At 52.7% G+C, this 57,671-nt stretch carries 58 protein-coding genes (2 of these 58 cut by a window edge); 43 read left to right on the top strand and 15 right to left on the bottom strand.

The window, feature by feature from the left end; all coding sequences use genetic code 11:
• From BMX22_RS02670 to BMX22_RS02660, 3 genes are all read left to right on the top strand, one after another.
• Positions 1 to 626: the 3' portion of an ABC transporter ATP-binding protein gene (locus BMX22_RS02670; protein WP_074740399.1), read on the top strand. Its footprint begins 136 nt before the window's first position; 626 of the gene's 762 nt are visible here — the last part of the coding sequence; the start codon falls outside the window, past its left edge; its stop codon occupies positions 624 to 626.
• Positions 627 to 744: 118 nt separating this feature from the next.
• A complete protein-coding gene (locus BMX22_RS02665) occupies positions 745 to 1,410 on the top strand; it encodes a response regulator transcription factor (protein ID WP_074740397.1) in 666 nt (221 codons plus the stop codon).
• 1 nt (position 1,411) lies between these two features.
• The gene (locus tag BMX22_RS02660; RefSeq protein WP_074740395.1) at positions 1,412 to 2,641 is read left to right on the top strand and encodes a sensor histidine kinase; all 1,230 of its coding nucleotides are present in this window, start codon (positions 1,412 to 1,414) and stop codon (positions 2,639 to 2,641) included.
• Between the two features lie 159 nt (positions 2,642 to 2,800).
• Here the strand turns inward: BMX22_RS02660 and BMX22_RS02655 are convergent, their stop codons facing one another.
• From BMX22_RS02655 to BMX22_RS02595, 13 genes are all read right to left on the bottom strand, one after another.
• Positions 2,801 to 3,289, bottom strand: coding sequence for a GNAT family N-acetyltransferase (locus BMX22_RS02655; RefSeq protein ID WP_074740393.1), 489 nt, complete (start codon positions 3,287 to 3,289; stop codon positions 2,801 to 2,803).
• Between the two features lie 13 nt (positions 3,290 to 3,302).
• Positions 3,303 to 4,442: a carboxynorspermidine decarboxylase gene (gene nspC / locus BMX22_RS02650; protein WP_074740391.1), complete on the bottom strand. Its 1,140-nt coding sequence runs from the start codon at positions 4,440 to 4,442 to the stop codon at positions 3,303 to 3,305.
• Positions 4,439 to 4,753 (bottom strand): heavy metal-binding domain-containing protein, encoded by a 315-nt coding sequence (locus BMX22_RS02645; RefSeq protein ID WP_074740389.1) that lies wholly within the window; start codon positions 4,751 to 4,753, stop codon positions 4,439 to 4,441. Before BMX22_RS02645 ends, nspC begins: the two co-directional genes overlap by 4 nt.
• 11 nt (positions 4,754 to 4,764) lie before the next feature.
• Positions 4,765 to 5,967: a saccharopine dehydrogenase family protein gene (locus BMX22_RS02640; RefSeq protein ID WP_074740387.1), complete on the bottom strand. Its 1,203-nt coding sequence runs from the start codon at positions 5,965 to 5,967 to the stop codon at positions 4,765 to 4,767.
• A 62-nt stretch (positions 5,968 to 6,029) separates the two neighbouring features.
• Positions 6,030 to 6,446 (bottom strand): GNAT family N-acetyltransferase, encoded by a 417-nt coding sequence (locus BMX22_RS02635; RefSeq protein ID WP_074740385.1) that lies wholly within the window; start codon positions 6,444 to 6,446, stop codon positions 6,030 to 6,032.
• A gap of 13 nt (positions 6,447 to 6,459) precedes the next feature.
• Entirely contained in the window at positions 6,460 to 7,053 is a 594-nt protein-coding gene (locus BMX22_RS02630; protein ID WP_074740383.1) for a DUF3592 domain-containing protein, read from the bottom strand.
• Between the two features lie 4 nt (positions 7,054 to 7,057).
• Complete coding sequence (gene speB / locus BMX22_RS02625; protein ID WP_074740381.1) at positions 7,058 to 7,909, bottom strand: agmatinase; 852 nt, start codon at positions 7,907 to 7,909, stop codon at positions 7,058 to 7,060.
• Entirely contained in the window at positions 7,899 to 8,750 is an 852-nt protein-coding gene (speE, locus tag BMX22_RS02620) for a polyamine aminopropyltransferase (RefSeq protein WP_074740379.1), read from the bottom strand. The genes speB and speE overlap by 11 nt, the downstream gene beginning before the upstream one ends.
• 15 nt (positions 8,751 to 8,765) lie before the next feature.
• Positions 8,766 to 9,269, bottom strand: coding sequence for a hypothetical protein (locus BMX22_RS02615; RefSeq protein WP_074740377.1), 504 nt, complete (start codon positions 9,267 to 9,269; stop codon positions 8,766 to 8,768).
• 90 nt (positions 9,270 to 9,359) lie between these two features.
• Entirely contained in the window at positions 9,360 to 10,808 is a 1,449-nt protein-coding gene (locus tag BMX22_RS02610; protein WP_074740375.1) for an aminotransferase class I/II-fold pyridoxal phosphate-dependent enzyme, read from the bottom strand.
• On the bottom strand, positions 10,801 to 11,571 hold the full coding sequence (gene speD, locus BMX22_RS02605) for an adenosylmethionine decarboxylase (RefSeq protein WP_074740373.1): 771 nt from the start codon (positions 11,569 to 11,571) through the stop codon (positions 10,801 to 10,803). Before speD ends, BMX22_RS02610 begins: the two co-directional genes overlap by 8 nt.
• Positions 11,572 to 11,947: 376 nt before the next feature.
• On the bottom strand, positions 11,948 to 12,241 hold the full coding sequence (locus BMX22_RS02600) for a DUF1294 domain-containing protein (protein ID WP_143055459.1): 294 nt from the start codon (positions 12,239 to 12,241) through the stop codon (positions 11,948 to 11,950).
• 2 nt (positions 12,242 to 12,243) lie between these two features.
• A complete protein-coding gene (locus tag BMX22_RS02595; protein WP_074740369.1) occupies positions 12,244 to 13,404 on the bottom strand; it encodes a cation diffusion facilitator family transporter in 1,161 nt (386 codons plus the stop codon).
• A 195-nt stretch (positions 13,405 to 13,599) separates the two neighbouring features.
• Here BMX22_RS02595 and BMX22_RS02590 point away from each other — a divergent pair, with 195 nt between their 5' ends.
• The 3 genes from BMX22_RS02590 to BMX22_RS02580 all read left to right on the top strand — a co-directional run bounded on the left by BMX22_RS02590 (position 13,600) and on the right by BMX22_RS02580 (position 15,506).
• Positions 13,600 to 14,307: an AzlC family ABC transporter permease gene (locus BMX22_RS02590; RefSeq protein ID WP_074740368.1), complete on the top strand. Its 708-nt coding sequence runs from the start codon at positions 13,600 to 13,602 to the stop codon at positions 14,305 to 14,307.
• Positions 14,304 to 14,603: an AzlD domain-containing protein gene (locus tag BMX22_RS02585; protein WP_074740367.1), complete on the top strand. Its 300-nt coding sequence runs from the start codon at positions 14,304 to 14,306 to the stop codon at positions 14,601 to 14,603. Before BMX22_RS02590 ends, BMX22_RS02585 begins: the two co-directional genes overlap by 4 nt.
• Positions 14,604 to 14,726: 123 nt before the next feature.
• Positions 14,727 to 15,506, top strand: a complete 780-nt coding sequence (locus tag BMX22_RS02580; protein ID WP_074740366.1) for a hypothetical protein — start codon at positions 14,727 to 14,729, stop codon at positions 15,504 to 15,506.
• A gap of 457 nt (positions 15,507 to 15,963) precedes the next feature.
• Here BMX22_RS02580 and BMX22_RS02575 read toward each other — a convergent pair whose 3' ends face one another.
• Positions 15,964 to 17,694, bottom strand: a complete 1,731-nt coding sequence (locus tag BMX22_RS02575) for a SulP family inorganic anion transporter (RefSeq protein WP_074740365.1) — start codon at positions 17,692 to 17,694, stop codon at positions 15,964 to 15,966.
• A 312-nt stretch (positions 17,695 to 18,006) separates the two neighbouring features.
• Between BMX22_RS02575 and BMX22_RS02570 the strand changes: the two genes are divergently transcribed.
• From BMX22_RS02570 to BMX22_RS02540, 7 genes are all read left to right on the top strand, one after another.
• Entirely contained in the window at positions 18,007 to 20,097 is a 2,091-nt protein-coding gene (locus tag BMX22_RS02570; protein ID WP_081349027.1) for a glutamine synthetase III, read from the top strand.
• A gap of 57 nt (positions 20,098 to 20,154) precedes the next feature.
• Positions 20,155 to 20,568, top strand: coding sequence for an FHA domain-containing protein (locus tag BMX22_RS02565; RefSeq protein ID WP_074740363.1), 414 nt, complete (start codon positions 20,155 to 20,157; stop codon positions 20,566 to 20,568).
• Complete coding sequence (locus BMX22_RS02560) at positions 20,565 to 21,959, top strand: FtsW/RodA/SpoVE family cell cycle protein (protein WP_074740362.1); 1,395 nt, start codon at positions 20,565 to 20,567, stop codon at positions 21,957 to 21,959. The genes BMX22_RS02565 and BMX22_RS02560 overlap by 4 nt, the downstream gene beginning before the upstream one ends.
• 10 nt (positions 21,960 to 21,969) lie before the next feature.
• Entirely contained in the window at positions 21,970 to 23,325 is a 1,356-nt protein-coding gene (locus BMX22_RS02555) for a penicillin-binding transpeptidase domain-containing protein (protein ID WP_074740361.1), read from the top strand.
• 148 nt (positions 23,326 to 23,473) lie between these two features.
• On the top strand, positions 23,474 to 24,001 hold the full coding sequence (gene hpf, locus BMX22_RS02550) for a ribosome hibernation-promoting factor, HPF/YfiA family (protein ID WP_074740360.1): 528 nt from the start codon (positions 23,474 to 23,476) through the stop codon (positions 23,999 to 24,001).
• Positions 24,002 to 24,062: 61 nt separating this feature from the next.
• On the top strand, positions 24,063 to 24,734 hold the full coding sequence (locus BMX22_RS02545; protein ID WP_074740359.1) for a lactate utilization protein: 672 nt from the start codon (positions 24,063 to 24,065) through the stop codon (positions 24,732 to 24,734).
• Between the two features lie 48 nt (positions 24,735 to 24,782).
• Positions 24,783 to 25,586, top strand: a complete 804-nt coding sequence (locus BMX22_RS02540; RefSeq protein ID WP_074740358.1) for a putative ABC transporter permease — start codon at positions 24,783 to 24,785, stop codon at positions 25,584 to 25,586.
• Positions 25,587 to 25,629: 43 nt separating this feature from the next.
• Here BMX22_RS02540 and BMX22_RS02535 read toward each other — a convergent pair whose 3' ends face one another.
• Positions 25,630 to 26,538, bottom strand: a complete 909-nt coding sequence (locus BMX22_RS02535) for a hypothetical protein (RefSeq protein ID WP_074740357.1) — start codon at positions 26,536 to 26,538, stop codon at positions 25,630 to 25,632.
• Positions 26,539 to 26,712: 174 nt separating this feature from the next.
• Between BMX22_RS02535 and BMX22_RS02530 the strand changes: the two genes are divergently transcribed.
• The 30 genes from BMX22_RS02530 to BMX22_RS02385 form a co-directional block, all read left to right on the top strand.
• Complete coding sequence (locus BMX22_RS02530) at positions 26,713 to 28,194, top strand: TerB N-terminal domain-containing protein (protein ID WP_074740356.1); 1,482 nt, start codon at positions 26,713 to 26,715, stop codon at positions 28,192 to 28,194.
• 12 nt (positions 28,195 to 28,206) lie between these two features.
• On the top strand, positions 28,207 to 29,532 hold the full coding sequence (locus tag BMX22_RS02525; RefSeq protein ID WP_074740355.1) for an ATP-binding protein: 1,326 nt from the start codon (positions 28,207 to 28,209) through the stop codon (positions 29,530 to 29,532).
• Between the two features lie 9 nt (positions 29,533 to 29,541).
• A complete protein-coding gene (locus tag BMX22_RS02520; protein ID WP_074740354.1) occupies positions 29,542 to 31,779 on the top strand; it encodes a DEAD/DEAH box helicase in 2,238 nt (745 codons plus the stop codon).
• Positions 31,780 to 31,844: 65 nt separating this feature from the next.
• Entirely contained in the window at positions 31,845 to 32,990 is a 1,146-nt protein-coding gene (locus BMX22_RS02515; protein WP_074740353.1) for a leucine-rich repeat protein, read from the top strand.
• Positions 32,991 to 33,138: 148 nt separating this feature from the next.
• Positions 33,139 to 33,390, top strand: a complete 252-nt coding sequence (locus BMX22_RS02510) for a heavy-metal-associated domain-containing protein (RefSeq protein ID WP_074740352.1) — start codon at positions 33,139 to 33,141, stop codon at positions 33,388 to 33,390.
• A 191-nt stretch (positions 33,391 to 33,581) separates the two neighbouring features.
• Positions 33,582 to 34,781 carry an acetate/propionate family kinase gene (locus tag BMX22_RS02505; protein ID WP_074740351.1) on the top strand — a complete coding sequence of 400 codons (1,200 nt, stop codon included), beginning with the start codon at positions 33,582 to 33,584 and terminating at the stop codon, positions 34,779 to 34,781.
• Positions 34,782 to 34,952: 171 nt separating this feature from the next.
• Entirely contained in the window at positions 34,953 to 36,143 is a 1,191-nt protein-coding gene (nifS, locus tag BMX22_RS02500; protein ID WP_074740350.1) for a cysteine desulfurase NifS, read from the top strand.
• A 12-nt stretch (positions 36,144 to 36,155) separates the two neighbouring features.
• Positions 36,156 to 36,572: a Fe-S cluster assembly scaffold protein NifU gene (gene nifU / locus BMX22_RS02495; protein WP_074740349.1), complete on the top strand. Its 417-nt coding sequence runs from the start codon at positions 36,156 to 36,158 to the stop codon at positions 36,570 to 36,572.
• Positions 36,573 to 36,839: 267 nt separating this feature from the next.
• Positions 36,840 to 38,027, top strand: a complete 1,188-nt coding sequence (locus BMX22_RS02490) for an ABC transporter substrate-binding protein (RefSeq protein ID WP_074740348.1) — start codon at positions 36,840 to 36,842, stop codon at positions 38,025 to 38,027.
• Complete coding sequence (locus BMX22_RS02485; protein ID WP_074740347.1) at positions 38,014 to 38,832, top strand: ABC transporter ATP-binding protein; 819 nt, start codon at positions 38,014 to 38,016, stop codon at positions 38,830 to 38,832. The genes BMX22_RS02490 and BMX22_RS02485 overlap by 14 nt, the downstream gene beginning before the upstream one ends.
• On the top strand, positions 38,829 to 39,749 hold the full coding sequence (locus tag BMX22_RS02480) for an ABC transporter permease (protein ID WP_074740346.1): 921 nt from the start codon (positions 38,829 to 38,831) through the stop codon (positions 39,747 to 39,749). Before BMX22_RS02485 ends, BMX22_RS02480 begins: the two co-directional genes overlap by 4 nt.
• A 450-nt stretch (positions 39,750 to 40,199) precedes the next feature.
• Positions 40,200 to 41,096 (top strand): class I SAM-dependent methyltransferase, encoded by an 897-nt coding sequence (locus BMX22_RS02475; protein ID WP_074740345.1) that lies wholly within the window; start codon positions 40,200 to 40,202, stop codon positions 41,094 to 41,096.
• A 135-nt stretch (positions 41,097 to 41,231) separates the two neighbouring features.
• The gene (locus BMX22_RS02470) at positions 41,232 to 42,392 is read left to right on the top strand and encodes a trans-sulfuration enzyme family protein (RefSeq protein ID WP_074740344.1); all 1,161 of its coding nucleotides are present in this window, start codon (positions 41,232 to 41,234) and stop codon (positions 42,390 to 42,392) included.
• Positions 42,392 to 43,303, top strand: a complete 912-nt coding sequence (locus tag BMX22_RS02465; RefSeq protein ID WP_074740343.1) for a PLP-dependent cysteine synthase family protein — start codon at positions 42,392 to 42,394, stop codon at positions 43,301 to 43,303. Before BMX22_RS02470 ends, BMX22_RS02465 begins: the two co-directional genes overlap by 1 nt.
• Before the next feature lie 10 nt (positions 43,304 to 43,313).
• Positions 43,314 to 44,222 carry a LysR family transcriptional regulator gene (locus BMX22_RS02460; protein WP_074740342.1) on the top strand — a complete coding sequence of 303 codons (909 nt, stop codon included), beginning with the start codon at positions 43,314 to 43,316 and terminating at the stop codon, positions 44,220 to 44,222.
• A 182-nt stretch (positions 44,223 to 44,404) separates the two neighbouring features.
• Complete coding sequence (locus BMX22_RS02455; protein WP_074740341.1) at positions 44,405 to 44,920, top strand: 2-oxoacid:acceptor oxidoreductase family protein; 516 nt, start codon at positions 44,405 to 44,407, stop codon at positions 44,918 to 44,920.
• Complete coding sequence (locus BMX22_RS02450; protein WP_074740340.1) at positions 44,917 to 45,210, top strand: 4Fe-4S binding protein; 294 nt, start codon at positions 44,917 to 44,919, stop codon at positions 45,208 to 45,210. Before BMX22_RS02455 ends, BMX22_RS02450 begins: the two co-directional genes overlap by 4 nt.
• Positions 45,207 to 46,373: a transketolase C-terminal domain-containing protein gene (locus BMX22_RS02445; protein ID WP_074740339.1), complete on the top strand. Its 1,167-nt coding sequence runs from the start codon at positions 45,207 to 45,209 to the stop codon at positions 46,371 to 46,373. The genes BMX22_RS02450 and BMX22_RS02445 overlap by 4 nt, the downstream gene beginning before the upstream one ends.
• Positions 46,366 to 47,271 carry a thiamine pyrophosphate-dependent enzyme gene (locus BMX22_RS02440; RefSeq protein WP_074740338.1) on the top strand — a complete coding sequence of 302 codons (906 nt, stop codon included), beginning with the start codon at positions 46,366 to 46,368 and terminating at the stop codon, positions 47,269 to 47,271. The genes BMX22_RS02445 and BMX22_RS02440 overlap by 8 nt, the downstream gene beginning before the upstream one ends.
• A 99-nt stretch (positions 47,272 to 47,370) precedes the next feature.
• The gene (locus tag BMX22_RS02435; RefSeq protein ID WP_074740337.1) at positions 47,371 to 48,711 is read left to right on the top strand and encodes a phenylacetate--CoA ligase family protein; all 1,341 of its coding nucleotides are present in this window, start codon (positions 47,371 to 47,373) and stop codon (positions 48,709 to 48,711) included.
• A gap of 78 nt (positions 48,712 to 48,789) precedes the next feature.
• Positions 48,790 to 49,956 (top strand): pyridoxal phosphate-dependent aminotransferase, encoded by a 1,167-nt coding sequence (locus BMX22_RS02430; protein ID WP_074740336.1) that lies wholly within the window; start codon positions 48,790 to 48,792, stop codon positions 49,954 to 49,956.
• 116 nt (positions 49,957 to 50,072) lie between these two features.
• Positions 50,073 to 51,275: a nucleotidyltransferase family protein gene (locus BMX22_RS02425; RefSeq protein WP_074740335.1), complete on the top strand. Its 1,203-nt coding sequence runs from the start codon at positions 50,073 to 50,075 to the stop codon at positions 51,273 to 51,275.
• Positions 51,276 to 51,278: 3 nt separating this feature from the next.
• Positions 51,279 to 52,328, top strand: coding sequence for a C39 family peptidase (locus tag BMX22_RS02420; protein WP_074740334.1), 1,050 nt, complete (start codon positions 51,279 to 51,281; stop codon positions 52,326 to 52,328).
• Positions 52,325 to 52,990, top strand: a complete 666-nt coding sequence (locus BMX22_RS02415) for an HAD family hydrolase (protein ID WP_074740333.1) — start codon at positions 52,325 to 52,327, stop codon at positions 52,988 to 52,990. The genes BMX22_RS02420 and BMX22_RS02415 overlap by 4 nt, the downstream gene beginning before the upstream one ends.
• A complete protein-coding gene (gene mnmA, locus BMX22_RS02410) occupies positions 52,983 to 54,059 on the top strand; it encodes a tRNA 2-thiouridine(34) synthase MnmA (RefSeq protein WP_074740332.1) in 1,077 nt (358 codons plus the stop codon). The genes BMX22_RS02415 and mnmA overlap by 8 nt, the downstream gene beginning before the upstream one ends.
• Positions 54,056 to 54,592: a cysteine hydrolase family protein gene (locus BMX22_RS02405; RefSeq protein WP_074740331.1), complete on the top strand. Its 537-nt coding sequence runs from the start codon at positions 54,056 to 54,058 to the stop codon at positions 54,590 to 54,592. The genes mnmA and BMX22_RS02405 overlap by 4 nt, the downstream gene beginning before the upstream one ends.
• Positions 54,593 to 55,315, top strand: coding sequence for a tRNA1(Val) (adenine(37)-N6)-methyltransferase (locus tag BMX22_RS02400; RefSeq protein WP_074740330.1), 723 nt, complete (start codon positions 54,593 to 54,595; stop codon positions 55,313 to 55,315).
• A complete protein-coding gene (gene rsmI, locus BMX22_RS02395) occupies positions 55,312 to 56,133 on the top strand; it encodes a 16S rRNA (cytidine(1402)-2'-O)-methyltransferase (RefSeq protein ID WP_074740329.1) in 822 nt (273 codons plus the stop codon). Before BMX22_RS02400 ends, rsmI begins: the two co-directional genes overlap by 4 nt.
• Positions 56,134 to 56,343: 210 nt before the next feature.
• Complete coding sequence (locus BMX22_RS02390; RefSeq protein ID WP_074740328.1) at positions 56,344 to 57,180, top strand: PHP domain-containing protein; 837 nt, start codon at positions 56,344 to 56,346, stop codon at positions 57,178 to 57,180.
• A 34-nt stretch (positions 57,181 to 57,214) separates the two neighbouring features.
• A protein-coding gene (locus BMX22_RS02385) for a YdcF family protein (protein ID WP_074740327.1) crosses the window boundary here: on the top strand, positions 57,215 to 57,671 show its 5' portion. 308 nt of this gene lie beyond the right edge of the window; 457 of the gene's 765 nt are visible here — the first part of the coding sequence; it begins with the start codon at positions 57,215 to 57,217; its stop codon lies off the right edge, out of view.

Here is a 57,671-nt window from a genome sequence, read left to right as displayed (position 1 = left end):
CGGGAAAATCAACACTGCTCTATACCGTCTCGGGCATGGACAGAATGACCGCGGGCAGGGTGATGTTCTGCGGCAGGGACATAGGCAAACAGAGCGACAACTCGCTCGCGAAAATGCGCCTCGACGATATGGGATTCATCTTTCAGCAGATGTACATGATGAAGAACCTGTCAGTCCTCGACAACATCATTCTTCCCGCTGTCAAATCCGACAAGATAAAGGAATCGCGCAGGGAGACGGTATCCCGCGCAAGAGAGCTGATGAACAAGCTCGGTATCAGCGAGACAGCCGACAGCGATATCAACGAGGTCTCGGGAGGTCAGCTCCAGCGCGCGTGCATATGCAGAAGCATGATAAACCGTCCGCAGATGATATTCGCTGATGAGCCGACGGGAGCTCTTAACCGCACCGCTTCCGACGAGGTGATGGCGGAGCTCGAAAAGCTCAACAGCGAGGGTACTACTCTCATGCTCGTTACCCACGACGCTAAAGTCGCGGCGCGGTGTACCCGTGTTCTTTACATAGTTGACGGAAACATAAAAGGAGAGTATAATATAAACAGAACACAGTCACTCCGCGACAGAGAGCGGGCTCTCAATAACTGGCTGCTGGAAATGGGCTGGTGAGAGGTGCGATGCTGCATTGGACAGACAGCGGTGACTCTCACAGGACCGCTCGGTATGAACAACTTGCTGCCGCGGTCTTGTATGGAAGACTCTTTATATTTGCCTGAATGGAGGACTTATGGTCGATATACTTATCGTTGAGGACAATAATGAGCTCTGCGGACTGCTTTGCGAATTCCTGCGTGCGGAGGGCTATGTCGTGAGCTCGGCTGATACGGGAGAAAAAGCCTTGTCCCTGTATGAAAAATACGGGGCAAGGCTTGTCCTGCTCGATATAAACCTTCCTGGGATAGACGGATTTGCGGTCTGCAAGCGCATTCGTGCTAAGGAAAATACGCCAATAATCATTCTCACTGCCCGCTGCGACAAAGAGGACAAGCTCAACGGCATCGTCCTCGGTGCGGACGACTACATCGAAAAGCCCTATGATATTGATATCCTCATAGCCAAGATTAAGGGCATTTTCAAGCGCCGCCTCGCGATAGACGCAGTGACGGAAAATGATATCACTCTCGACCTCGTGAACGGTACGGTTACCAAGAACGGCTGCCCTCTGACAATGACTGCAAAGGAATTCGAGCTGCTGCATTTGCTCATAGAGAACAAGGGACAGACACTCACAAAGCAGATGCTCTTCAACAGGATATGGGGGGCAGACAGCGAATCCGAGCCGCAGACACTGACAGTTCATATCAAGTGGCTGCGTGAAAAAATAGAACCCGCCCCGAAGAACCCTACACGCATATTGACCGTATGGGGCAAGGGATACCGCTGGGAGGGCTGAGATGAAGCGATTCGACAGGCTTCTGATAGTTGTGCCGCTGCTGATACTGGCGGTCATTGCTGCTGCGGATCTCATCCTCCTGCGGAGCAGCAGTTCAAGCAGACAGTACATAGTTGATGCGAACCGTATCGAGCAGCAGATCCTCAGCGGTAAAATGCCGTCAGCAGACGATCTCCAAACCGTTGACGCTATTGTAAAAAATGACGGCGATGAGGACTTTTTCCGAAGCGACGGTGAGTACCTTATACGCGAGATAAACGGTGAGCTCTATCGCATTGACTATACCGACGACAAAAGTTCATCAAATATCGGCGCTGTCATTGCCTTAGACGCTGCGCTTGCTGTCCTGCTCGTACTGATAATGGCGGTTTTGCTCTATATCAGACAAAACATACTCAAGCAGTTCGTCAGACTGAACGATGTTCCGTATCAACTCGCCAAGGGAAACCTTTCAGAGCCGCTGAAAGAGAATAAGAGCCGCTTTTTCGGGAAATTTGTTTGGGGACTCGATATCCTCCGCGGTGAGCTCGAGCAGTCCAAAACAAACGAACTTGAACGCGCACGCAAGGAAAAGACGATGCTTCTCTCGCTCTCGCACGATATCAAAACGCCGCTAGCTGCGATAAAGCTATATTCCAAGGGGCTGTCGCGCGGACTCTTCGGAACTGAGGAGAAGCGTCTCGAAGCTGCTGACTGCATAGGCGCGAAGGCTGACGAAATAGAGGGCTATCTCGCAAGGATGATAGACAGTCTGAACAGCGATTTCATGAGCTTCGACGTAAGTGTCGGCGATATCTACCTCTCTGCCGTTATCTGCCGCGTGACCGCGTATTATAAAGACAAACTCTCGCTTACAGGCACTGAGTTTGCCGTCGGAGAGTATGACGACTGTATGCTCTCAGCTGATGCGGACAGGCTTGAGGAGGTTCTTCAGAATATTTTCGAGAATGCCATAAAATACGGCGACGGCAGAAGCATCTCCATGACCTTTGCAGACGAGGAGGACTGCCGCCTGATAACCGTTTCAAACAGTGGCTGTACACTCACGGATGCGGAGCTCGACCACATCTTTGACAGCTTCTGGCGAGGCTCAAATGCGGGCAGCAAGCAGGGGAGCGGTCTCGGACTGTATATCTGTCAGCGCCTTATGAATGAAATGGGCGGAGATATATTTGCCGAGATAGAAAACGGCAATATGAATGTGACGCTTGTTTGTAAGAAGATCGCCTGATATTTCGTGCGGATATGCTCCGAGGCATGAGTAATCAGTGAAGCGGCAGTTTTCGGGATTTTCGCAGAGCATCTCTGTCGTAAGTGAGCAGAGTTGTCCTTATATTGAGAAAACTCGGAACGACAACTTCTCTGATAATCATGCAATGCCCATTCATGTTTAAAGAGTGCGGTAGTATTGGCAAATACTTGTGTACGAGCCGTCTTTCATACGGAAGCCGTCGGGAATTATGCCAATGTGGACGAATCCGAGTTTCTCATAGAGGTGGCGTGCATTGACGTTTGACTCCACTACGGCGTTGAACTGCATTATGCGGAAGCCTTGATGTTTAGCCTGTTTGAGGCTGTCTACAACGAGCTTCTCGCCGATGTGGTGCCCGCGGCTGTCCTTGCTGACGGCATAGCTGGCATTGCAGATATGTCCGCAGCGTCCGACGTTGTTCGGGTGGAGTATATACAGTCCTATCACGTCGCCGTAGTTGTTTTTGGCGACCGCACAGTATGTCTGCGCGGCGAAAAAGCCTTTTCCCGAATGCGGGTTGAGCACCTGTTCCTGCGGGAAAGCGATGCCCTCTTCGACGACCTCGTTCCATATACGTATCATCTGCGGAAGGTCGTCGTTATTGAACTGAACGACAGAAACGCTCATGATCTCACCTCAGTTATAATCTTGTGCGGAAGTCCTCATATCCGAACTCGCGCAGTTTCCTGATATTTCCGCCTTTCTCCAGAAGCAGTATCGACGGCAGCGGCATACCGTTGAAGGTATTGTTCTTGACCATTGAGTATATAGCCATATCCTCGAAAACGAGCCTGTCGCCTATGCGGAGAGGCTCATCGAAGGAATAGACGCCAATGGAGTCGCCTGCGAGGCAGGTCTGCGAGCCAAGCCTGTAGGAGTACGGCTTTTCGCCTTGAACACCGCTGTTCATGAGCGGCGGACGGTACGGCATTTCGAGTACATCGGGCATATGGCAGGCAGCCGATGTATCAAGTATTGCAATGGGCATATCGTTTTCGGTCAGGTCGAGTACCTCGGTCACGAGATATCCCGCATTTAACGCTATTGCTTCTCCTGGTTCGAGGAATACCTCGAGTCCGAACCTGTCCTGCAACAGCCTGATACAGCGCTCAAGGCGCGGTATATCGTAGTCGTGACGCGTTATGTGGTGACCTCCGCCGAGATTGATCCACTCCATTTTTTCAAGCAAGTCCCCGAACTTCTCAATAAGGGCATTCAGCGTTCTTTCGAGGTCGTCCGAGTTCTGCTCGCAGAGTGTGTGCATATGCAGCCCCGTCACTCCCGCGAGATCGTCATCACGGAAGTTTTTTCTCGTGATACCGAGCCTTGAAACGGGGGAGCAGGGGTCGTATATCTCGTGCCCCTCCTGCGTGGAGAATTCGGGGTTCACGCGAAGACCTATCTTCTTACCCGCAGCGAGTACGCGTTCGCGGTATCTGTCAAGCTGTGAGAAGGAATTGAAGATGATGTGTCCGCAGTACGAGACTATCTCATCAATCTCGCTTTCGCGGTAAGCGGCGGAGAATACGTGGTTCTCCATGCCCATTTCCTCATAGCCGAGCCGAGCTTCAAACAGTCCGCTGCACGCTGTACCGTCGAGGTACTTCGCAACGAGCGGATAGACGTGATAGCACGAGAACGCCTTCTGCGCGAGAAGTATTTTTGCGCCCGTTCTCTCGCGGACTCCCTTTAGTATTTCGAGATTACGGATAAGCGCCGACTCGTCTACTATGTAGCATGGAGTCGGCACGTTTCCGATTATTTTGCTAAGCTCTGTCATACATATTTAACGGCTGTGCCGTACGCGTAAACGTTGACTATGCCGCCCTTTGAGCTGTCGGAGATGACACAGCGGTAGCCGACTACAGCGTCCGCCTGCAAAGCGATAGCCTGCTGTATGATCTTGCCTCTTGCTATCTGGCAAGCCTGCATGATGAGCTCGGAGTAGGCTTCGAGTTCACCGCCCGTGCCCCATGAATTGATTGCCGTGAAGCCTTTTCCGAGGTTGATAAGCTGAGTGACAGCCCCCTCGACGAGCTCAATCGGCTCAAACGTTTTTCCGTTTATCGTATCTGTCGTAACAATAAGCATTATTATCCTCCTCAGTCAACGAGGACAGGGTTGAAGTCCTCTTCCCACGGGAGTCCCCACTTGTTGAGAGCGTCCATGAACGGGTCGGGATCGAATTCTTCGATGTTGAATACGCCCGCACCCTTCCATGTGCCTGTCATTATCATCATTGCGCCTATCATTGCGGGAACACCCGTCGTGTAGGAGATAGCCTGTGAGCCGACCTCCTTGTAGCACTCCTGATGGTCACAGATATTGTAGAGGTAGTAGTTCTTGTCCTTGCCGTCCTTCTTTCCGCGGAAGATACAGCCGATATTGGTCTTGCCGACAGTTCTCGGACCGAGCGATGCAGGGTCGGGGAGAACAGCCTTCAGGAACTGGAGCGGCACTATCTCCTTGCCCTCGTACATGATAGGTTCGATAGAGGTCATGCCTACATTTTCAAGGCACTTGAGGTGAGTGAGATAGCTCTGGCCGAAAGTCATGAAGAAGCGTATGCGCTTGATGCCTTTGATGTTGAGCGCAAGGGATTCGAGCTCTTCATGGTGAAGAAGGTACATATCCTTCTCGCCCACGCCCTTGAAGTTGTAGACGCGCTTGATCTCCATAGGCTCGGTCTCCACCCACTTGCCGTCTTCGATATAGCTTCCCTTAGCGGAAACTTCACGGATGTTTATCTCGGGGTTGAAGTTGGTAGCGAACGGGTAGCCGTGGTCGCCGCCGTTGCAGTCAAGTATATCGATGTAGTTTATCTCGTCGAACTGGTGCTTCATGGCATAAGCCGAGAATACTCCCGTAACACCTGGGTCGAAGCCGCTTCCGAGGAGGGCTGTGATACCCGCTTCCTTGAATCTTTCACGGTAAGCCCACTGCCACTTGTACTCGAACTTGGCTGTGTCGAGCGGCTCGTAGTTGGCTGTGTCAACATAGTGAGTCTTCGTAGCGAGGCAGGCGTCCATGATAGTAAGATCCTGATAGGGAAGAGCGAGATTGAGTACAACATCGGGCTTGTAGCTGTTGATAAGCGCGATGAGCTCGTCAACATTGTCAGCGTTTACCTGCGCCGTCTCGATGATGGTTTTAGTCGTAGGCTGGAGCTTCTCCCTGAGCGCGTCGCACTTTGACTTTGTGCGGCTTGCTATCATTATGCCCTCAAAGACTTCGCTGTTCTGGCAGCACTTGTGGATAGCTACGGACGCTACTCCGCCGCAGCCGATTATCATACATTTTCCCATTTTTCAAACTCCTTTTCGTTTATAATATTAGTTTCATAGGCTTGAATGACGATATACTGTCCTCAAACCCGAGTTTTTTTATACAGCGGATATCCGTCAGCAGAGGCCTTTAGCTCGATGTAGTCAAGCTCCATTTCCTTTGCGTCGGATATGAGCAGCTCCATTAGCTGTGAGGCTATGCCGCGATGCCTGTATTCGGGCGAAACATAGACGTTCAGCACTGTCCCCGTTCTGCCGTGAGGAAAGCTCGTATTCGGCGGCATTTCCTGCACTGTGAGGAAAGCCGAGCCGATGATATTGCTGCTGTCTTCGGCGATATACGCGAAGAGATCGCGGTTCAGGTGCTCCGCATAATAACGCGGGAGTCTTGAACGTATCTGTTCAGCCATTTCTGCGGACATCTCAGGAAAATCCTCCATTAGGTACGCCATGCGGATATCAGTGAGCCCGTCAGTTGTCTTTGCTCTGAAAATGTTCATATAAGCGTCTCCCTCAAGCCGTATCATCGTCGACGAGCCTGTCGATGCTTGTGTTGAACTCGCGCCGCTTGTAGAGACAGTACCCGATGAAGCCGCCCGAAAGAGCCAGCCCGACGATGATGAACAATACCGAATTCTTTCTCTCTACGGAGTATTCGGGGATATACACCCTTGTCGGGTCGTCGGGGTCAACGCAGACCGTGACCTCCTTGCCGCGCGTGAGCTTCCCTTTGTCGGAGTACGAGCTCCCTCTGTAGGTGTACTCCATGCCGTCATAGGTGTAGGCGAATATGGGCGCATAGACGAGCGACGAACTCGGGTCGTCAGAATCGGAGCGCATTGAATCGAAGTCGAGCACAATTCCTTCCGTCTTCACGGTACACGCCATTTTGTCCCTGACGCGGGAGTACAGCCCAAATGCGCCGATGAAAACGAATGCCAGTCCTGCGACAATGAATGCCATATGTATAAGCAGGTAAAATCTGAACATGAACTTCTTCGCCGAGTTAAGGTCGCTTTTCATGCGCTCCGAGTCGACATTGCCGTTCTCGTCGGTGTATTTGCTGCGGAGCTCCTCGCTCAGCTCATAGTCTTTCTCTTCGTTCATTTTCTTATGACAGCGCAAGCAGCATCTCGCGTATCACCTTGCAGGCTACGGCAGTCGAAACGCCCGACTGGTCGTATGTGGGGCTGAGCTCGTTGACGTCACATCCTACGATGTTGAGGCTGCTGCACACGAGCGTTACCGCTTTGCGCAGCTCATCGAACGATACTCCGCCTGCCTCCGGAGTGCCTGTACCCGGGAATATCGACGGGTCGAGGACGTCGAGGTCGAGCGTGAAGTAGACATTTTTGCCCTTTAGCTTCTCAACGGTTTCTTCAAGACCGTCAAAGCTGAACTTGTGCATTTCGGTGTGTTCGTCCGCGAAGAAGAACTCGTCACGGTCTCCGCTGCGGATACCGAACTGGAAGATGTGGCCGTCGCCGACGAGCTCATGGCAGCGTCTCAGCACGCAGGCGTGAGAGAGCGGCTGACCGAGGTATTCGTCGCGAAGGTCGGCGTGTGCGTCGAAGTGTACGATGTAAAGCTCCTCGTACTTGTCCTTCACAGCCATCACAGAGCCGAGAGTGACGAGGTGCTCGCCTCCTATCATGAACGGGAGCTTGCCGTCATTGAGTATCGTGTCGGAGCGTTGGGCGATATCGGCGATAGTGCGCCTCACGCTTCCGAACGGAAGCTCGAGGTCGCCGCTGTCGAAGTAGCTGTAGTCGAGCATATCCTTGTTCTGGTATGGACTGTAGGTCTCGATTCCGAAGCTCTCACTGCGTATGACTGCGGGAGCGAATCGCGTTCCCGGACGAAAGCTTGTAGTTCCGTCAAAGCCCGCACCGAAAAGTACGACCTTGGCGTCGTCGTACTCCGCATCGCAGGCGATGAAAGTCTGAATGTTCTTATTCAACATCTCTGAGCATCTCCTCAACGTAATTGGGCAGTGCGAAAGCACCGCAGTGGAGCTTGGTATTGTAGTATTTGGTCTTTATGCCGAGCATACTCCACTTTGTCGGCTCGTAGTCGCGGACAGGGTGGTACTTCTTCGACGCAAAGCCGAAAAGCCAGTGCCCCGAGGGATAGGTCGGGATATGAGCCTGATAAACGCGGCTTATCGGAAAGCTCTCGACAATGCGTTTGTGCGAGCGCTGCATAGCGGCAGCGTCCTCCGCGTAGAACGGGCTCTCATGCTGGTTGACCATGATGCCGTCTTCGCGCAGAGCCTTGAAGCAGCTTCCGTAGAATTCTTTGGTGAACAGCCCCTCTCCTGGACCGAAGGGGTCGGTGGAGTCGACGATGATGACATCGTATTTGTCCTCACAGCGGCGTATGAACTTTACGCCGTCTTCGTAGTATATGTGGACTCTTTCATCATCGAGGCGGCAGGCAGTAGTCGGCAGAAATTTCTTGCTGACCTCTACGACGAGTTCGTCTATTTCGACGAGGTCAATGCTCTCGACCGAAGGATACCGCGTGAGCTCGCGGACAACACCGCCGTCGCCCGCACCGATCACAAGGATATTCCTTGGCTCGGGGTGGACCGCCATGGGTACGTGGGTTATCATCTCGTGGTAGATGAACTCGTCCTTTTCTGTGAGCATCATGTAGCCGTCGAGCGTGAGAAAGCGCCCGAACTCCTTTGAATCAAAAACGTCGATACGCTGGAACTCGCTGTTCCCGCTGTAGAGCTGGTGGTCGACCTTTATCGAGAATTTGACGTTGGGAGTATGACGTTCGGTGAACCATAATTCCATAGTTTGCCTCCTTGTTTATTCGCGTCTGCCCGAGGGAGGACCGCCTGCGGGGACTCCCGCGAGCTTTAATGAGAGCTTCATGAAGAGGGGAGTCACGATAAGTATGATGACAAATGCCGCGACAAGACTGATAACGAGCGAACTCAGGAACATCACCGCAAAGGGCGGGAGCTGAGCATGTCCACCGCTCATTTTATTCGCCATGAAGCGGACGAGCACTATCATCACAAGGGTGATAACGGGGGTGTAGATAAGGTCGGAGACGAGAGCGTCAACGAGCTTTGCGCCGATACTGCGGGGCTTCATATTCTTGGTTATCGCCGTTGATATCTTCCGCATGGGCACGACGAAGCCGATGACAAGGCTGATAAGCGTGCTCACGATGAAGCTCACGATGAACACTATCGGTTTGAAGCCGCCCTCTGCGAGCAGATTGCCGAGGAGCGAGAGGCAGAAACTGAGAGTTACGCCCATAAACAAGCTCATAAGTATACTTACGGTTTTCATCTTTTTTTCCATAAAAACATCCCTTTCTTATAATTCGGAGTCCGGGATCATCGGTGTCCGACATTCAACGGACACATTATCGTATAATACGCCGGTGTTGATCTAAGCCAAAACGTTGAGCCGTTCGATGTTGATATCCTCCGTGCCCGTCATCTGGCAGCCCTTTTCCTTGGCATACCTGATGTACTCGATTATCTCCTTGGTGATGAGCTCACCGGGAGCGAGGATCGGTATTCCAGGCGGGTAGCACATTACGAACTCCGTGCATACCTTTCCCGCCGATTCTCCGAGCGGCACGGACACCTTGTCCGCATAAAAAGCCTTTCTCGGAGCTTCGCTTACCACGGGAGCTATATATTCATGGCTGAGCATATCAGCGCCTGTTCTGCCGAAGCGCCGCTTTATCTCTGACATAGCGCTGATGAGTCGCTCTATGTCACGTTTCCTGTCGCCGACGGAGATATATGCGAGAATATTGCCGATGTCGCCGAATTCTATCTGTATGTCGTACTCGTCGCGGAGCAGGTCATACACTTCTATCCCTGCAAGACCGACGGGAAGCGTGAACACGCTCAGCTTTGAGACATCGAAATCGTAGATGCTGTCGCCGTTTATCAGTTCGCGCGAGTAAGCGTAATAGCCGCCGATATCGTTTATCTCCGAGCGTGCGTACTCAGCCATCTCTACGGTCTGAGCGAAGATCTCCTTGCCGCTGAGCGCAAGACGCTTGCGGGAGATATCAAGGCTCGAGAGCAGAAGATAAGATGCACTTGTGGTCTGCGTGAGGTTGATGACCTGACGCATATAGTCGGCGTTTACGTGCTCGCCCATGAGCAGGAAGGAGCTCTGGGTGAGGCTTCCGCCCGACTTGTGCATACTTACAGAGGCTATGTCTGCGCCCGCTGCCATGGCTGTTACGGGGAAGTTCTCGCCGAAGTAGAAATGCGTGCCGTGTGCCTCGTCAACGAGCACGAGCATACCGTGCGCGTGAGCGAGCTCGGTGATGCGGCGGAGGTCTGAGCAAATGCCGTAATACGTGGGATTGTTGACCATGATCGCCTTGGCGTCGGGATTCTCGCGGATAGCCTGTTCGACCTGTGAAACAGACATACCGAGCGCAATGCCGAGCTGCTTATTCACGTCGGGATTGACGTACACGGGGACTGCGCCCGTGAGAATGAGAGCGTTTATCGCGCTCCTGTGGACATTTCGCGGCATGATTATCTTGTCGCCCTCCTTGCAGGCGTACATTATCATGCTCTGTACTGCGGAGGTCGTACCGCCGACCATGAAGAATGCATTGGCGGCGCCGAAAGCCTGTGCCGCGAGCATTTCCGCGTCCTTAATGACGGATACGGGGTGGCAGAGATTGTCGAGCGGCTTCATCGAGTTGACGTCGACGTTCATGCAGTCTTCGCCGAGAAATTCGGTGAGCTCCATATTGCCGCGTCCTCGCTTGTGTCCTGGGACGTCGAACGGGACTACTCTCATGCGCCTGAAGCGGCGGAGAGCCTCATATATCGGAGCATTCACCTGTGAGAGCTCAGTCATTTCCGTACACGTTCCTTCCGCTGAAAATTTCTATCATTTCCTTCCTGAGAGCGTTCGTGATGTCGAGCCTGCTTCTCGGAGGGAGCTCGTGGACATCGGTGTTGAAAAGGTAATTCTGCAAAATAATGTCCTTGATGAGCATTTTAGTATGGAACATATTTGCCTGATATACGTTGATATCGACTGCGTCGTACTTATCGAGGATAGAGCTGTCGATGTAATTCTGGATAGAGGTGATGTCGTGGTCTATGAACAGCTTTTCACCGTCAAGGTTGCGCGTGAAGCCGCGCACGCGGTAGTCCATGGTGATGATGTCGGAGTCGAAGCTCCCGATGAGGTAGTCGAGCGCGGTGAGCGGAGTTATCTTGCCGCAGGTCGCAACGTCGATATCCACACGGAAAGTGGCTATGCTTGTATCGGGATGATACTCGGGGTAGGTGTGGACGGTCACGTGGCTCTTGTCGAGGTGAGCGACTATCTCGTTGCCTCCTGCGGGTATCATCGTATCATCGGCGATAAGGAAGGTCGCGGAGGCGCCCTGCGGGTCGTAATCCTGACGCGACACGCTGAGCACCTGCGCACCTATCATCTCCGTGAGGTGGGTCATGATATCGGTGATACGCTCGGAGTTATACACCTCGTCTACGTATGCGATATATTCGAGCTGAGCCTTCGGCGTCTTAGCGTAACAGACGTCATAGATATTGAAGCTCAGAGACTTTGTCAGGTTGTTGAAGCCGTATAGCTTGAGTTTGTTTTCCATAATACACACCTCAGAAAAATAAAAACGTACAGACTGATTCAGCCTGTACGTGTAAAAATCACACTGCATAAAAGCATGGTAACTTCATTCTGGTTTCAGAGTCTATATAAGCAAAGATATACCTTTTACTACTCTTATTGACCTTTCACAAGCTGAGAACTTATAAAAACAATAAGGCAACAGAAGTTGCCAGCCGAATGGGATATCCGGCAGTCGGCATTTGACCCGCTGTCCGTATGGCGTTTACCCCCGTATCGCGGGAGTGGTCAAAGAATCTTGCTCTGAAACCGAAGCTTCGCTGCAATTTTATTCATTTTAACATAAAAAGAGGATTTTGTCAATAGAAAAAGCGGTCTGAGAAGAAAAAACTTCTTCCTTATTGGGACTGAATGAGCTTGAAGGCAAGAAAGCCGAGGAGAGCGAGCTGCCAGAGCAGTCCCGCATAGTTTACTGCCCAGAAATACCAGTGCTTGGTCTTGTGACGGAAGAGCTTCATGCCCGCAAGAGCACCGACTGCGCCGCCGAAAAATCCGAAACCGAGGAGCGTAGCCTCTTTTGTGCGCCACTTACCCTTTTCAGCCTTTACCTTGTCCGCCTTGTAGAGCACAAGCGCGACAAGTGACATAACGGCGAAAAATACGGCAGTACCCGCCAGAATGTAAGCATACATATTCATTCCTCCTGTTCACTCAGACTGAAATCGGTATCAAGCGTGCAGTAGAGCTCGTATTCGGGATATTTTTCCCGCACGCGGTTTACGACGTCATTGTACACGGCATCTCTGTCGGGAGCATCAAAGCTGACGATGATATCGAACTGGATGCGTTTCTGCTCTTCATCAAGATAGAAGCCGTGCGCTTCGAGAACGTGCTCCACCGACATGGCGATGCTGTATATCTCGCTTCTGACAGCTTTGTCGCGGTCATCGGTGACGCTGAATGTATATACGCTCAGTGCCGTGAGGATTATCCCGTGACGGACGTACAGTTCGATGGCGATCTGCCGCTGGAGCTGGTCTATCTCGCGTGCAGACAGCGTATCGGGCACTTCGATATGACCCGAGCAGTTGAACTTTTCGGGACCGTAGTCATGGAAGATGAGGTCATAGACCCCGTGTACCTGCGGGAAGCTCATTATACACTCTCTTACCTTGCGGGCTGTCTCTACGCTGACACGCTGACCGAGCAGATGAGATATGGTCTCCCTGAGCATTTCAATACCCGATTTCACGATAACGACCGAGATAACCGCACCGAGCCATGCCTCAAGACTGATATGCCAGACAAGGAAAATAATGGCTGCGGCGAGGGTCGAGGCGGAGATTATCGAGTCCATGAGTGCGTCTGTGCCCGAATTTACGAGTGAATCGGAGTTCACGCGCTTGCCTGTGCGCTTGACGAAGGTCCCGAGCAGTATCTTCACGACGACTGCGACGGAAACGATAATGATAGCTGCTGTGGAGTAATCTGGCGTTTCGGGCGCGATTACCTTCTTTACCGACTCTACGAGTGAGGTGATGCCTGCGTAGAGGATGATGACGGAAATTATCATCGAGCTGAGGTATTCGGCGCGTCCGTGACCCCAAGGGTGTTTGCGGTCTGGCTGTTTTTTGGCGAGCTTCGTGCCGATTATCGTGATGAGTGATGAACCTGCGTCACTGAGGTTGTTCACCGAGTCGAGGATTATCGCGATAGAGTGCGAGAGCAGCCCCACGACAGCCTTGAATGCCGCGAGGAATACATTGGCCATAATGCCGATTATACTTGTTTTTATGATAGTGCGCTCCCTGTTTTTCTCGTCGACAGCATGGGAGCTGAGTATGTCAGCTGACATGGATAACACCGCCTTTTGGATTTGTTTCTATTATTATACCAAATCAGCAGGTTTTTTTCAAGTCTGAAAAGTAAGAGCAGGCAAATCACGTGTTTGTAGGGGAGTGCCATGATAGCGAGACCATGCAAAAATACTTGCAATTTCTTCGGAGTTGTGGTATACTTAATCTACTTGTTCTATGAAAGGAAAGTTACTTTGAAATCAAATTTTTTGCGCGGTATGCGTGACGGCATACCGATAGCACTGGGGTATCTCTCTGTTTCGTTCGGATTCGGGATCCTGTCTGTGCAGAGCGGACTGAGCGTATTACAGGCGTCAGCGATATCAGCCTCCAACCTCACTTCTGCGGGACAGATAGCGGGCGTGGGAGTCATCGCCGCGGGAGGCACGCTCCTTGAGATGATACTGGTCCAGCTCGTGATAAACATTCGCTATTCGCTCATGGCTTTGTCGCTGTCGCAGAAGCTCGACAAGAGCTTCACCACGCCGCACCGCCTGCTCGCCTCATACGGCATAACCGACGAGATTTTCGCGGTCTGCTCGGCACAGAAGGGTGTTATCGTTCCCGCTTATATGTACGGAATGATACTCATTTCGATGGCTGGCTGGGTGCTCGGGACTTTTCTCGGCGCGTCGGCGGGAGAGGTACTGCCCGATGAGGTCTCCTCGGCTATGGGGATAGTCCTTTACGGTATGTTTCTCGCGATAATCATACCTCCGTCGCGCAGAAAGAAGAGCGTGCTGTTCGTGACGGTGACAGCGGCGCTTCTGAGCGTGCTCTTCAGGTATGTCCTGACGATGATATCGGGCGGATTCGCTGTCATCATCTGCGCGATAGCCGCCGCAGGGCTCGGTGCTCTGTTATTCCCCGTAACAGAGGAAGAAGAGGAGGCGGAAGAATGACAGTCGCAGTATATGTATTCGTCATGGCGGCGGTGACCTACGTCATACGCATGGTTCCGTTCACATTTTTCAGGAAGAAGATAAAGTCGCGGTTTGTGCGGAGCTTCCTGAAATACATACCCTATGCCGTCCTGAGCTCAATGACTATCCCTGCCATTTTCACGAGCACGGGCAATGTCGTCACTTCGGCAGTCGGTACAGTAGTTGCGGTGCTGCTTGCGTTTTTCGACCTTCCGCTGATTGTGGTGGCACTTGCGGCGTCGCTTGCGGCTTTTCTCACAGGTATGGTAGTCTGAGCTGAGGTATCTCAATGAAAAAACGCACCGAAGCGACGAGCGGGAGCTCTTGGCGCTATCGACACAATCGGCAGAATGAGGGACGAAATCAGTGGAAATATGCTGTTCGGTAAGGAGGAGCGTATGGGAAAAATGTTTAGTCACGAGGATTTCGAGAAGCTTCGTGCAGATGCCGAGCGCGAGCGTGAGGCGGAAAAGGCTGCCGAAACGCCGATGAGACGGTGGGTAGTTTGTGCTATGCTGATATCGTTCGGAGCAGGTGTGCTCGGTGCTGTCATCGCCTCGATCTTTGGCGCGGAAATGCTCGCGGGAGCGTTTGCGGTGCAGGTGTTTGCAGTGTTCGGGCTCGGCTTCTTCATCGGGTGCTTCGAGAAGAATATCGGCAGCAGGATAAAGGGCTTTGCTTTCCCGCTGTTTATGGCGGTAGGAGCGTGTGCTTTCCTCGCGGGATGCGGAGCGTATCTGCTCGTGCGAGGCGAGGTCATTAGCGAGAGTCTGTACCGTTCCGTAAAGGGGGCGCTCGCAGGCAGTGCGTTCATCATCGGCGGAGCGTTGCAGGTGCTCCCCACGGCGTACTATCGCATTCTGCTGAAGGTGAAATGTACCGAGCCCGTCAGCGCGTGCTGTTTGGAGCTTGTCACCGTGAAGCTCGGAGAGATCAACGACAGACCCGTTTACGGCTCTGCGCCGCTCTGGCAGTATTACTATGACGGCGCTGAATACACCATTACAGACAACGTATACAAGTCAAAAGGCGAGATGCCGACGGTCGGAGAGATGGACGAGATACTAATCGACCCCGACAAGCCCGAGCGGCTGCTCTCACGCTACTGTATACCGAGATTCGGCTTTAAACCGATATTTGCAGCTCTGCTTATTACTGTGGGTATATGGATACAATGAAAAAGCTCTCCGAGGGGAGCTCCCTCGGACAGTTTCGTGGGCTACCGAATACGTAACGCAGGATTACGGCTCGGTAGCCCACTTTTTCCGTTAAGGGAAGCGAATAAGGGCTGTACCTATACGGAAGCAATACGGAGTATTTATTGAGGGAAACCCTTTTGAAAAAGGGTTCTCCCTCAAACTCCCTTCCTAAAACTTTCAATTTAAATTTTGCCCCTATGGGGTACTCTCATTGAAAAGAAAGACTTACTCTTTTCATATCAGGAGAGTACCCCATAGGGGCAAAATTTGGACTAAAAGTCTTTGGAAAGGGGCTCGGGGGAGAACCTTTCTTCAGAAAGGTTTCCCCCGATATATGTCCCGTAATACTTCCGTATAGGTACAGCCCTGATCGGTGAGACGCCGAAGTTAGTCACGGAGAACAGAGGGTGTATCAATATGTATCTATTCTATCTTGTCACGCGTGACGCAGGTCGCGCTCGATCTCCTCGGCGCGGAGGAGAGCTGTGTCAATATGCGAGCAGAAGTTCTTCTTTCCGACGAGGTTTACAAGCCCTGCTTTCTCCATAGCCTTCATAGGCTGCTCATTGACGTGCGAGAACACGACTTTGACGTTATGGCGCTCGCAGCGCTTAACGATACGATACAGAGCTTCAACGCCCGTCGCGTCGACAGCAGGAACGTTGCGCATACGAATGCAGAGCACGTCGATGTTCTTGTCGTCGAGCATATACTTGTACTTGTCAGCCGCTGCGAAAAACATAGGACCGTTTATCTCGTAAACGCGGGTGCCGTCGGGGATCTTCTTCAGGAGGATATTATCGGGGTCAGTCTCTTCATCGTCTATGTCTATCCATGCATGAGCCTCGGTTACGTCTGCCATACGCTTCATGAAGAGAAGTGCGGCGAGAACAAGACCGATGCCGATCGCAACAACAAGGTCAAAAACGACGGTGAGTATCAGCGTCACGAAGAGGACGATGATATCGCTCTTCGGAGCTGTCTTTATCGTATTGCGGATATTCCTCCAGCCGCACATATTGTACGCTACAACGAAGAGTATTGCGGCGATAGTTGGCATGGGGATGAGCGAAGCGAGCGGTATGAGCAGTACCAGTATCACGAGCAGCACTACGGAGTGTACCATGCCCGAAACAGGTGTGCGGCCCCCGTTCTTGACGTTGGCGGCAGTACGTGCGATAGCTCCCGTAGCGGGGATGCCTCCGAACAGTGCAGAGCCGATGTTGGCGATACCCTGAGCGATGAGCTCCATATTTGAGCGGTGCTTCGAGCCGATCATACCGTCCGCGACAACACACGAGAGCAGCGATTCCACTGCTGCGAGGACCGCGATCGTGAACGCATTCGGCAGCAGAGCCTTCACCCTTGCAAACGAAACGTCGGGCAGAGTAAGGCTCGGGAGCGAGGAGGAGAGGTCGTAGTTCATCGTGCCGATAGTGTTGACGTGCATACCTGAGAATTTGACGATGAGCGAGCATACGATGACCGCGATGAGCGAAGCGGGGATCTTCTCCAGCTTCTTTGGCCAGAAGATCAGGATAGCGAGTGATATGAGTCCGATGACGAGCGCCTGCCAGTTGAGCGAGCCGATATTAAGGCAGATAGCCTTGATCTTGTCGACAGTCTCGATGGGAGACTCATCAAGTGTAAAGCTGAAACCGAGTATCTTCATGCTCTTGCCAAGTTCAAAGTTCAGACCGAGGAAATCCTTTATCTGACCGACGAGGATAGTGACTGCGATTCCGAAGGTGAATCCGCTCGTTATCGTACTCGGGATGTATTTGAGCAGTGCTCCGAAACGGCAGAGACCCATTATAACGAGGATGATACCCGCGATAATAGTGGAGATGATAAGTCCGTCCATGCCTTCGGTGGCGACGATGCCAGCCACTATTGTGGCGAATGCGGCAGTAGGACCTGCTATCTGCACGCGGCTGCCTCCGAGGAAAGCGACGATGAATCCCGCAACAATGGCGGTATACAGACCCTGCTGAGGACCTACTCCCGATGCGAGGGCGAGCGCGATTGAGAGCGGCAGAGCGATTATCGCCACGATTATACCCGCTATGACGTCCTTGACGAACTGTGAGAGCGTGTAGTTTTTGAGAACCGAAAACAGCTTCGGTTTGAGTTTTTCTTCGGTCGGCTTGACTGCTGTTTTTTGCATACTGATACCCCTTTACGAAATAGTTAAGAAATCACGAACTTCTAAATTATACTACTAAGAAATGCGGATTTCAAGGGGTTTTTCAGAATAATGGAAAATTTGTCGGAATAGATAAATAATTTGCGTCGGTTGAAGAAAAATGATATGAAATGTCCCGATTTTACGTCATATAAAAATAATAGGGAAGTTTCTTTAAGCTCCTGTTGCATTTTATTGAGAGATGTGATATAATATAAGAATCAATGGAGAATTCAGAAACTGCTGCCGTATGATTTATTTTTGCAGCAGCTCTGCTAACTGGAGGAAATGTTTATGAGCAGTATTCCCGAGATATTCGGATGCAATGTATTCAACGAGACCGTAATGAAAAACAAGCTCCCGAAAAATATCTACAAGAATCTCAGAAGGACAATGGAGAAGGGCGAGCCGCTCGACACAGAGACAGCTGATGTGGTAGCAAACGCTATCAAAGACTGGGCACTCGAGCACGGAGCTACCCACTATACACACTGGTTCCAGCCTATGACGGGCTCCACCGCCGAAAAGCACGACTCATTCATCAGTCCAGGACCAAACGGTACTGCTCTTATGGAGTTCTCGGGCAAGGCACTGATCAAGGGCGAGCCTGACGCGTCGTCTTTCCCGTCGGGAGGTCTGCGCCAGACCAGCTCAGCCCGCGGATATACGGCATGGGATCCTACTTCTTACTGCTTTGTCAAGGAGGGGAGCCTCTATATCCCGACAGTTTTCGTATCCTATACAGGTGAGACTCTTGATAAGAAGACACCCCTCCTCCGCTCAATGGACGCCCTCAGCAAGACCGCTGTCCGCTTCCTGAAGCTGTTCGGCAATGAGAACGTTACCCGCGTGACCTCGACAGTCGGCGCCGAGCAGGAATATTTCCTCATAGATAAGAACAAATTCGACCGCCGTGAAGACCTTGTCCTCACCGGACGCACACTTTTCGGTGCCAAGCCTCCGAAGGGACAGGATCTTGATGACCAGTATTTCGCGAATCTCAAGCCGAGGATAGCCGCATATATGGCAGAGCTCGACGAGGAACTCTGGAAGCTCGGCATCTACTCCAAGACCAAGCACAACGAGGTGGCTCCCGCACAGCACGAGATGGCGCCGATATTCACCACGTCCAACCTCGGCACTGACCAGAACGAGCTTGCAATGGAGATAATGGAGAAGGTCGCTCTCCGCCACGGACTCGTATGCCTCCTGCATGAGAAGCCGTTCGAGGGCGTCAATGGCTCGGGTAAGCACAACAACTGGTCTATGTCCACCAATGACGGACAGAATCTCCTCGACCCAGGCGACACCCCTATGGAAAACCTCCAGTTCCTGACTATACTCTGCGCTCTTATCAAAGGCGTTGACGAATATGCCGACCTGATGAGACTTTCAGCCGCTTCCGCAGGCAACGACCACCGCCTCGGCGCGGACGAGGCTCCGCCCGCTATCATATCAATGTTCCTCGGTGAGGAGCTCGACGCGGTACTGAAGGCTATCGAGGAGGACGGTGTCTACAAGACGAAGGCAAAAGCCTTTGAGATAGGCGTTAACGCGCTCCCGTCGTTCCCGAAGGATTCGACGGACAGAAACCGCACATCGCCCTTCGCTTTCACGGGAAACCGCTTCGAGTTCAGAATGGTCGGCTCATCCGACAACATCGCGTGTCCGAACACTCTGCTCAATACTATCGTATCCGAGGAGCTCGACCAGTTCACCGAGATCCTCGAGCCGCACAAGAATTCCGAGCATTTTGAGGACGAGGTCAAGAAGCTTCTGAAGGACGTTCTCAAGAAACACCGCCGTATCATCTTCAACGGCGATGGCTACTCGCCTGAGTGGGTCAAGGAAGCCGAGAGAAGAGGACTTCCCAATTACCCGTCCACCGTCGACTGTATGCCGCACTATACAGACGAGAAGAATCTCCGTATACTGCGTAAATTCGGCATTTATAACCGTGAGGAGCTCACAGCCCGCACTGAGATACACCTCGAGAAGTACTCCAAGACGAGACGCATCGAAGCACGTACAATGGTCGAAATGGCAAGGAAACAGCTCCTGCCCGCCTCACTTGAGTACCTTGACAAGCTCTGCACAGCTATCGCGTGCAAGAAGTCGGTAGGTATCGTATCGAAGGCAGAAGAGCAGATCGCCGCTAAGCTCAACGACCTCTGCGACAGCTTCTACGACTCGATAGAGCGTCTTGAGAAGCAGGTCGCTGCCGCGTGCGAGATAAAGGAAGTTCAGAAGCAGGCGGAGTTCTACCACGACTATGTGCTCGCTGAAATGGATATCATGCGCAGCATTGCCGATGAGATAGAGCTGAATATGCCGCTCAGCTACTGGCCTATCCCGACCTACTCCGAGATAATCTACAACGTATAAAGCTATCCGCTGTCCGTATCGGGCAGCGGTTTTCGCAATAAACAGGAAGGAAACAGAATGGATACAGCAAAACTGATAATGTGCGCGGTATCTGCCGCAGCACTGGACATATGCGCGCTCGTGCTGATGATAACGGCGTACCGCGAGAAGAGCTCGGGGAGAAAGCGCTGGCGGAAGATATCCGCGGATATGGAGCTCGCCGACCGCGACCGCGGCTACCCGCTGGAGTGCGACGAGATACTGATAGGACGCCACGAAAACGCCGATATACGGATACATGATATGTCGGTGTCACGATATCACGCTATTCTCAACGTCGCCGACGGCAAGTGGACTATCACGGACATAGGCTCGAAGTCGGGCGTGTACGTGAACGGCGTACACGTCGAGCAGAAGCGTCTCCGCGAGAACGACGTCATCACAGTCGGAGAGCGCCGCCTCATTTTCAGGAAGAGGAGGGACAGACATTGAGTAACCCCCTCGCTTACGTTTTTTCGTGTATATTCGTGCTCCTCGCGCACGGAGCTATGCTTTTCAGCGTCTTTTACAACGGCAGCTATGACGACGTCAACGCCGTAATCGTGCTCATGGCGGCAGTCATCGGGCTCGATGCCGTATACTTCATAATACTGCCGTTCTTCAAGCAGCAGACCTATGCGGTCGACTTCATGCTCATACTGATATTGAATATGGGCTTGATCTTCCAGTCCTGCTTCGGCGGTGTGGAATTCCGCTTCAAGCACTTCATCACGATGATCGCTGCACTCATCGCGTGCAGGATAGGATATTTCGCCTGCCGTGACCACCGCTGGATAGAGGACAAGCGCAAGTTCATATGGATAGGCATCGGCATACTTATGGGTGTTATCCTCCTTTTCACGGGCAGCCGAAGTATGTGGATATCGCTCGGTGAGTCGACCTCTGTACAGCCGTCTGAGTTCATAAAGCCCCTGCTTGTGCTCGCGTGCGCGACATCCGTCACCGAGCAGCAGAAGAAGCACAAGCTCCTTTGCTTCAACGTCGTATATGAGAACCTGATACTCTTCGGTATCGTCGCTGGGGTATGCCTGTTCCAGTGGTGGTGCCGCGACCTCGGAAGCATCCCGACTTTCGGTGCGATATACGTTTCGGGCTTTCTGCTCAGGATATGCTATCCCAAGGGCAAGTACTCGAAAAAGCCGATAATCATAGCAGTAGCTGCACTCGCGGTGCTTGCCGTCATAGGTATCATCGTAGCTCCGCCTTATGTCCGCGACCGCCTTTTTGTTGACGTATGGAACGACAAGAACGGTCACGGATACCAGCAGGCGCAGGCTCTCATCGGCATTGCCGACGGCGGCTGGTTCGGCAAGCGACCCGGGCACGGCTTCCTGCACAATGTGTTCGCCTACAACAGCGATATTGTCTTCGCCACCATCAGCGAGGAGTGGGGACTGCTTTTCTCGGTAATGTCGGTATTTGTGCTGCTGATGATAATGGCAATACCGCTTGTGAACCCGCCGCGCTCGTACTACCACGGCTCGATGTGCGCTGGCATAGCAGCGGCATTCTCAGTGCAGATGGCGCTCAACATATTTGGCTCATGCAATATGATCCCTTTTACCGGAGTAACGCTGCCGTTCATATCAATGGGCGGAACGTCAATGGTCGTCAGCGGACTTATGGCGGGAATGCTCGTTGCTGCGCAGTCGCCTGCCTTCAAGGCTCCTAAGAAAAAGAAGCAGGAGCAGAAAAAGCCGCAGCCCGTCCCGAGCCAGCAGATGCAGCCCGTACCTCCGCAGCAGCCTCAGCTGCTTCCTCCGCGGCAGGATGTACCTCAGCAGCCGCCTGTCAGCTACACGCTGACGGACAGAAGAAAGTGAGGGATGAGCAATGAAAAGTATCAAGAGATGCCAGCATATTATCACGCTCTTCCTGAGCATATTCCTTGTGGGGATGGTAGTGCTCGTCATAAAGATCAACCGCGAGGCGTCATTTTATATGATGAATTCGGATGACCACCGTCTCGGCATGGTCTACGACAGGCGCGGCGACGTGCTGTTTGACGGCTCGGGAAGGGGACAGTACCCCGACGGCTACTTCACAGACGTCGGCAACCTCATCGGCGACGACAAGGGACAAATGGATAATACTCTTGTAGCACGGAACATCGACTGTCTCAACAACTACAGCTTTTCGTCGGGACTTGTGGAAAAGGGCGGCAAAGCTGCGATATACACGACCCTCGACCACGATGCCAACCGTGCGGTCTATAACGCCTATATGGGTGCAAAGGGCTGTGCGTGCGCATACAACTACAAAACAGGTGAGCTGCTCGTCTGCACGAGCCTGCCGTCGCTCGATGTTACGCGCGGTTACGCCGACATTGACAGCATGGAATCAGGTACGCTGATGTCTAAGGTGATGTATGGGACGGTCCCAGGCTCGACGCAGAAGGTCTCAACGGTGATATCCGCTCTCGAAATTATGGGCAGGGAGCGTCTTTTCTCCAAGACATACAGCTGCACGGGCTCATTCGTGAACGCAGAGGGCAAGAATATCGACTGCCACCAGTCGTGGGGACACGGCGACCAGAATATCCAGCAGGCGATCGAGAACAGCTGCAACCCGTTCTTCGCACAGCTGATACAGGACTCCGATATGCCGCTTGACCGCATAAAGTCGCAGTATGAGAAGCTCGGCTACGCGATAAACGGCGAGGATATGAGATACTTCGATATCGACGGCATACAGTGTGAGCGCGCTTCCACGACGCTCACAGACACAGGCGACTTCATCACCCAGTGGGGCTGTATAGGACAGGGTGACACGCTCGTGAGCCCGATGCAGCTGATGATGTGGCAGAGCGCCATAGCCAATTCCACCGGTAAAATGACCATGCCGTACATTATCTCCAAGGTCACGGATGTGGACGGCAAAGTCAAAAAGGAAGCGGATACCGAATACAGCAAGCAGCTCTTCACGCCGTCGACCGCATCAACCGTCAGACAGATGCTCAAGACAAACGGTGCGAACAACTACGGCTGGCAGGTACCTGGATACGATATCGGAATCAAGAGCGGCACTGCGCAGGTCAAAGAAGGTGCAGAGGAGAATGCACTGCTCGTGGGCTTTGTGGACGACGAATCTCACCCGATAGCCTTCTGCGTTGTGCTGGAGAATAAGTACAGCACACCCGTATCAGCGGAGCAGATACTGACGACAATGCTCAATGCGCTGTACTCGTAATTTGTTAAATCTTACAAAAATGAACCCTTTAGCTGTACAACTTTAACAAAATTAACAAAATTCACTTGTAAACTCGATATTTTTATGGTATAATATAACCATAAAATAAAGTTCTCATAAGAGAGCTTATCAAGGAGGCCATCACTCTATGAAAACAACCATAACAGCTAAGAAAATGCAGATTCCACAGAACTTCACAGAACACGCCGAAACAAGGATAGCACAGAGACTCGGAAAATTCTTCGGAGATGAGGCAGACGCAAAGATCGTAATGTCAGAGATAAAGAACAAGATAGTTCTTGAGCTTACAGTGAAATACAACAGTATGATCTACCGCGCCGAGCGTTCTGCCGAGGATAAGGCAGTCGCTCTTGACGACGCGATTGACAAGATAATCCGTCAGATACGCAAGAACAAGACGAGGGTCGAAAAGAAGCTGAAGGATACAGCCTTCAAGGAGGCTTTCACCGAGCCCGTAGAGGAGATAACCGACTACGAGATAATCAAGGACAAGAAGTTCAAGCTCCGTCCGATGAATGTAGAGGAGGCTATCCTCCAGATGAACCTGCTGAGCCACGAGTTCTTCATGTTCCTGAATGCGGACACAGGTGTTATCAACGTCGTATACAAGCGTGACGACGGCAACTACGCTCTTCTTGAGCCTGACAACGATTAACAAGTAATATCAAAAATGCGGAGCCATATGGCTCCGCATAGTTTTGAGCAGGAGAGTAACCATGAATGATAATAAGAAAAAGATAATAGAAAAACGTATAAACAAGGTTGGAGAGAATCTGAAAAAGAACAATATGGAGTTCTACTATGTACCTACAGCAGCCGATGTCTGTCCGCTTGTAGAGAAGCTTATGCCCGAGGGCTGCACCGTTACCCACGGCGGCAGCGAGTCGATGAAGGAGTGCGGGATACCTTCGGTTCTCAATTCGGGCAGATACAACTATATCGACCGCTCGAAGGCGACTACTCCCGAGGAGATCAAGGCGGTCTACAGGGCAGCTTTTTCCGCTGACGTCTACATCACGAGCACCAATGCTGTCACCGAGGACGGTGTGCTCTATAATGTCGATGGAAACAGCAACCGCATAGCTGCTATTGCTTACGGACCTGATTCCGTCATCGTTATCGCAGGATACAACAAAATAGTCCGTGATCTCACTGAGGCTGAGGTTCGCGTAAAGAACGAAGCAGCTCCTCCGAACTGCCTGCGCCTTGATTGTGATACTCCCTGTGCAAAGACGGGCGAGTGCATATCGCTGAAGAAGTCTGACCACCGAATCAGCGACGGCTGCGGCGGCGACGGACGCATCTGCTGCAACTATCTCATATCCGCACAGCAGCGTCACAAGGGACGCATCAAGGTCATAATCGTAGGCGAAGAGCTGGGCTTCTAAGGGGGAGTAATTATCGTTTACTCAGTTTACCAGCTGCTGTGGTTCTTCGTGATATATGCGTTTCTAGGTTGGTGTCTTGAGGTGACGTATCAGGCTGTCGAACACGGCACGTTCATCAACCGCGGCTTTCTTGGCGGACCTTACTGTCCGATATACGGCGTGGGAGTGATAATCGTCACTCTCGCTCTCTATCCGCTTCGAGAAACGGTGATACTGTTGTACATCGGCTCGGTTGTGCTGACCTCTTCGCTGGAGCTTGTTACGGGCTACGTCCTCGAGAAGATATTCCACCAGCACTGGTGGGACTACTCCAATGAAAGATTCAACGTAAAGGGCTACATCTGCATGAAATTCTCGCTCCTGTGGGGAGTGGCGTGCCTTGTCACGGTACGTCTCATACATCCCACGATAGAGAGGCTTGTCGACCTCATACCGTTCACCGCAGGGATCGTCGTGATGGCGGTGATATACGTCGGCTTCACGAGCGACCTCGTCATCACGGTAATGGGGATCATGCACATCAAGCGGCGTTTGCGCCTGCTGGAGAATATATCTCTGGAAATGCGCAAGATATCGGACAAAACGGGCAGGAAGCTTTTCGTTGGTGTTGATGCGATACACGACAAGAGCGGCGACATCAACGATAAGACGGTACAGCTTCGCAAACGCGCAGAGGAGCTTCGCGCGAAGTATAAGGAACTCGCCTCACAGCGCAGCCGTGTCGGCAGACGACTGGAGCACGCCTTCCCAAAGCTGAAGATAGCTAATCCGAAGCCGCTGAAAGTTCAGTTTGAAGCGATAAAGTCGAAGCTGCCGAAGAAGGCAGGCAAGAAGGACACCAAGACCGAATAAACGAAAATGACGTCAAAGCCGCACGGCTTGACGTCCTTTTCGTTTACTCGCTCAGGTCTTGGATTATGGCGTCAAATGCAGCGAAGTCCTTATCGTAGGTCTCCTGCATTTTTTCCTTTTTTGAGTATATGAGCTCCTGCGGCTTGCGTATAGCGATGAACCAGTCGCTGCTGATGTCTGACTTGTCCACGCCGACCTTTTCAGCGAAATCGGTATCCGCGAGCATGAACTTGTACTTGTCAACGTGCGGATTATCTGGGTACAGCTCCGACAGGTCAACGAGTGTATCTTCGAGATTGATAACGCCGCCGAGATTTTTGTTGCCGATGATGATGACTGAATCCGAATTCTGCAATTCGGCGGTGAGTTTCTGCGGCACGCTGTTGATGAAGTCCTCCTTTTCTACGCCTGTGTAGGGGATATAGTACAATGAGGCGAACTGTTTACCGTTATTATTATTGTCAGGAGTGAAACGCGAGAGGTAGTCTTCGAGCTCCGATTGTTCGCCGAGCTCCTGATTCATGCCTATCATCAGGACTATCATATCAGGACGCGGCTTTGAAGCAAGGTCATACACGAGCAGCCCCCCTATGAACACGAGCACACAAGCGATACCGAGCCACCACTTGTTGAGGTACAGGAAGCTGCTGAATCTTTGCAGCAGTGACCGCTTGACCTCTTCGGGCTCCTCCTCTTGAACGGTCTCGCTCTCGTCTATCACACCTGATTTCAGTTTGAGCAGCTCAAGACGCTCCTGCTCGAGACGCCTGTCGTGTTCTTCGGCAGCTTTTTTTCGGCGCTCCATGTATTTCCGCTGTGCCTCTTCGCGTTTGAGGCGGGCTTCTTCGTCAGCTTTCTCCTGCATCTCCTTCGAGGTCTGGAAGACGCTTTTTGAGATGTGGAGCTTATCGTCCTCGCGGGCGGCGGAGCTGTTTTTATCCTTATCCTTCATAGTACCTCCGTACAAGTACAAAGGCGGACTTCGGTCCGCCTGTATCTTCATTTATCAACAAAGCAATTATACAACAAATGCCCGATTTTGTCAAGGATTTTTCCCGCACGGCTTGCTATTATCTGTATAATGTGGTATAATAAAGGGTAACGATACTGAAAAGGAGGCGTGAAAATGTCGGACGTGAAAGACATACTTGATTCTGTGCTGCATGATGAAAAGCTGCTTGGGAGCCGTGCCTTCCGCGATAAGGTCTACACCGACCAACCGATAATCAAACGCGCCTCACAGATAAAAACTCCCGAAACACCGCAGAAGATAAAGGACATGAAAGCACTCGCCTATACACCAGAGGCTTACTGGAAGACGTCGGCTTGGCTGTTTTATACTCAGGGCAGGTTCATGGAGGACTACACCGACGTTTACGAATACACGGCTGATTTCGTGAAGTACTATCCGACCTACCGCGACCTCGATAACGAGCAGCTCCGAGGGTATTTCTCATGGAGGTCGCGTCTGCGGAGAGGGGAGTATCCGTCCGCGCCGATACCCTTCGTGTACATACGTGCCTATGAGCTTATAAACGCAATAGGAACCGAGGCTCCTAAAGAGCGCTTGGAGCTGCTGAAGCGGCTGACAGCCGAATACGGAGAGACCGATGCGGAGCTTAAAAAGCTGCTCAGGCGCTGGACAGTCGACTTGTGTGTATATGAGCAGCTCGACCCGCAGCTTATCGCCGATGTGCCCGATATCATGTTCGACAGGGCGCTGTTGAAGCTTCTGAACTGGCAGGAGAGCTCCGACGAAGAGCTGTTCCGTGCGCTGGATCATCTCTCGGGCTACCCGTTTGAGCAGTCGCGCTACTACATCGCAAACGCATCGGAGTTCAGAGCTGCGGCTGTTCGGGTATTCCGCAGTATGTCTGACTTCTTCCGCGATCACAGAAAGAAACCGCTCTGCGAGAACTTCTTCGGACACCCTACAGAAATGACCTGCCGCCTTTTTGAGTCTGCGGTATTCTACGAGAGGAACGCTCCGCGTACATTCGACTTCGAGCTCTCGCCGATACACACCTACACTTGCCGCAGCGGGATTTGGCGGTGCTATCGCTACTACGGGAGCAGAATGCGCAATCAGAAGCTTGGCGAGCTTATGAAGATGATCGACTATCTCATGCGCGAACGAAGCGAATTCCGCTACAAGCTCCGACCTGCGGAGGTGTCAAAGACGGCAGCCGATCTGATAAAGCGCGAGCTTGACTCAATGGACGAGGAAAAGCGCCGTGAAAAGGCAATGAGGATAGAGATAGACCTCTCAAAGCTTGCGGGGATAAGAGCCGCAGCGGACGTCACCCGCGACAAGCTCATAGTTGAGGAGGAGACAGAGATCAGCGCACCCGAGACGATATCCGAGCCCGAGCCCGAATCGTTGTCGGGCTCACCGCTCAACGGTGCAGAGAGGTGCTTCCTGCGAGCGCTTCTTGAAGGCGGAGACTGGTCAGCAGCAGCGAAGGAGTTCGGCAGTATGCCGTCTCTGCTTGCTGACAGCATAAACGACAAGCTGTTCGATGCTTTTGCAGACACTGTCATAGACTGCTCATCGGATATTCCCGAAGTCATTGAAGACTACGCCGACGAGCTCGGAAATTACGTATAAGGGGGGCATATCATGCCTGATAATAACAGACCCGCGGTACCGAAGCGCATTGCCTCCGCGGTCATAAATTCGCTCAAAGGCGGCGTTGTTCCGCGCATAGGACTGCCGTACATCACAGTCGGCAGAGAGGTCGAGATAGACGCTCTTCTGCACGATGTGGACATCATCGCTGACGGCGGAGCCTCGTTCCGCTTCATAGTCGGCAAGTACGGAAGCGGCAAGAGCTTCCTCCTGCAAACGATACGTGCTCATGTCATGGACAGGGGCTTCGTCGTAGTCGACGCCGACCTCTCGCCCGAGCGCAGATTACAGGGCACAAAGGGGCAGGGACTTGCCACGTACAAGGAGCTCATACGCAATATGTCGACGAAAACTCGTCCCGACGGCGGAGCTCTCACGCTCATACTCGACCGCTGGATAAGCTCGGTGCAGAGCGAGACTGCGGCGGATACAGGTCTTGCGACCGATTCTACAGAGTTCTCGAAGGCGGTGGAAAAGAAGATATACGAGGTCATTTCCGCGCTGAACGAGATGGTACACGGATTTGATTTCGCGAAACTGCTGACGATATACTACCGCTCCTATGCGGCGGGCGACGATGAAAGCAAGGCGAAGGTCGTGAAGTGGTTCCGCGGCGAGTACAACACCAAGACTGAGGCGAAGAACGACCTCGGCGTGAACATCATCATCACGGACGACGACTGGTACGAGTACATCAAGCTGTTCGCAGCTTTCCTGACGAGAGCGGGCTACGGCGGTCTGCTTGTACTGATAGACGAGCTCGTCAACATCTACAAGATTCCGAACGCGATAACCCGCCAGTACAACTACGAGAAGATTCTCACGATGTACAACGACACTCTTCAGGGCAAGGCGAAGCACCTCGGCATAATCATGGGCGGGACTCCGCAGTGCATCGAGGATACACGCCGCGGTGTATACAGCTATGAGGCGCTGCGTTCGCGTCTCGCGGAGGGCAGATTCGGCAGAGAGGGCGTGAAGGATATGCTTGCGCCTGTTATTCATCTCACGCCGCTGACCTATGAGGAGATGCTTGTGCTGACAGAGAAGCTCGCCGATATCCATGCGGGACTTTTCGGCTACGAGCGCGTCATAACACAGGAGGACATGGTCGCATTCATCAAGCTCGAATTCGGGCGTATCGGTGCAGGCAGCCACATCACTCCGAGAGAGGTAATACGTGATTTCATCGAGCTCCTCGACATCGTTTATCAGAACCCGCACATCAACATCAGTGAGTTCATCATGTCCGAGAATATGCCGTCATCGACCTCACGGGAGAGCACGGAGGACGAGTTTGCGGAGTTTGAGATATAAGGGGGAGCTATGGACGTATTTGACCGTTATGCGCCGTTTGTACAGGACTTTATCTACCGAAACAACTGGCAGTCTCTCCGCGCGATACAGGCAGCCGCGGGGGAGGCGATATTCAACACTGACGAGAATGTGCTGCTTTCCGCCTCGACCGCCTCTGGCAAGACCGAAGCTGCCTTTTTCCCCATACTTACGCTTTTTTCGGAGGATATGCCACGCTCGGTGGGAGCGCTGTACATCGGACCTCTCAAGGCACTGATAAACGACCAGTTCACACGCCTGACCGAGCTCTGCGAGGAGGCTGATATCCCCGTATGGCACTGGCACGGCGATGCGGCGCAGTCACACAAGGCGAAGATGCTGAAACATCCTTCGGGCATATTGCAGATAACGCCCGAATCCCTCGAAGCCATGCTGCTTCGCAAGCACGCGCTGATACCAAAGCTTTTCGGCGATTTGCGCTTCGTCGTCATCGACGAGGTACACTCCCTCATGCGCGGAGACCGCGGAGGTCAGACCCTCTGCCTTATCGAGAGGCTGTCGAAGCTCGCGGGAGTCAAGCCGCGCAGGATAGGACTATCCGCGACGATAGGCGACCTCGAAGCAACGGGCGAATTTCTCTCGTCGGGAACTGACCGCGGCACCGTTATCCCGCGGATAGAGGCGAAGGGGACGAAATGGCGGCTCTCGATGGAGCATTTCTACATCTCGCAGCAGAATCAGCCTGAGAGCAGCACAGACGTCGCGGCTCTGCCTGTGCTCGACGAAAAGACGGACTCCGCACCCGAGCACGCCGATGCGGGTATGGGGTACATCTTTGAGCATACGCGTGGCAAAAAGTGCCTTGTATTCGTCAATTCGCGCGAGGAGTGCGAGGCTGTCACGACGACTCTCCGCTCCTACTGCGAAGCAAATCACGAGCCCGACCGCTTCCTGATACACCACGGCAACCTCTCCGCTGCCTACCGCGAGACCGCCGAGGCTGCCATGAAGGACGACGACGTCTTTATGACAACGTGTACCACCGCGACCCTTGAACTCGGTATCGACATCGGCAGGCTCGAGCGTGCTTTTCAGGTGGACGCGCCGTTCACAGTATCGTCGTTCCTGCAAAGAATGGGACGAACGGGCAGGCGCGACCTTCCGCCTGAAATGTGGTTCGTCATACGCGAGGAGCTCCCAGAGCCGCGTTCGATGCTCCCCGAGACTGTGCCGTGGAAGCTTTTGCAGGGGATAGCGCTCGTGCAGGTCTATGTCGAGGAGCGCTGGGTTGAGCCGCCAAAGCTCGACAGACTGCCGTTTTCTCTGCTCTACCACCAGACCATGAGCACCCTTGCCTCGAACGGTGAGCTCACCCCCGCACAGCTCGCCTCGCGGGTGCTGTCACTGAAATATTTCCACCGAATATCGCAGGACGACTTCCGTGTGCTGCTCCGACACCTGCTTGAAACGGAGCATATCCAGCGCACCGAAGAGGGCGGGCTCATAGTCGGGCTCGCGGGCGAGCGCGTGATAAACAGTTTCAAGTTCTATGCGGTATTTCAGGAGAACGAGGAGTACACCGTCCGCTGGGATTCGCAGGAGCTCGGTACAGTCGTAAGTCCTCCGCCCGTGGGTGAAAAGCTCGCGATAGCGGGACACGTATGGCTCGTCGAGGAGATAGACCACAAGCGCAGGCTCGTTTACTGCGAGAAGATCAAGGGCAAAGTTCCCGCGTATTTCGGCGACTGCCCCGGCGACATCAACACGAAGATACTGCTGCGTATGCGGCAGGTGCTTCGCGAGGACAGGAGCTACCCCTACCTGATGAAGAATGCTGTGCTTCGCCTCGAACAGGGGAGGCTGTCCGCACGCAATTCGGGCATGACAGAGACTCCGCTCATCTGCCTCGGCGGCAATATGTGGGCGCTTTTCCCGTGGCTGGGAACGTACGCTTTCTTCGCTATGGAGCGCTTTCTGAAGCTCCGCTGTGCCGACAGGCTCGGACTGCGCGGCATGGACTCCGCTCGCCCGTACTATATCCAGTTCACGATGAAGGTGCAGCCCGAGGAGTTCTTCCGTGTGCTCGCCGAGGAGGCACAGGTCGAGTTCGACCCGCTCTCACTCGTCTATCCGAACGAGGTGCCGATGTTCGAGAAGTACGACCAATATGTTCTGCCCGAGCTCGTGAGAAAGGGCTTTGCGTACGGTATTCTTGATATCGCGGGAATGAAAGAGCGTATCCGCGAGTGGGCTGAGGATACCTTATGATAAGGTATTGCTTTTTTGAGAGATCAATGGTATAATTGTCGTATAAAACCTGAGGAGGTATTAAGATGAAAATGAGAAAAATTATGGCAGCGGTACTTGCTTTAGGTATCGTGTGCGGAGCAAACGCTGCTGTGGCGTCATATCTGCCGAGCGGCTGTATTACGGCGAATGCAGGGGATTACGAGGAAGTTGTTGTTGACGGCTCGAAATTTGCGCTGTATGAAGACCATGCTGAGCTTATGGATATTCCCGACAACTTCAAGGGCACTTATTCTATTCCCGAAACTGTAAACGGATTGTCTGTAACGTTTACATGGGCGCTCGCTTTCACAAATCAGCCCGGGCTTACATCTATCTATGTGCCTGCTTCGGTTACAGATCTGTATAACAGCGGAACATTTTACGGTACGGATAACCTCGAAGAATTCATTGTTGACGAGAACAACACGGTATATTGTGCGGTCGGCGGCGTATTGTACAGTAAGGATATGAAAACTATCTGTGCTCTGCCTACTGCCGATCTTCCTGCTGAGTATGTCGTTCCCGACAATGTAGAAATAATCGGAAGCGATGTTTTCCTCCGCTACCCCTTCGAGAGCGTTATCATGCCTGATTCTGTCGTTGAGATCGGCTTTCTCTCCTTTATGAAAATGCCGAATCTTAAAAATGTAAAGATGTCGAGATCTCTCGAAAGTATCGGGGCTTTTGCTTTTTCAGAAAACAATTCTCTTGAAAGTGTGGATATCCCTGCTTCAGTAACGGATATAAGCAGGTGTGCGTTTGAGAAATGCACTTCGCTGACTTCTGTAACGATCAATAATCCCGAATGCGATATATACGACGACGAAACTACCCTCGGTGTTAAGGAGACTACAGTCATACACGGGTATTCGGGCTCAACAGCTCAGGAGTATGCCGAGAATTACGGATTCGCATTTGAAGCGATAGACGAAGCTCCTGCAAAAATATCTTTCGGCGACCCCACGGGCGACGGCAAAATTGACGCCAAGGATTCTTCTTTCGTGCTCGTCGAGTACGCGAAGCTCTCTACGGGAGACGAATCTGCGCTTTCCGAAGATGTGAAGAGCGCGGCTGACGTGAATAAGGACAGCAAGATCGACTCCAAGGATGCCTCTGCGATATTGTCCTATTACGCTTACGTTTCCACGGGCGGCACGGACTCTATCCAAGAATTTCTCAAAACAGAATAAAGGGCTGTCGGGGACGCCTGCTCTGTAGGAACGGCGTCCTCGACCTCCCGTAGATACATTGCCTGATCGCGGGCAGGTGATATCTGCCCATACACAGTCTTGACAAAAAAGCAGATCTGTTATACAATAATAACAGGAGGTGCATAGCATGGTAAAAACTACGCTTAAAATAGAAGGTATGATGTGCGGACACTGCGAGGCGCACGTCAACGACACGGTTCGCAACGGCTTCGACGTGAAAAAGGTCACTTCCTCGCACAAGAAGGGGACTTCGGAGATAATCTCCGACCAGCCTCTCGACGCAGAAAAGCTCAAGGCGGCTATCGAGGCGGACGGCTATAAGGTGCTCTCGGCGGAGTCGGAGCCTTACGAGAAAAAGGGCTTTTCGCTCTTTAAGTAATCGGATAACGATGTAGGGGCGAGTTCCGCTCGCCCGCAGGTTTTGAGATAAGCTCGCGGGCGCACGGAATGCGCCCCTACAAATAGTTTCGGTTAGTTAAAACATAAATATAACTTGTTTACTGTTGCATTGTCTGTTAAATTGTGGTATAATATCATACGCAAAATATTTTTCTGAAAGGAATCTGCATTATGATAATCTTAGTTGTTAACGCAGGAAGCTCTTCACTCAAGTACCAGCTCATCAATATGGACGATGAGAGCGTACTCGCTAAGGGCAACTGCGACCGTATCGGCATCGACGGTCATATCGCTCACAAGGCTGCTGACGGCAGAACTCTCGACGAGGACTGCGCTTTCCCCACTCATACCGAGGCTTTTATGAAGCTCGTTGAGGCGCTCACAAATAGCGATGCTAAGGTAATCGACAGCATGGACGAGATATCTGCTGTCGGTCACCGTATAGTACAGGGCGCTGACGTGTTCGACAAGTCCGTGCTCGTTACCGACGAGGTCATCGACAAGATAGACGAGCTCCGCGAGCTTGCTCCCGTACACAACCACGCTCACGCTCTCGCGCTCCGTGCCTGCAAGAGCGTTATCCCCGCAAATGTTCCTCAGGTAGTTGTTTTCGATACTGCCTTCCACCAGACGATGCCCCCCAAGGCTTTTATGTTCGGTCTTCCCTACGAGGACTACGAGAATTACCACGTAAGAAAGTACGGCTTCCACGGTACATCTCACCGCTTCGTTTCCAAGGCTCTCGCTAAGGCAATGGGCAAGAACGTTGAGGACCTCAAGATAGTTTCATGCCACCTCGGCAACGGCTCCTCAATCACTGCTGTTGACGGCGGAAAGTCGGTTGATACATCAATGGGCTTCACTCCTCTCGACGGCGTTGTTATGGGTACCCGTACAGGTGCTGTTGACCCCTCCGCTGTTACTTTTGTTGCGGACAAGCACGGTTTCACTCCCTCGGAGATGAGCGAGTACATGAACAAGAAGTCTGGCTTCCTCGGTGTATCGGGCGTCGGCTCCGACAACCGCGATGTTCAGTCTGCTGCAAATGAAGGCAACAAGAGAGCTCAGCTCGTTTCCGATATGCTCGTTTATGAGATAAAGAAGTACATCGGCTCTTACGCTGCTGCTATGAACGGTCTCGACGCTATCCTCTTCACAGGCGGTATCGGCGAGAATTCATGGGAAGTCCGTGAGGGTGTATGCACAGATATGGACTACTTCGGCATCAAGATAGACAAGGAGCTCAACCGCTCCGTAAGAGGCAAGCTCACAAAGCTTTCCACTCCCGATTCAAAGATCGAGGTTTGGATCGTTCCTACAAATGAGGAGCTCCTCATCGCAAGAGATACTCTTGAACTTATCTCCAAGTAAAAATGGTTTTCGGCAGGACATCTGAGGGTGTCCTGCTTTTTTTGTACGAGAAGTGCGGAAGCTGATTTTAGTTTCCTCGGGTTAACAATTCAGCTTTCGCGTTTTTTTTATGGTATAATATACAAAGTTGATAGGAATTATCTATTTAATATGTATTTGGAGGCTCTACCAATGGAGAAAAGATTCATATATGCCGATAATGCGGCTACGACGGCTGTTTCCGAGGAAGTCCTCGCGGCTATGCTGCCGTATTTCCGCGAAGGCTATGGCAACGCTTCGAGCATCTACAAGCTCGGGCGTGATGCTCAGCGTGCTGTCGAGGACGCTCGTGACAAGGTCGCTAAGGCTCTCGGCGCTGACCCGCGCGAGATATTCTTCACAAGCTGCGGCTCTGAGGCTGACAACTGGGCTATCAAGGGCACTGCCGAGCTCATGGCGAAGAAGGGAAAAAAGCACATCATCACGTCCGTATTCGAGCACCACGCTGTGCTCCATACGACACAGTACCTCGAAAAGCAAGGCTTTGAGGTGACTTATGTACCGATAAACGACAAGGGTATCATTGACCCCGAGGACATACGCAAGGCTATCCGTGAGGATACGGCACTCGTGACGATAATGTACGCAAACAATGAGATAGGCACTATCCAGCCGATAGATGAGATAGCCGCGATATGCCGCGAAAAGGGCGTGCTGTTCCATACGGACGCGGTGCAGGCTGTCGGTCATGTCGATATAGATGTCCACAGACAGGGGATAGATATGCTGTCGCTCTCGGGTCACAAGATACACGCACAGAAGGGTATCGGTGTGCTGTATGTCCGCAAGGGGATCGCTCTGCCGAATCTCATACACGGCGGCGGGCAGGAACGCGGCAGACGTGCGGGTACGGAGAATGTTCCTGCTATAGTCGGGCTCGGAGTTGCGATAGAGTCCGCGACCCGCAATATCGCCGAGAAAAATGCGAAGATAACCCCGCTACGCAACAAGCTCATCGACGGCATTCTGAAGCTGCCCTATACCCGTCTCAACGGCGACAGGGACAAGCGCCTCGCGGGAAATCTCAACATCTCTATCGAGGGTATTGAGGGTGAATCACTCCTCCTTATGCTCGATATGAACGGCATATGCGCCTCTTCGGGTTCGGCTTGCACATCGGGCTCGCTCGACCCGTCACACGTCCTGCTCGCGCTCGGACTGAAGCACGAGGTCGCGCACGGTTCTATGAGGCTCTCCATTGAGGAGAATATCACCGAGGCGGATGTGGACTATATCCTCGAGGTCGTTCCCAAGGTCGTCGGGAGACTGCGTGAGATGTCGCCCGTGTGGGAGAAAATGATGAAAGGCGAAAAGTACGAATAAAGGAGATTTATTATGTTATACAGTGAAAAGGTGCTCGACCATTTTTCAAATCCGAGAAATGTCGGTGAGATAGAGGACGCGGACGGCGTCGGCGAGATAGGCAATGCCAAGTGCGGCGACATCATGAAGATGTACCTCAAGATAGACAACGATATAATCACGGACGCCAAGTTCAAGACTTTCGGCTGCGGTGCGGCTGTAGCTACGTCATCTATGGCTACAGAGCTCATCAAGGGCAAGTCCATAGACGATGCTCTCAAGCTCACAAATAAGGCGGTAGTGGAGGCGCTCGACGGGCTTCCCGCCGTGAAGGTACACTGCTCCGTGCTCGCAGAGCAGGCAGTTCGCTCGGCGCTGTCGGACTACTATACCCGTCAGGGTATCGACCCTGTACCGATAGTCGGCGAGATAAAAGAACCCGAGGAATAATAGTCACTGACTACAGTGAGCCGCTGTTTACGACTAGGTAAACAGCGGCTTTTTTTGTATTCGCATATAGCTTGTATCTATATGTGTCGATAATCCTTTCGTATTGGACAAATACCTATGGGTATGGTATGATTAACACATAGAAAAACACAGGAGTGATGATGATGAACAAGCAGAGACAAATCAAATATTCGGAGCGAATGTGATGTATGCTGTCCGTCCGCTGAATAAATAATTATGCTTGATTTAATGAAAGGTTTGATAAAAATGAATAATAAAAAGATATTTGTTGTACTCGCTGCGCTCCCGCTCCTTACGGGATGCGGCGCATTCAATAATTCCGAGTCTGACCAGAGCGACAGTGTTGCTACCTACGCGCAGAGCCCCACGGACGATACCAAGGACTGCTGCGCGGATAAGGAAAAGGACTGCTGCTCAGAGCCCGCCGACTGCTGCGGAGACAGCGCTGAGGCTGCTCTCGGAAAGCTCGAAAAAACTGACATCAACATCGGCTATCTCAACTCTACGGCGCATCTGCTCGCGTTCGTAGCTGCCGAGGAAGGTTACTTCAAGGAGGAGGGGCTCAACGTTGTGCTCACGCAGTTCTCCAGTGCCTCCGAGCTCGTAAACGGTCTTGAATCCGACAAGCTCGATGTTGCGTTCATCGGTTCGGTGCCGACTCTCACATTCGCAAGCCAGGGTCACGAGATTTCCGTTTTCGGTGGAGCGATGACAAACGGTCACGGCTATGTCATCAAGCCTGAATTCACTGACAAGGACGAGGCAGGCGTCGAGGTGCTCAAAGGCAGAAACGTCGCTTCGGTCAAGAACAGCGTTCAGGACGCCGAGCTCCAGATACTTCTCCGTAACGCAGGCATAGAGATAGGCGAGGGTGAGGACAAGGTGAATATCGTCTACTTCGACAGCCAGAAGGACGCTTATGCGGCTCTCCTAAACAAGAACATCGACGCCGCTTCGGCTTACTCGCCTTATACCTCGCTTGCTAAGTCACAGGGCTACAAGGTAGTTTACTACTGCGCTCACGAGGCGGCTCTCGAGAATCAGCCCTGCTGCCGTCAGGTCGCTAAGACTTCGGCGCTCAGCAGCTCACCCAATACATTTACCGCTCTCGAGCGCGCATTCATCAAGGCGTACCACTTCACTCAGACTGACCACGACAAGACTGTAAAGGACGTCAAGAAGTACATCGACATCGAAGAGGATTTCATTGATACTGAAGTTTACGGCGGCTACAGCGTGTCGAGCCCCGACCCTGACAAGAAGGGTACTGCTACGCTCAAGGAGACTATCGTTGAACTCGGATACACTGAGGATTTCGACCTTGAGCCGCACTACAACACGGATATCTACAAGAAGGCACTCGACAGCATTATCGCTGAGGGTTCCGATGACATATACGATTCATTAAAGGAGCATTTTGATGACTACGAATAAGATCGAGATAAAGGATCTCACCGTCAACTATGTCGACAACAAGCGCAGCTTCAACGCCCTGCACGACGTTTCCTTCGGTGTGGGCAGAGGTGAGTTCGTGAGCGTTATCGGCGCGAGCGGCTGCGGCAAGTCGACACTCCTGAGCGTGCTTGAGGGGCTTTATGCCCCTGCGGGCGGTTCGGTACAGATAGACGGCAGAGAGCTGCATGGTACGGGTTCCGAGCGGGGAGTGGTATTCCAGCACTACTCGCTGTTCCCGTGGATGACAACGAAGAAAAATATCGAATTCGGTATCAAGCAGACACGCCACGGTCTGAAGCGCAGCGAGCGTGCTAAGATAGCCGACGAATTCCTTACAAAGGTGGGACTTGCGGACTCGGGGAGCAAGTATCCCTCGCAGCTTTCTGGCGGTATGCAGCAGCGCGCCGCTATCGCAAGGGCTCTCGCAATGGATACGGAGATACTCCTCATGGACGAACCGTTCAGTGCTATTGACCCGAAGAACCGCGTTATCCTTCAGGAACTCCTTCTCTCACTTTGGGAGGGGGACGGCTCTGAGGAGCGCAAGACCGTCGTTTTCGTAACTCACGATATAGACGAGGCTATTCTCCTTTCTGATAAGATAGTTGTACTGACTGCTCACCCGGGTACTGTGAATGAGGTAGTAAATGTCCCGTTCGAGCGTCCTCGCAGCCGTGCTGACCTCGTCAGGACGGAGGAGTACGGAAGATTCCGCAACAAGCTCCTCTCCCTGCTGAATACTGATATTGCTGAGCGTATCGGCGGAGATGAGGTGGTACTATGACTTTCGGGAAACGCTACCTCCGCGTGACGCACCTGCTGTTCATAGCTCTGATGCTGATACAGCTGATGCCTGATAAATCCACAAAGGACGTGTTCACAGGCTCGCTTGTCGCTTTCGCGGTCGTAGCTGAAGTGATCGTTCTCGCTGCTTCCTCCTTCATAAAAAAGGAGGAGGGGATAAAGCTCATTGCTGACATCTCAGGCTTTATTTTTGTTCTGCTCGGTGTGTGGTCGCTCGCTACGGCGAAGTTCAATATCCTTAACGATCTGCTCTTCCCCGCTCCTGGCAAGGTAATACACCAGTTCGTTGAGGACAAGGAGCAGATATTCATAAATATCGAGAGCTCTCTCGGTACTACGATAAAGGGCTTCCTCATCGCGGTCATCGCGGCTGTCCCGCTCGGACTTTTCATAGGTTGGAGCGCAAGGATAGGCAGTGCCGCTACTTACATAACCAAGTTTTTCAGCTCGATACCTCCGATAGTTTATATCCCCTACGGTATCGCTCTTCTACCGACTTTCAAGTCGGTATCGGTTTTCGTTATTTTCCTCGCTACGTTCTGGCCCGTATTTGCAGGCACGATGAGCGGCGTGCTCGGCGTAGACAAGAAAATAATTGATTCCGCCAAAGTGCTCAACGTCAGCAAACCTGAAATGCTGTTCAGAGTTATCCTGCCCGCTTCCTTGCAGCAGATATTCCTCGGCTGCAATCAGGGACTCAGCGTTTCGTTCATTCTCCTCACATCTGCGGAGATGATAGGCGCCCGCGACGGAATGGGCTACTATGTAAAATACTACTCCGACTTCGGTGACTATACACGCACTATTACAGGACTTCTCGTCATTGGCTTTGTTGTCATCGCCGTGACTTTCCTGTTCAACAAATTGCAGTCACATCTGCTGAGGTGGAAGAGATAGCGCGGGTGCCTTACAAGTTTAAACGGAGGTCAACAATGGTACAAATATATAAGCGAAGCCAAAGAACGTAATATCGCTCTTTGGCTTTTTTGCTTTTTCAGGGGACAGATTCCTCGGCTTTTTTGCGGCTTTTGCCTATTTTTACAAACTCTATCTTCTTTATAGGAGATTTCTATAACTATTGCTGAATATAGCTGTAGGCTATTGACATTTCAATAGGGAAATGCTATAATACATACAGTTCCGATAGGAATACAGTGATTAAGAAAGGAAGTGCTGAACATGAGAGCTGATTTCATATGTTGTTGTATGTGCAATATGAAGATGATACGTGTTCTGCGTGCTTGTGCTCAGCGATGTTGCGACTTCTCTTAAACGTCACCGAGTTATCTTTCATGCGTGGAGCGCGTTGCCGTTCTGCGCATTTTTTTATGGAAGGAATCAGTTTCTATGGTCAATGAAAGAGAAAGCGTAACAGCTAAGATATGCGCCTATGTGAGAGCATGGCATTCAAACAGGTCGCGCGAGAAGATATTCGACGACTACCTTGCTTACGACTTTATGGGCAAGGAGGAATACGACAGCATTTACGAGCTCATAAGCAGCGGACTTGACGGCTCGGAGCAGCTCTCCCGCGAGGAGACAGAGCTGATGATAAATGAGTATTTTGCTCCGATACCGCTCTCGCGAATACACTTCAACGAGGTAAGGCTCGCGGATTTCGCAGCCGAAAACGGGAAGATACAGTACGTCATCTGCGGCGCAGGCTCGGACACATTCTCGTTTCGCAACACAAATGACGATATCGAGGTCTTTGAGATAGACCACCCCGATACCCAGCGATACAAGCTCGAAAAGATTCGCGAGCTTGAGTGGAATATCCGCGGAAATGTACATTTCGTCCCTGTTGACTTCGAGAAGGAGCGAATGTGCGACAAATTGCTCGCGGCGGGATTTGACCCGACAAAAAAGACATTTTTCAGCATTCTCGGAGTGTCGTATTACCTAACCCTCGACGTGTTCACCGATACGCTGCGGCAGATGGCTGAACTCTCGTCGCTCGGGAGCAGGGTGGTGTTCGATTACCCGATAAAGACAGGCGATTTCCCGCAGAGGGTTGCCCGCCTCGCAAGTATAACCGAGCAGCTCGGTGAGGTGATGCGCGGTGGCTTCGATTACAACGAGGTTTCGCGTGCGCTGTACTCGCTCGGCTTCCAGATAGATACCTATATGCCGCCCGAAAAGGTCCAGAGAGAGTATTTCAGCGGCAGAGCCGACGGCATGAGAGCATTTGAAAATGTGAGCCTTATTTCGGCTTCATACACCGCAGGCTATGATTACGAATAAAGAGCTCAGAACTCAGATGTAGGGGCGCATTCCGTGCGCCCGCAATAACCCCAAAACGAACGGGCGAGCGGAACTCGCCCCTACAGAAACAACCTGTAGGGGACGGCGTCCCACAATAGACAAAGGAGAATTAATATGAGTAACTATACAAACACAGAAACAGCACTTATACACGGCGGAATTTCCATCGACGAGCGCACCGGCGCTGTGAATATCCCTATATATCAGACCTCTACCTACAAGCAGGACGGGTTCGGGAAAATGCGCGGATATGAATATTCCCGCACAGGCAATCCCACTCGCGAGGCTCTTGAAGCTCTTATCAGGGACTTGGACGGAGGTTATGCGGGCTTTGCGTTCGGGTCGGGCATGGCAGCTCTCACAGCGGTGCTCAGTCTCCTCCACAGCGGCGACCGCGTCCTCATATCGAGCAATGTTTACGGCGGAACGTTCCGCCTGCTGAGTAAAGTCTTCGACCACTTTGGCTTTACCTACACCATTGCCGACACGACCGACACTGCTGTCTACGAGTCGCAGATAACTGACGACGTGAAGGCTGTCATAATCGAGAGTCCCGCTAATCCGCTGATGACAGTCACGGATATAAAGGCTGTCGCGGAGGTCTCGCACAAGCACGGTTTGCTCGTGATAGTGGATAACACGTTCATGACCCCTTATTTGCAGAAGCCCCTCGGGCTCGGTGCGGATATCGTCGTTTACAGCGCCACCAAGTACCTCGGCGGTCACAGCGACGTCGTTGCGGGGCTGGCTGTTGTCAGCACAAAGGAGCTCGCGGAGCAGATAGCTTTTATTCAGAATTCGACGGGCGGAGTTCTCGGTCCTTTCGATTCGTTTCTGCTTATCCGCGGTATCAAGACGCTCGCGGTGCGCATGGACAGGCACGTTGAGAATGCGGAAAGAGCTGCGGAGTTCCTTGCCGCGAATAAGGCTGTCAGGAAAGTTTACTACCCCGGGCTCGAAAGCAGTCAGGGCTATGAGGTCAATCGCAGACAGGCTAAGAACGGCGGTGCGATGATCTCCTTCGAGCTCCGCGAGAACTATGATATCCGTCGTTTCTTCGAGAGTCTGGAGCTTGTCTCGCTCGCGGAGAGCCTCGGCGGCGTGGAGTCCCTCGTATGCCACCCGGCAACTATGACTCATGCGTCCATCCCCGCTGATATCCGCAAAAAGGTCGGCATCACGGACGGACTTATCCGCCTGTCGGTGGGCATTGAGAGCATTGACGACATACTCGCAGACATCGCGCAGGCTATTGAGAAAGCGGAGGTAAAGTGATGAACTACTATGATTCGATGCAGGCTCTTATCGGCAATACTCCGCTGGTAAGGCTCGGAAATATCGTTCGGTACGAGGGGGTGAACGTGTTCGCGAAGCTCGAGCTCTGGAACCCGTCGGGAAGCGTCAAAGACCGCACAGGTCTGTATATGCTCAACGACGCCGAGAAGCGCGGCGTACTGAAAAATGGCGGCACTATCGTCGAGGCTACCGCTGGCAATACTGGACTTGGCATTGCTTTTGCGGCGCTCAACCGCGGCTACCGTATCATATTTGTCGTGCCGACCAAGTTCTCGGCGGAGAAGCAGTCTCTTCTGCGTGCCCTCGGTGCGGAGGTAGTGAACACTCCCCGCGAGCAGGGAATGCTCGGAGCTGTCGCAAAGGCTGAGGAGATAAAGGCGCAGATACCCGATTCTGTCTCGCTGGAGCAGTTCAAGAACCAGAGCAACCCCCTTGCTCACTACGAGACCACGGGACGCGAGATATATGAAGCTCTCGACGGCCATATCGACTACGTGGTCGCGGGGGCTGGCAGCGGCGGCACTTACACGGGCATACTCCGCTATATCAAGGAGCGTGTACCCACGGCAAAGGGCATTCTCGCAGACCCTGTCGGCTCGACTATGGGCGGCGGCGAGCACTCCGACTACAATATCGAGGGCATTGGCAACGACTTCATCGCAGAGACAATGGATATGTCCCTCGTGGACGGCGTTATAAAAATGAACGATGATGAGGCTTTCAACACTGCTCGGCTGCTCGCCAAGACTGAGGGCATTATCGCGGGTTCGTCCTCGGGAGCGGCTATGGCAGCGGTGCTCAAGCTCATCGAGAGCGGTGCAAAGGGCAACATCGTGACGGTCTTCCCCGACCGCGGAGACCGCTATTTCAGTACAGGACTTTACGATTGAGAGGTATCCTATGACACTACAGCAGCTAAAATACATACTCGCTATCTCTGAGACAAGCTCGATGAACAAAGCAGCCGAGCAGCTCTACGTCTCCCAGCCTTCGCTGTCAGCGTCAGTGCAGGAGCTCGAACGCGAGATAGGTATCAAGATATTCAACCGCAGCGGACGAGGTGTAACGCTCACTAACGACGGCGCCGAGTTCTTGCAGTATGCACGTCAGGTTGTCGGACAGTTTGATGTTCTTGCGGAGAAATACATCGGTAAAGGAAATGTCAAGAAAAAGTTTGGCGTGTCCACGCAGCACTATTCGTTTGCGGTCAAGGCTTTCGTGGAGATGGTCAAGAAGTTCGACACTTCCGAGTATGAGTTCGCAGTCCGTGAGACAAAAACGGGTGAGGTCATCAGCGACGTGGCTACGCTCCGCAGTGAGATAGGCATAATCTACCTCAATGACTTCAACCGCAAGTCAATAACGAAGCTGCTGCACTCGAACGGACTGGAGTTCCACTCCCTGACGAAGTGCAGACCTTATGTGTATCTCTGGAAAGGACACCCGCTCGCAAAGGAAAAGAAGATATCCTTCGCGCAGCTTGCGGACTACCCCTGCCTCTCCTTCGAGCAGGGCGACAACAGTACCTTCTACCTCGCGGAGGAACTGCTCAGCACAGCCGAATATCAGCGCACTATCAAAGCCAATGACCGCGCGACCATGCTCAATCTGATGATAGGTCTGAACGGCTATACGCTGTGCTCGGGCATAATCTGCGAGGAGCTCAACGGTTCGGACTACATCGCTGTGCCGTTTGACGATGACTCCGATGAGATAATGGAGATCGGCTATATTACGCTGAAAAATGTCATTCTCAGCGAAATGGCTGAAATCTACATCAAAGAGATCAAGGCGTACCTTAACATATAGTCTGCGCCTATAACTTACCATAAAACTATGGTATTGGACACGCGCGGCAAGCGGGGGTATAATTAATGTGTCCCCAATAACCGCTTTAGGCTGTTATTGCACCGAATTTCGTTCGGGGAGCTAACATGGGGGATTTGCGCGTCACATTAATTGACCTATACCAAATAACAAGGAGAACCGATATGATAGAGATACTTTGGCTCGGACGAGGCGGACAGGGAGCATTCACCGCCGCCAAACTCCTCGGAGCTGCATATACCATAGGCGCAGACGAAAAATACGCGCTTGCCTTTCCCTCCTTCGGTCCTGAGCGCCGCGGAGCTCCCGTGCGCGCTTTCACTAAGCTCGATTCCAAGCCTGTAGTTGACAGGAGCCAGACCGAAAAAGCCGACTACATCGTCATACTCGACGACACGCTCTACAGCCCGAATCTTCGCAGCCTGCTCAGAGAGGGCGGACGTATCGTCGTCAACTCAAAGTCCGCGATAGACGGTGCGCTCACCTTCAACGCCGAGGGTATCGCCGCGGAGCACAAGCTGCCTACGGTAAATACCGTAATGCTCGGACTTCTCGTCGGCTTGTCGGGAGCAGTAAGCGCTGACAACGCCGCCGATGCTATAAAGGGCTATATGCCTACGAAAATACAGGAGCGCAACATCGCTGCGCTTCGCAGAGCCGCGCAGGAGGTGTCGGAATGAGACCGCATATCAGAGAGAAAAAGAGCTTCACATTCACGGAAGTTCCCGAGAATACGTCATTTGAGGCGGGCTACCTCACGACCGTCAACAGCGGTTGGCGCAGTATCCGTCCCGTGATCGACACCGCAAAGTGCGTGGGCTGCGAGCAGTGCTACCTATACTGTCCCGATGGCGTCATAGCGATAAAGGACGGCAAGGCGGTCATTGACTACGACTTCTGCAAGGGCTGCGGAATATGTGCGAAAATATGTAAAATAGGCGCAATCGGAATGGAGGCGGAACGCAAATGAAGAAGTTTTTGTCAGGCAATGAGGCATTTGCCGAGGGCATACGCCTCGCGCGTCCGCAGGTCATTTCGGCTTACCCGATAACCCCACAGACCATTGTCGTTGAGCGGCTCTCCGAGATGGTCGAGGACGGCAGCCTCACCGCAGAATATGTACACGTTGAGTCCGAGCACTCCGCGCTCTCATGCGCAATCGGAGCAAGTGCCGCAGGTGCGAGAGCCTTTACGGCGACCTCGTCACAGGGGCTCCTCTACATGGCGGAATGTCTTTATTATGCCGCGGGCGGACGCTTCCCAATTGTTATGATGAACGCTGACCGCTCCACCGCCCTCCCGTGGAATATCTACGGCGACCAGCGCGACAGCCTATCACAGCTCGACAGCGGGTGGATACAGGCTTACGCCGAGAACGCGCAGGAGGCTCTCGACCTCGCGCTGATGAGCTACAGGATAGCCGAGGATAAGCGCGTATCCACGCCTTATATGGCGAATCTGGACGGTTTCGTGCTCACACATACATATGAGACAGTGGATATCCCCACGCGCGAGCAGGCTGACAGCTTCCTGCCGCCCTATGAGACCGACAACCGCATAGACTTCGAGAACCCGCGCAATATGGCTTTTTCGGCGGGACCCGATACCAACTACATCTTCAAGTACAAGGAGCAAGAAGGTGTACTCGCGGCTCGGAAGGTCATATCCGAGACCGAGGCTGCTTTTGCCAGGACATTCGGCAGGCAGTACACAGGTCTGACTGAGAATTACCTCACCGACGACGTCGACTACATCATCGTAACGCTTGGCAGTATTGCGGGTCTCTGCCGCGAGACTGCTGATAAGCTCCGCGGACAGGGCGTAAAGGCGGGTGTTGTCCGCATACGCTACATGAGACCTTTCCCGAATGATGAAATTGCCGATGTACTGCGGAATGCCAAGGCATACGCAGTCCTCGAAAAGGACATCAGCTTCGGCAACGAGGGCACTGTTTTCACGAACGTAAACTCTGCTCTGAAAAAGGCGGGCGCTGCTGTAAATGGCAGTAATTACATTGGCGGTCTCGGCGGACGCAATATCTCTGCTGCGGACATCGAGAACATATACACAGACATCGCAAACGGCGCTACAGGCGTCAATTTCATCGGCATAGGGGGCGAGGACAATGTCTAATAAGGTCGCTGACAGCATCTCCCGCGAGGAGTTTTTCTACGGGCACAAAGCTTGTGCGGGCTGCGGCGGAAGTCTTGCAGTAAGAGCTGCACTGAAGGTCCTCGGACAGAACGCTGTATCCGTACTCCCTGCAGGCTGTATGTCGGCAGTCGGGTTTAATTTTCCGCAGCTTTGCTTTTCAAATAATTCGATAATCTCGACCTTTGCAGGAACTGCTTCCATGCTTACAGGAGTTGAGGCAGGTCTCCGCGCAAAGGGCTATAAGGACTTCACGGCTGTCGGCTTTGCGGGCGACGGCGGTACCGCAGACATAGGTATACAGGCTCTTTCGGGCGCTATCGACCGAAACGACAACATCATCTATATCTGCTATGATAACGAAGCATATATGAATACAGGCATACAGAAGAGCGGTCTTACGCCGTTCGGAGCCAAGACGACCACAACTCCCGCAGGAGCAAATATCCACGGAAATATTCGCCCGAAAAAGAATATGTTCGAGATAGCAGCTGCGCATGATATTCCCTATGCCGCTACTGCGAGCGTGGGATATATCGCGGACTTCATCGCAAAGGTGCAGAAAGCGTCACAGATAAAAGGTACTAAGTATATCCATGTGATAGCGCCGTGTCCGACGGGCTGGGGGATCGCTCCCGATGAGACCGTGAACATCGCCCGCGAGGTCGTGGACTGCGGACTGTGGTATCTCGCGGAGTATGAAAATGGCGAATTTACGCTGAATCACAAGCCCAAGGAGTTCACGGATGTGGAGAGCTATCTGAAAAAGCAGGGACGTTTCAAGCATCTTTCGGATGAGGATATACGTATAATAAACGAGTCGCGCGACCGTAAGTGGGAGCATATTAACAAGACCTTCGGTTATAAGAACAGCCTATAACCTATCATAGAACTATGGTATTGGACAAATGCAGTTATCAGTTGTATAATATAAACATACCAAACAGATATACTAAATATGAATATGGAGGATAAAACAATGAGCAGAGATATCAACAGTAAATTCTGGGACGAGGAGCTTGAAACGCTCCCTCGTGAAGAACTCGAAAAGAGACAGCTTGAGGACCTGAAGGAAATCGTCAAGTTCGCTTACGACAACGCTCCCTACTATAAGCGTTCGTTCGACGAGGCAGGCGTTAAGCCCGAGGATATCAAGACCCTCAAGGACATCGAGAAGTTCCCGTTCATCAACAAGAAAACTCAGCGTGACACTCAGGGCGTAGGCTCGTTCCTCGGTGAGCTCGCAGCCGTTCCCGAGGAAGATGTAGTGTTCATCTCTACTTCGTCGGGTTCGACAGGTGTTCCCACGATGAGCCCCTTCACCAAGAAGGACTTCGACGAGTTTCAGGACACCGAGAGCCGCTGGTTCTGGCAGATAGGAATGAGACCGAACGACCGCTACGTTCACGCTCTTAACTTCTCACTCTATGTCGGAGGTCCCGACGTAATAGGCGCGCAGAACCTCGGAGCATTATGTATCTGGGGCGGTACTCTCCCGAGCGAGAGACTTCTCTTCATACTCAAGACCTATAAGCCCACTATCATCTGGACTTCCCCGTCATACGCATGGCAGCTCGGTGAGAAGGCTCTCAAGGCAGGTTACGACCCGAAGAAGGACTTCAACATCAAGAAGATAATCGTTGCAGGCGAGCTCGGCGGCTCTATAGACGCTACACGCAAGGCTATCGAGGAGATCTGGGGAGCTGAGGTCTTTGACTTCTACGGTCTCTCCGATATATTCGGTGCGTGCGCTGCACAGTGCGAATACCACGACGGTCTCCACATCGCCGAGAACCATATCCTCGTCGAGACAGTCGACATACATACGGGAGAAGTCCTCGAGCCCGGTCAGACAGGTGAGCTCGTGTTCACGACTCTCCGCAAGCACGCTCGTCCGCTCATCAGATTCAAAACAGGCGATATCGGCCGTATTGACACTACAAAGTGCCGCTGCGGACGTACTCACGGCAGGATTAGCATCCTCGGCAGAAAGGACGATATGTTCATCGTTTCCGCTGTTAATGTTTTCCCGAGCGATATCGAGGCTGTTATCCGCGAGCAGAGCGACCTCACGGGCGAGTACCTTATCCGCATTTTCGAGAAGGACTTCACAAGCAAGTACGCTGTTGAGGTCGAGAAGGCAGCAGGAGTTGCAAAGGACGACGCGACTGTAGCTGCTGAGGTCTCCGCAGCTCTCAAGGCTCGTATCGGCGTTAAGCCCGATAAGGTCATTGTTCATCCCGACGGCGGTCTTAACACCCGCTCCGAGCACAAGTCAAAACGCGTTATCGACGAGAGAAATATTGACTACAATATCTAAAAATGGTATAATTTAAAAAGCGTAGGGGCGGATATTATCCGCCCGCTTCGTTTAATTATGATAGTAAGGAGAAAAAATATGCCGCAGCTTTCCAACCGCACAGCTACCTTTACCGATTCCGTCATACGCCGTATGACGCGTATTTCCAATAAATACGGCGCTGTCAACCTCTCGCAGGGGTTCCCCGATTTCGAGCCTCCGAGAGAGATTCTCGACCGTCTCGCAGAAGTCACACGCGAGGACTTCCACCAGTATTCCATAACGTGGGGAGCTCAGAACTTCCGCGAAGCGCTCGCCGAGAAGCAGTCCCGCCTTATGGGGCGCAGCATCGACCCAAACAGTGAGATAGTCGTCACCTGCGGCAGCACAGAGGCTATGATGGCGGCAATGATGTCAGTCACCAATCCCGGGGACAAGGTGGTGGTCTTCTCGCCGTTTTACGAGAACTACGGCGCTGATACGATACTTTCGGGCGCCGAGCCGATATACGTGCCGCTGAATCCGCCCGAATTCAGCTTTGACGCCGACGTGCTCGAAGCTGCCTTCAAGCAGCATCCAAAGGCGCTGATACTCTGCAACCCTTCCAATCCCTGCGGAAAGGTCTTCACGCGTGAGGAACTGCTGATAATCGCCGACCTCGCAAAAAAATATGACACCTTTGTCATCACCGATGAGGTCTATGAGCATATCGTCTATGCTCCGTATGAGCACGTGTACTTCGCGAGCCTTCCCGATATGTGGGAGCGGACTATCTCATGCTCGTCGCTGTCCAAGACATACTCGATAACAGGGTGGAGACTCGGCTACGTCATTGCTCCGCCGCACATCATCGACACCGTCAAAAAGGTACACGACTTCCTCACCGTAGGAGCCGCCGCTCCCTTGCAGGAGGCAGCAGTCACAGGGCTGCGATTCGGCGATGATTACTACAAGTGGCTGCAAGACAAGTATACCGAGAAGCGTGACCTCTTCCTGCGCGGACTCGACAGCATAGGCATCCGGCATACCGTTCCGCAGGGAGCGTATTACATACTCCTTGACATATCGGAGTTCGGATATGCGAGCGACCTCGACTTCTGCGAGAAGCTCGCTGAGTACGTCGGAGTGGGAGCAGTCCCCGGTTCGAGCTTCTTCAAGGAGCCCGAGAACCGCTATATCCGCTTCCACTATGCGAAAAAGAATGAGACTCTCGAGAATGCCCTCGACCGTCTCGGCGATATCAGAAAGAAAATGCCGAAGCCGTAAGCACCTTTGCCCTCTGTTCCGAAGAACGGAGGGCTTTGCTTATCTGCGCGGACTCTTGACAAATATACATTTTTATTGCATAATAAGTATTATAATATTATTATGCGAGGTGTTTTATGAAGGTAAGCGGTCTTATCTGCGAGTACAACCCGTTCCACAACGGGCATCTGTACCATATCAGCGAAACCCGTAAAAACGGCGCTACTCACATCGTCTCCGTAATGAGCGGAAGCTTTGTACAGCGGGGCGATGTTGCTGTAATGGATAAGCTTGCCCGCGCTCGGCTCGCGGTGAAGTCGGGAGTTGACCTCGTCATAGAGCTGCCCGTGCAGTTCAGCCTCTCTTCCGCGGAGAACTTTGCCGCGGGGGCTGTATGGCTGCTGAACTGTCTCGGAACTGTGGACGAACTGTCATTCGGGAGCGAGTGCGGCGATATCGGGATGCTCAGGCAGGCGCTCGACAGGGTCGATGAGATAGCAGAGACGAGAAAGCCTGATATAAACGATATAATGGAAAAGGGTTATACATACCCGCGGGCACTGACCTCGGTGCTCAACGGCGTTTACCCGTCTGCGGCTGCGATAGTCTCAGAGCCGAATAATACTCTCGCTATCGAGTACCTTCGAGCGCTGAAGAGCTTCCACTCGAAGATGGTGCCGTTCACGGTGAAGCGGGAGGGCGCATCACATGACAGCGGTGCGGCAGAGGGCTGCTACGCGAGCGCTTCCTACATTCGCGAGAAGATACTCGGGGGAGCAGATATTTCCGAGCTCGCGGAGATCATGCCCGAGCTGTGGGCAAAGGCGGTCGGAGAGGCTGCCGAAAATGGCGGTATCGCACGGCTCGAAAGGCTCGAGCGTGTGATGCTCTACAAGCTGAGAATGGCTTCGCCGGAGGAGATAGCGCAGATAAGTGACATAGCGCAAGGACTCGAAAACAGGATATACGGCGCAAGAATGGCAGGCTCGCTCGATGAGCTGCTCTGCTCCGTAAAGACAAAAAGATATACGATGGCTCGTATCAAGCGTATACTGCTCTCGCTGCTGATAGGGATAACACGCGAGGATATGACGCATATGCCGCCTTACGGCAGGATACTTGCCTTCAATGACAGGGGAAGAGAGATACTTGCGGCAGCAAAGGGAAAGGCTGTGATCCCGTACGGTTCGTCACTCGCAAAGCTTTCACAGACTAACAGAGTGACGAGACGATTCGCCGAGCTTGAGGGAAGGGCTTCGGACATCTATGGTCTCGCACTCGATAACGTTACCTCCGCTGCTGATGACTACAGGGCGAAGATAGCGATAGACCTGGAGTAACTCATGGGAAAAAGAATGTGTGCAATAGCTGCTGCGGTCTTGTGTGCCGCGGCACTGACCTCGTGCGGCGGGCGCAAGCTCAGGCTCGATGGCAATAATGTGGTGGCGGGTTCGACGAGCTCCGCCGCATCTGTGCAGCCGACCACTGTTCAGCCTGCAACGGTTCAGACGATGACTGTTGCAGTTTCCGAGCAGACTACGTCCGCTACGAATGAGTACGGAGCTCCTGCACGTGAGGAGATAGACGTGAAGATGCCGTCTGACTATAAGCTCGGTACGAAAAAGGCTGTCAACGTCGCGACTATATTGCAGAAGCCCGAGCTGCCGACAGGCTGCGAGATAACAGCTCTGACTGAGCTGCTCAACTTTTACGGCTTCGCGGCGGACAAAGTAGAAATGGCTGATATCTTCATGGCAAACGACAGGATAGGCTACTATACCATGAACGATGCCTACATCGGTGACCCGCACAAGGAAGACGGATTTGGCTGCAATGCGCCTGTCATCGTCAGGGCTGCAAACGATTATTTCAGCTACCTCGGTTCGGACTGGTATGCTGTCGACCTCACGGGCTGCCCTATTGAAGAGGTATACTACCAGATAGAGCAGGGCAGACCTGTGGTCGTATGGACTACGATAAATCAGGTGGAGATACGCAAGGAGTTTGAGTTCAGGCTCGGCTGCGGCGAGGACTTCTACTTCAATCCGATGCAGCACTGCGTTGTGGTGTACGGCTTCGACTACGACGAAAAGGTCGTTCACGTCGCCGACCCTCTCGTAGGCTGCCGAACTTACGATATAGCGCGTTTTGAGCGCATATACGAGAGCATGGACAAGCAGGCTGTCGTTCTCTGCGGTAATGAGGAGTCGGCGGGAGTTGACTATACTACCGACGAGCAGAAAAAGATGTGGCTCGCGCAGAATCGCACCTTTGAAGATGATGAGAAGGTCTGGCTTCGGAAAAATCTCGAAAGACCGCAGCCACCCGAGCCTGAGACCGAGCCGCCTGCAACTACGGCAGATACTACAACTACTACGGAGGCAAAAACTTGATAAAAGGCATTATTTTCGACCTTGACGGCACACTGATAGATTCTATGGGAATGTGGTATGACATCGACCGCCGATTCCTTGCCGAAAACGGAGTGACAGACCCTCCTGCGGGCATATCGTGGAAGATAAAGCAGATGACTATCGAAACTGCGGCGGAGTTCATGATAAGCGAGTTCGGGCTTGATTTGACTCCCGTGCAGGTGATACGCAGGATTGAAGAGCTCGTGCGTGAGGAGTACGAGCACAATATCCCGCTGAAAAAGGGAGCGGTCGAGCTGCTCGACTTCCTCGATATGAGGAGCATTCCCTATGGAGTAGCGACTGCTACCTACAAGGCGCTTGCGGTCGCGGTGATGAAGCGCTGCGGCGTGCTCGACAGAATGAAGTTCCTGCTCACGGACAAGGAATATCCGAACGGAAAAGGCTTCCCCGACATTTTCCTCGGTGCGGCAGAGCTCCTCGGTATATCTCCCGCAGAGACCCTTGTGGTCGAGGATTCGCTGCACTGCATAGAGACAGCTGCGAGCGCGGGATTCCTCACGGCGGCTGTCTACGAAAAGACAGCTGCTTCAGAGTGGGAGCAGATAAAGGCGGCGTCTGACTACAGCTTCATGGAGCTCGGCGAGCTGAAAACGCTTTTTGAGGTGACTGAGAATGAGTAGGGTAATGGTCGGCATGAGCGGCGGAGTTGACAGTTCTGTAGCCGCTATGCTGCTGAGAGAGCACGGGTACGACGTCACGGGCGTGACGCTGAAAATGTTCGGTGACGAGGACGTTGCGGAGGCGGTAAAAGAAGGCAAGACCTGCTGCGCGCTCTCGGATGTGCTCGATGCGCGTGATGTCGCGAGAAAGCTCGGCTTTGAGCACCTTGTCTTCAACTTCAAGGACTGCTTCCGCGAGAACGTCATGGAGCACTTCGCACAGAGCTATATCAGCGGAAGGACGCCGAATCCGTGTATAGAGTGCAACCGCCGCGTCAAGTTTGACGCTATGCTCAGGCGAGCAATGGAGCTCGGATATGATTACATCGCGACGGGGCATTATGCCGTTATCGAGTTCGACGAGGCTCGCGGGCGCTTTCTGCTGAAGCGTCCCGCGGACAGGAGCAAGGACCAGACCTACGTGCTTTATTCGCTCACGCAGGAGCAGCTCGCGCATACGCTGTTCCCGCTCGGTGCGCTCGAGAAGCCGCAGGTGCGTGCTCTCGCGGAGCAGGCGGGGCTCGTCAACTCCGACAAGCCGGACAGTCAGGACATATGCTTCGTCCCCGACGGAGACTATGCGGGCTTTATCAGCCGATTCAAGGGCATTTCTCCCAAGCACGGGAGCTACATAGACATGGACGGCAATGTCCTCGGTGAACACAGGGGCGTTATCTGCTATACCGTCGGTCAGCGCAAGCACCTCGGTATCTCGCTCGGCAAGCCAGCCTACGTAGTACGCAAGGACGTGCAGGCTAACACGGTCACGCTTGGCGACGAGGCTGATTTGTACTCGCGCTCGCTTATAGCCGAGGACTTCAACCTCATCTCGGTCGCTGAGCTGACAGAGCCCATGCGCGTGACTGCAAAGACGAGGTACAGTCAGCATGAGCAGCCCGCGACGGTCTCCTTTCTCGGGGACGGGCGGTATATGGTCGAATTCGACGAGCCGCAGCGTGCTGTCACAAGCGGACAGGCGGTCGTACTCTACGACGGGGACATCGTTGTAGGCGGAGGAACGATAATATGACAAAAACGGCTCTTCTTGTTATCGACGCGCAAGAGCTCATGACCACCGAAAAGCTCTATGCTTACGATACATATATCGCAAATGTCCGCGACCTCATAGCCGAAGCTCGTGAGAACGGTGCGGAGGTCATATATGTCCGCCATGATGACGGCGAGGGCAAGCCGCTCTCAAAGGGCAATGAGGGCTTTGACGTATGCGGGCAGTTCGCTCCCGAGGCGGGCGAGCGCGTATTCGACAAGTATGTGAACAGCCCCTTCCGTGACAGCGGACTACTTGGATATCTGCTGGAGAAGGGCGTGAAAAGACTCGTTGTCACGGGCTTGCAGACGGATTACTGCATTGACGCGACTGTCAAGTGCGGCTTTGAGCGCGGCTTCGAGATGATAGTTCCCGAATACTGCAACTCTACCTTCGATAATGTCTTTATGACAGCGGAGCAGACCTACCGCTACTATAACGATTTCATTTGGCAGAACAGGTACGCGAGGTGCGTGAAAATGGCGGAAGTGCTTGATATGATACGGAGTAAATGAATGGACTACAAATACGAAAAACTGACAGATAAGATATACGTCTGTGCGAGCAGCGACCACCGCTTCGGCACGGACGCCTTCCTGCTCGCGGATTTTTCGCAGTACCGCGCAAAGGACAAGGTCTGCGACCTCGGGACGGGCTGTGGGATAATCCCACTTATAATGCAGAAGAAAATGCCGCCGCAGGTCACCTATGCCGTGGACATTCAGGAGGGCGCGATAGAGCAGCTCCGCCTCGGAATGGAGCGCAGCGAGACGAGCGGTATCGTGCCCGTGTGCGCCGATTTGAAGGAGCTCTGGGAGGGCGCGCCCATCGGACGGCTCGACCTCGTGACCTGCAACCCGCCGTATAAGGTGAACAATGCGGGCTTCCAGAGCGCGATAACGGCTCAGCGCATAGCCCGTCATGAGATACTCTGCACGATAGATGACGTCTGCGCGGCGGCGGAGAAATTGCTCAAATTCGGGGGAAGGCTGTGTGTCTGCAATCGTCCCGAGCGCCTCAGCGACGTGATGTACGCGATGAAGTCCCACAACATCGAGCCCAAGCGCCTCCGCATGGTGTCGAAGAACGCGGACGAGGCTCCGTGGCTCTTCCTCATCGAGGGCAAAAAGGGCTCGAAGCCGTTCATGAAGATAGAGCCGCAGCTTTATATCCGCAGCGGCGACGGTTTCACGGACGAGCTGCAAAGGATTTACGACACGGGAAAGGAGCAGGTATGAGCGGCACACTTTACATAATAGGTACGCCTATCGGCAATATGGAAGATATCACCCTCCGTCAGCTGAGAATGCTCGCTGAGGTGGACTTCATCTGCGCCGAGGACACCCGCGTCACGCTGAAGCTTCTGACGCGGCACGAGATAAAAAACGAGCTTGTGAGCTTTCATCAGCACAGTTCGCGCACAGAGGCTCAGCACATCATAGACCGCATTCTCGCGGGCGAGAGCTGCGGTGTCGTCACCGACGCGGGTATGCCTTGTATCTCCGACCCCGGCGAGGTCCTTGTGAAGCTTGCTTATGAGAACGGCATAGATGTGAGGGCGGTACCGGGACCGTCGGCAGTGGTGACTGCGGCGGCACTTTCGGGGATGCATCTGAGCAGATTCACCTTCGAGGGCTTCCTCTCTGTGAACAAGAAGGAGCGCGCAGAGCAGCTCGAACGTCTTCGCGGCGAGACAGGTGCGATGATATTCTATGAGGCTCCGCATAAGCTGAAAAACACGCTCGCAGACCTTGCCGACTTCTTCGGCGGGGACAGGCATATCTCGATATGCCGTGAGATAACGAAGCTACATGAGGAGACTCTGCGCATGACGCTCGCTGAGGCTGTGAGCTATTACAACGAGAACGAGCCGCGCGGAGAGTACGTGCTCGTTGTAGAGGGCGGTAGCTCCGACAGCGAGGAGCTTACGCTCGAGCAGGCACTGGAACAGGTGAAGAAGCTCATCTCTATGGGCGAGAAGCCTACAGACGCCTGCAAAGCCGTCGCGAAGGAGACGGGCTTCAAAAAGGGAGAGCTTTATGCGGCTCTTCAATGACGGTATATAGCCATTTTATACTTTTGGAAGTTTTTTTCGGTCAGATCGGCAGAAAAATTGTACGAAAATACTTGAAATCTGTCGTAATATGTGATATAATTATTATCGCTGTATGTACTTCTTTTTGTGATATTGACATCATATAATGCAGTATATATTATTTTGTCTGCCGCAGTTTCATTTTTGCGGCATTGGAAAGAGGTTTGAACAATGATCTGCGATCTGCACTGTCATACCAAGCTGTCTGACGGCTCGCTCGGTATAGAGGACATCATCTCTCAGGCAAAACGCACTGGTATAGAATGCCTGTCTATTACCGATCACGACACCATGGCTTCGTTTTCAAGAGCTGAAGTGCTCGGGCAGCGCGAGGGTGTGAAGATACTTCGCGGTGTTGAGCTCTCCGCTTGGGACAAGGACAGAAACAGTAAGGTACATATTCTCTGCTACGCTCCGCAGAAGCCTGACAGGCTTGAGGGACTGTGCCTCAAATCCTGCGAGATAAGAAAGGCTTGCTCGAAGGAGATGATAGACAAGGTGATGTCAAAGTACCCAATTACCCTCGAGAGCATCCTCAAGCATACTACCGCTTCAAAGAGCATTTTCAAGCAGCATATCATGCGTGCTCTTATAGATTACGGCTATGCGCTGGAATTCTACGGCGAGCTCGACAGAGAGCTCTTCAACCCAAAGATAGGCTCATGCTACGTTGAGCGTGAATATCCCGATGTAAACTTTGTCATCGACCTTATCCACACCGCAAGGGGAGTGGCTGTAATGGCTCATCCCGCACAGTACGATAACATTGAGCTACTTGAGGAGCTCGCGAAGAAGGGCAAGATAGACGGCGTAGAGATAGGTCACTACTCAGCGGACGAGAACTACCGCAAGGAGCTCGGTGCCATTGCTGACAGGTATGAGCTCATCAGGACGGGTGGCTCCGACTTCCACGGACTCTATAACAGTGTGCCTACCCATCTCGGCAGCGAGCTCACCGCTCAGGAGGAAGTCGACCGCATCATCAAGCTCGCGGCCAAGAAGGACTGACGTTTAAATAATGCTTAACTTTATCAGGTCAGAAATGAGAGTTATACCGACTCTCATTTCTTTTATAGTATTCATTATATTTCTTCTGCCCCTTACGGGTGGGATAATCAACCTCGGCAATATAGCGGGAGCTTCCGTATCGGGAGTTCTGACGGCTTTTTTCCTGTTCTACGGCAGGACAAGCAGCTTTGTCGCTCGCCTGTGGGAGAGCAGGGGCGGGCGTGGGCTCGTGTGTACGCTTTCGGCTATCACGGTCATATGCATTGCGGTTGCGGCGGTGATAAGCTTCTTCATGGTAAGGGAGATGCACGATTCCCCGACCGATACCGATACCACGGTGGTAATTCTCGGCTGCAAGGTCAAAAACGGCTCGCCGAGCCTTATGCTCAGACGCAGGCTTGACACGGCTTACACCTACCTCGCCGATAATCCGAACGTATGTGTGATAGTGTCGGGCGGACAGGGCAAGGACGAGAGCGTCAGTGAGGCAA

The sequence above is a fragment of the Ruminococcus sp. YRD2003 genome (assembly GCA_900109435.1).
GTDB lineage: Bacteria > Bacillota > Clostridia > Oscillospirales > Ruminococcaceae > Ruminococcus > Ruminococcus flavefaciens_G.
Note: the sequence above shows the minus strand (reverse complement) of the source record. Positions and strands in the feature narration are given on the sequence as shown.

Excerpts from the sequence above, each read along its gene's own strand:
- BMX22_RS02435 (WP_074740337.1), top strand. The coding sequence starts at position 47,371 with ATGAGCAGAGATATCAACAGTAAATTCTGGGACGAGGAGCTTGAAACG.
- BMX22_RS02580 (WP_074740366.1), top strand. The coding sequence starts at position 14,727 with ATGGGAAAAATGTTTAGTCACGAGGATTTCGAGAAGCTTCGTGCAGAT.
- BMX22_RS02470 (WP_074740344.1), top strand. The coding sequence starts at position 41,232 with ATGAGTAACTATACAAACACAGAAACAGCACTTATACACGGCGGAATT.
- BMX22_RS02545 (WP_074740359.1), top strand. The coding sequence starts at position 24,063 with ATGAATGATAATAAGAAAAAGATAATAGAAAAACGTATAAACAAGGTT.
- BMX22_RS02455 (WP_074740341.1), top strand. The coding sequence starts at position 44,405 with ATGATAGAGATACTTTGGCTCGGACGAGGCGGACAGGGAGCATTCACC.
- nspC (WP_074740391.1), bottom strand. The coding sequence starts at position 4,442 with ATGACAGAGCTTAGCAAAATAATCGGAAACGTGCCGACTCCATGCTAC.
- BMX22_RS02440 (WP_074740338.1), top strand. The coding sequence starts at position 46,366 with ATGTCTAATAAGGTCGCTGACAGCATCTCCCGCGAGGAGTTTTTCTAC.
- BMX22_RS02615 (WP_074740377.1), bottom strand. The coding sequence starts at position 9,269 with ATGGAAAAAAAGATGAAAACCGTAAGTATACTTATGAGCTTGTTTATG.
- BMX22_RS02475 (WP_074740345.1), top strand. The coding sequence starts at position 40,200 with ATGGTCAATGAAAGAGAAAGCGTAACAGCTAAGATATGCGCCTATGTG.
- hpf (WP_074740360.1), top strand. The coding sequence starts at position 23,474 with ATGAAAACAACCATAACAGCTAAGAAAATGCAGATTCCACAGAACTTC.
- BMX22_RS02600 (WP_143055459.1), bottom strand. The coding sequence starts at position 12,241 with ATGTATGCTTACATTCTGGCGGGTACTGCCGTATTTTTCGCCGTTATG.
- BMX22_RS02635 (WP_074740385.1), bottom strand. The coding sequence starts at position 6,446 with ATGAACATTTTCAGAGCAAAGACAACTGACGGGCTCACTGATATCCGC.
- speD (WP_074740373.1), bottom strand. The coding sequence starts at position 11,571 with ATGGAAAACAAACTCAAGCTATACGGCTTCAACAACCTGACAAAGTCT.
- BMX22_RS02505 (WP_074740351.1), top strand. The coding sequence starts at position 33,582 with ATGATAATCTTAGTTGTTAACGCAGGAAGCTCTTCACTCAAGTACCAG.
- BMX22_RS02460 (WP_074740342.1), top strand. The coding sequence starts at position 43,314 with ATGACACTACAGCAGCTAAAATACATACTCGCTATCTCTGAGACAAGC.
- BMX22_RS02660 (WP_074740395.1), top strand. The coding sequence starts at position 1,412 with ATGAAGCGATTCGACAGGCTTCTGATAGTTGTGCCGCTGCTGATACTG.
- BMX22_RS02485 (WP_074740347.1), top strand. The coding sequence starts at position 38,014 with ATGACTACGAATAAGATCGAGATAAAGGATCTCACCGTCAACTATGTC.
- rsmI (WP_074740329.1), top strand. The coding sequence starts at position 55,312 with ATGAGCGGCACACTTTACATAATAGGTACGCCTATCGGCAATATGGAA.
- BMX22_RS02630 (WP_074740383.1), bottom strand. The coding sequence starts at position 7,053 with ATGAACGAAGAGAAAGACTATGAGCTGAGCGAGGAGCTCCGCAGCAAA.
- BMX22_RS02405 (WP_074740331.1), top strand. The coding sequence starts at position 54,056 with ATGACAAAAACGGCTCTTCTTGTTATCGACGCGCAAGAGCTCATGACC.
- BMX22_RS02645 (WP_074740389.1), bottom strand. The coding sequence starts at position 4,753 with ATGCTTATTGTTACGACAGATACGATAAACGGAAAAACGTTTGAGCCG.
- BMX22_RS02425 (WP_074740335.1), top strand. The coding sequence starts at position 50,073 with ATGAAGGTAAGCGGTCTTATCTGCGAGTACAACCCGTTCCACAACGGG.
- BMX22_RS02490 (WP_074740348.1), top strand. The coding sequence starts at position 36,840 with ATGAATAATAAAAAGATATTTGTTGTACTCGCTGCGCTCCCGCTCCTT.
- BMX22_RS02610 (WP_074740375.1), bottom strand. The coding sequence starts at position 10,808 with ATGACTGAGCTCTCACAGGTGAATGCTCCGATATATGAGGCTCTCCGC.
- BMX22_RS02575 (WP_074740365.1), bottom strand. The coding sequence starts at position 17,694 with ATGCAAAAAACAGCAGTCAAGCCGACCGAAGAAAAACTCAAACCGAAG.
- BMX22_RS02510 (WP_074740352.1), top strand. The coding sequence starts at position 33,139 with ATGGTAAAAACTACGCTTAAAATAGAAGGTATGATGTGCGGACACTGC.
- speB (WP_074740381.1), bottom strand. The coding sequence starts at position 7,909 with ATGTTGAATAAGAACATTCAGACTTTCATCGCCTGCGATGCGGAGTAC.
- nifS (WP_074740350.1), top strand. The coding sequence starts at position 34,953 with ATGGAGAAAAGATTCATATATGCCGATAATGCGGCTACGACGGCTGTT.
- BMX22_RS02530 (WP_074740356.1), top strand. The coding sequence starts at position 26,713 with ATGTCGGACGTGAAAGACATACTTGATTCTGTGCTGCATGATGAAAAG.
- BMX22_RS02565 (WP_074740363.1), top strand. The coding sequence starts at position 20,155 with ATGGATACAGCAAAACTGATAATGTGCGCGGTATCTGCCGCAGCACTG.
- BMX22_RS02420 (WP_074740334.1), top strand. The coding sequence starts at position 51,279 with ATGGGAAAAAGAATGTGTGCAATAGCTGCTGCGGTCTTGTGTGCCGCG.
- BMX22_RS02400 (WP_074740330.1), top strand. The coding sequence starts at position 54,593 with ATGGACTACAAATACGAAAAACTGACAGATAAGATATACGTCTGTGCG.
- BMX22_RS02430 (WP_074740336.1), top strand. The coding sequence starts at position 48,790 with ATGCCGCAGCTTTCCAACCGCACAGCTACCTTTACCGATTCCGTCATA.
- BMX22_RS02640 (WP_074740387.1), bottom strand. The coding sequence starts at position 5,967 with ATGGGAAAATGTATGATAATCGGCTGCGGCGGAGTAGCGTCCGTAGCT.
- BMX22_RS02445 (WP_074740339.1), top strand. The coding sequence starts at position 45,207 with ATGAAGAAGTTTTTGTCAGGCAATGAGGCATTTGCCGAGGGCATACGC.
- speE (WP_074740379.1), bottom strand. The coding sequence starts at position 8,750 with ATGGAATTATGGTTCACCGAACGTCATACTCCCAACGTCAAATTCTCG.
- BMX22_RS02585 (WP_074740367.1), top strand. The coding sequence starts at position 14,304 with ATGACAGTCGCAGTATATGTATTCGTCATGGCGGCGGTGACCTACGTC.
- BMX22_RS02480 (WP_074740346.1), top strand. The coding sequence starts at position 38,829 with ATGACTTTCGGGAAACGCTACCTCCGCGTGACGCACCTGCTGTTCATA.
- BMX22_RS02390 (WP_074740328.1), top strand. The coding sequence starts at position 56,344 with ATGATCTGCGATCTGCACTGTCATACCAAGCTGTCTGACGGCTCGCTC.
- BMX22_RS02595 (WP_074740369.1), bottom strand. The coding sequence starts at position 13,404 with ATGTCAGCTGACATACTCAGCTCCCATGCTGTCGACGAGAAAAACAGG.
- BMX22_RS02665 (WP_074740397.1), top strand. The coding sequence starts at position 745 with ATGGTCGATATACTTATCGTTGAGGACAATAATGAGCTCTGCGGACTG.
- BMX22_RS02520 (WP_074740354.1), top strand. The coding sequence starts at position 29,542 with ATGGACGTATTTGACCGTTATGCGCCGTTTGTACAGGACTTTATCTAC.
- BMX22_RS02450 (WP_074740340.1), top strand. The coding sequence starts at position 44,917 with ATGAGACCGCATATCAGAGAGAAAAAGAGCTTCACATTCACGGAAGTT.
- mnmA (WP_074740332.1), top strand. The coding sequence starts at position 52,983 with ATGAGTAGGGTAATGGTCGGCATGAGCGGCGGAGTTGACAGTTCTGTA.
- nifU (WP_074740349.1), top strand. The coding sequence starts at position 36,156 with ATGTTATACAGTGAAAAGGTGCTCGACCATTTTTCAAATCCGAGAAAT.
- BMX22_RS02535 (WP_074740357.1), bottom strand. The coding sequence starts at position 26,538 with ATGAAGGATAAGGATAAAAACAGCTCCGCCGCCCGCGAGGACGATAAG.
- BMX22_RS02525 (WP_074740355.1), top strand. The coding sequence starts at position 28,207 with ATGCCTGATAATAACAGACCCGCGGTACCGAAGCGCATTGCCTCCGCG.
- BMX22_RS02555 (WP_074740361.1), top strand. The coding sequence starts at position 21,970 with ATGAAAAGTATCAAGAGATGCCAGCATATTATCACGCTCTTCCTGAGC.
- BMX22_RS02655 (WP_074740393.1), bottom strand. The coding sequence starts at position 3,289 with ATGAGCGTTTCTGTCGTTCAGTTCAATAACGACGACCTTCCGCAGATG.
- BMX22_RS02515 (WP_074740353.1), top strand. The coding sequence starts at position 31,845 with ATGAAAATGAGAAAAATTATGGCAGCGGTACTTGCTTTAGGTATCGTG.
- BMX22_RS02570 (WP_081349027.1), top strand. The coding sequence starts at position 18,007 with ATGAGCAGTATTCCCGAGATATTCGGATGCAATGTATTCAACGAGACC.
- BMX22_RS02465 (WP_074740343.1), top strand. The coding sequence starts at position 42,392 with ATGAACTACTATGATTCGATGCAGGCTCTTATCGGCAATACTCCGCTG.